The sequence below is a fragment of the Methylorubrum populi genome, from assembly GCF_002355515.1.
In the GTDB taxonomy this organism is placed as follows: domain Bacteria; phylum Pseudomonadota; class Alphaproteobacteria; order Rhizobiales; family Beijerinckiaceae; genus Methylobacterium; species Methylobacterium populi_A.
In genome coordinates this window covers 2982862-3039196 of record NZ_AP014809.1, presented here as the reverse complement: position 1 = coordinate 3039196, position 56335 = coordinate 2982862, and the positions used below count along the sequence as shown (strand labels likewise).

47 protein-coding genes and 3 pseudogenes (2 of these 50 running past the window's edge) are annotated in these 56335 nt (G+C 72.3%); 26 read left to right on the top strand and 24 right to left on the bottom strand.

Annotated features, from left to right (window positions below; genetic code table 11):
• Together MPPM_RS13885 and MPPM_RS13880 are read left to right on the top strand one after the other, a co-directional pair.
• Positions 1-3092 carry the 3' portion of an efflux RND transporter permease subunit gene (locus MPPM_RS13885; protein ID WP_096485539.1) on the top strand. Its footprint begins 73 nt before the window's first position, so 3092 of the gene's 3165 nt are visible here — the last part of the coding sequence; its start codon lies off the left edge, out of view; it ends in the stop codon at positions 3090-3092.
• A gap of 50 nt (positions 3093-3142) precedes the next feature.
• Positions 3143-3613 (top strand): DUF411 domain-containing protein, encoded by a 471-nt coding sequence (locus MPPM_RS13880; RefSeq protein ID WP_096485538.1) that lies wholly within the window; start codon positions 3143-3145, stop codon positions 3611-3613.
• On the opposite strand, the gene MPPM_RS13875 is transcribed toward MPPM_RS13880, so the two are convergent.
• The 3 genes from MPPM_RS13875 to MPPM_RS13865 form a co-directional block, all read right to left on the bottom strand.
• Positions 3610-3909, bottom strand: coding sequence for a hypothetical protein (locus tag MPPM_RS13875; protein ID WP_096485537.1), 300 nt, complete (start codon positions 3907-3909; stop codon positions 3610-3612). The genes MPPM_RS13880 and MPPM_RS13875 overlap by 4 nt on opposite strands.
• Positions 3910-4175: 266 nt before the next feature.
• On the bottom strand, positions 4176-5735 hold the full coding sequence (locus MPPM_RS13870; RefSeq protein WP_096485536.1) for an HNH endonuclease signature motif containing protein: 1560 nt from the start codon (positions 5733-5735) through the stop codon (positions 4176-4178).
• Positions 5736-6015: 280 nt separating this feature from the next.
• Positions 6016-6321, bottom strand: coding sequence for a hypothetical protein (locus MPPM_RS13865; protein ID WP_096485535.1), 306 nt, complete (start codon positions 6319-6321; stop codon positions 6016-6018).
• A 349-nt stretch (positions 6322-6670) separates the two neighbouring features.
• Here MPPM_RS13865 and MPPM_RS13860 point away from each other — a divergent pair, with 349 nt between their 5' ends.
• From MPPM_RS13860 to MPPM_RS13830, 7 genes are all read left to right on the top strand, one after another.
• The gene (locus MPPM_RS13860; RefSeq protein WP_238257918.1) at positions 6671-7504 is read left to right on the top strand and encodes an outer membrane protein; all 834 of its coding nucleotides are present in this window, start codon (positions 6671-6673) and stop codon (positions 7502-7504) included.
• Positions 7505-7754: 250 nt separating this feature from the next.
• Positions 7755-8192, top strand: coding sequence for a hypothetical protein (locus MPPM_RS13855; protein WP_173807995.1), 438 nt, complete (start codon positions 7755-7757; stop codon positions 8190-8192).
• A 183-nt stretch (positions 8193-8375) separates the two neighbouring features.
• Positions 8376-8708: a hypothetical protein gene (locus tag MPPM_RS13850; RefSeq protein WP_096487850.1), complete on the top strand. Its 333-nt coding sequence runs from the start codon at positions 8376-8378 to the stop codon at positions 8706-8708.
• Positions 8709-9096: 388 nt separating this feature from the next.
• A complete protein-coding gene (locus MPPM_RS13845; RefSeq protein WP_432419818.1) occupies positions 9097-9630 on the top strand; it encodes a lytic transglycosylase domain-containing protein in 534 nt (177 codons plus the stop codon).
• Positions 9631-9739: 109 nt separating this feature from the next.
• The gene (locus MPPM_RS13840) at positions 9740-12100 is read left to right on the top strand and encodes a heavy metal translocating P-type ATPase (protein ID WP_096485532.1); all 2361 of its coding nucleotides are present in this window, start codon (positions 9740-9742) and stop codon (positions 12098-12100) included.
• 137 nt (positions 12101-12237) lie between these two features.
• On the top strand, positions 12238-13053 hold the full coding sequence (locus tag MPPM_RS13835; RefSeq protein ID WP_096487849.1) for an aminoglycoside adenylyltransferase domain-containing protein: 816 nt from the start codon (positions 12238-12240) through the stop codon (positions 13051-13053).
• 275 nt (positions 13054-13328) lie between these two features.
• Positions 13329-14618: an ABC transporter ATP-binding protein gene (locus tag MPPM_RS13830; RefSeq protein WP_096485531.1), complete on the top strand. Its 1290-nt coding sequence runs from the start codon at positions 13329-13331 to the stop codon at positions 14616-14618.
• A 116-nt stretch (positions 14619-14734) separates the two neighbouring features.
• Here the strand turns inward: MPPM_RS13830 and MPPM_RS29205 are convergent, their stop codons facing one another.
• From MPPM_RS29205 to MPPM_RS13770, 12 genes are all read right to left on the bottom strand, one after another.
• A complete protein-coding gene (locus MPPM_RS29205; protein WP_096485530.1) occupies positions 14735-16189 on the bottom strand; it encodes an NADH-quinone oxidoreductase subunit N in 1455 nt (484 codons plus the stop codon).
• On the bottom strand, positions 16186-17664 hold the full coding sequence (locus MPPM_RS13820) for a complex I subunit 4 family protein (protein WP_096485529.1): 1479 nt from the start codon (positions 17662-17664) through the stop codon (positions 16186-16188). Before MPPM_RS13820 ends, MPPM_RS29205 begins: the two co-directional genes overlap by 4 nt.
• A gap of 14 nt (positions 17665-17678) precedes the next feature.
• Positions 17679-19526 (bottom strand): NADH-quinone oxidoreductase subunit 5 family protein, encoded by a 1848-nt coding sequence (locus MPPM_RS13815; protein ID WP_096485528.1) that lies wholly within the window; start codon positions 19524-19526, stop codon positions 17679-17681.
• A complete protein-coding gene (gene nuoK / locus MPPM_RS13810; RefSeq protein ID WP_009865163.1) occupies positions 19523-19834 on the bottom strand; it encodes an NADH-quinone oxidoreductase subunit NuoK in 312 nt (103 codons plus the stop codon). Before nuoK ends, MPPM_RS13815 begins: the two co-directional genes overlap by 4 nt.
• Positions 19831-20838 (bottom strand): NADH-quinone oxidoreductase subunit J family protein, encoded by a 1008-nt coding sequence (locus tag MPPM_RS13805; RefSeq protein ID WP_096485527.1) that lies wholly within the window; start codon positions 20836-20838, stop codon positions 19831-19833. Before MPPM_RS13805 ends, nuoK begins: the two co-directional genes overlap by 4 nt.
• Positions 20835-21734: a complex I subunit 1 family protein gene (locus MPPM_RS13800; RefSeq protein WP_244573308.1), complete on the bottom strand. Its 900-nt coding sequence runs from the start codon at positions 21732-21734 to the stop codon at positions 20835-20837. The genes MPPM_RS13805 and MPPM_RS13800 overlap by 4 nt, the downstream gene beginning before the upstream one ends.
• Positions 21731-22069 carry an NADH-quinone oxidoreductase subunit A gene (locus MPPM_RS13795; protein ID WP_063110959.1) on the bottom strand — a complete coding sequence of 113 codons (339 nt, stop codon included), beginning with the start codon at positions 22067-22069 and terminating at the stop codon, positions 21731-21733. The genes MPPM_RS13800 and MPPM_RS13795 overlap by 4 nt, the downstream gene beginning before the upstream one ends.
• A 118-nt stretch (positions 22070-22187) precedes the next feature.
• The gene (locus MPPM_RS13790; RefSeq protein WP_063110960.1) at positions 22188-23501 is read right to left on the bottom strand and encodes an HlyD family type I secretion periplasmic adaptor subunit; all 1314 of its coding nucleotides are present in this window, start codon (positions 23499-23501) and stop codon (positions 22188-22190) included.
• A complete protein-coding gene (locus MPPM_RS13785) occupies positions 23498-25342 on the bottom strand; it encodes a type I secretion system permease/ATPase (protein ID WP_063111022.1) in 1845 nt (614 codons plus the stop codon). Before MPPM_RS13785 ends, MPPM_RS13790 begins: the two co-directional genes overlap by 4 nt.
• A 120-nt stretch (positions 25343-25462) precedes the next feature.
• A complete protein-coding gene (locus MPPM_RS13780; RefSeq protein WP_063110961.1) occupies positions 25463-26920 on the bottom strand; it encodes a calcium-binding protein in 1458 nt (485 codons plus the stop codon).
• Between the two features lie 348 nt (positions 26921-27268).
• A complete protein-coding gene (locus tag MPPM_RS13775; RefSeq protein WP_063110962.1) occupies positions 27269-28561 on the bottom strand; it encodes a type II restriction enzyme NmeDI-related protein in 1293 nt (430 codons plus the stop codon).
• A 732-nt stretch (positions 28562-29293) separates the two neighbouring features.
• On the bottom strand, positions 29294-29560 hold the full coding sequence (locus MPPM_RS13770) for a heavy-metal-associated domain-containing protein (protein ID WP_063110963.1): 267 nt from the start codon (positions 29558-29560) through the stop codon (positions 29294-29296).
• 201 nt (positions 29561-29761) lie between these two features.
• Here MPPM_RS13770 and MPPM_RS13765 point away from each other — a divergent pair, with 201 nt between their 5' ends.
• Positions 29762-32278 carry a heavy metal translocating P-type ATPase gene (locus tag MPPM_RS13765; protein ID WP_063110964.1) on the top strand — a complete coding sequence of 839 codons (2517 nt, stop codon included), beginning with the start codon at positions 29762-29764 and terminating at the stop codon, positions 32276-32278.
• 134 nt (positions 32279-32412) lie between these two features.
• Positions 32413-32856 carry a Cu(I)-responsive transcriptional regulator gene (gene cueR / locus MPPM_RS13760; protein WP_063110965.1) on the top strand — a complete coding sequence of 148 codons (444 nt, stop codon included), beginning with the start codon at positions 32413-32415 and terminating at the stop codon, positions 32854-32856.
• 440 nt (positions 32857-33296) lie between these two features.
• Here cueR and MPPM_RS13755 read toward each other — a convergent pair whose 3' ends face one another.
• Positions 33297-33629 (bottom strand): four-helix bundle copper-binding protein, encoded by a 333-nt coding sequence (locus MPPM_RS13755; RefSeq protein ID WP_063110966.1) that lies wholly within the window; start codon positions 33627-33629, stop codon positions 33297-33299.
• A 164-nt stretch (positions 33630-33793) separates the two neighbouring features.
• On the opposite strand from MPPM_RS13755, the gene MPPM_RS13750 reads away from it, so the two are divergent.
• The 4 genes from MPPM_RS13750 to MPPM_RS13730 all read left to right on the top strand — a co-directional run bounded on the left by MPPM_RS13750 (position 33794) and on the right by MPPM_RS13730 (position 38190).
• Positions 33794-34096 carry a metal-sensitive transcriptional regulator gene (locus tag MPPM_RS13750; protein ID WP_012454418.1) on the top strand — a complete coding sequence of 101 codons (303 nt, stop codon included), beginning with the start codon at positions 33794-33796 and terminating at the stop codon, positions 34094-34096.
• A gap of 341 nt (positions 34097-34437) precedes the next feature.
• Positions 34438-35805, top strand: coding sequence for a hypothetical protein (locus MPPM_RS13745; RefSeq protein ID WP_063110967.1), 1368 nt, complete (start codon positions 34438-34440; stop codon positions 35803-35805).
• Between the two features lie 11 nt (positions 35806-35816).
• Positions 35817-36650 carry a hypothetical protein gene (locus tag MPPM_RS13740; RefSeq protein ID WP_063110968.1) on the top strand — a complete coding sequence of 278 codons (834 nt, stop codon included), beginning with the start codon at positions 35817-35819 and terminating at the stop codon, positions 36648-36650.
• 679 nt (positions 36651-37329) lie between these two features.
• Positions 37330-38190, top strand: coding sequence for a hypothetical protein (locus tag MPPM_RS13730; protein ID WP_063110969.1), 861 nt, complete (start codon positions 37330-37332; stop codon positions 38188-38190).
• Here MPPM_RS13730 and rplU read toward each other — a convergent pair.
• The 4 genes and pseudogenes from rplU to MPPM_RS13710 form a co-directional block, all read right to left on the bottom strand.
• Entirely contained in the window at positions 38127-39344 is a 1218-nt protein-coding gene (gene rplU / locus MPPM_RS13725; protein ID WP_063110970.1) for a 50S ribosomal protein L21, read from the bottom strand. The two genes, MPPM_RS13730 and rplU, sit on opposite strands and share 64 nt — an antisense overlap.
• On the bottom strand, positions 39331-40524 hold the full coding sequence (locus MPPM_RS13720) for a CHAT domain-containing protein (RefSeq protein ID WP_063110971.1): 1194 nt from the start codon (positions 40522-40524) through the stop codon (positions 39331-39333). The genes rplU and MPPM_RS13720 overlap by 14 nt, the downstream gene beginning before the upstream one ends.
• Before the next feature lie 22 nt (positions 40525-40546).
• Complete coding sequence (locus tag MPPM_RS13715; RefSeq protein ID WP_063110972.1) at positions 40547-41893, bottom strand: hypothetical protein; 1347 nt, start codon at positions 41891-41893, stop codon at positions 40547-40549.
• A gap of 258 nt (positions 41894-42151) precedes the next feature.
• A pseudogene (locus MPPM_RS13710) lies at positions 42152-42433 on the bottom strand (EAL domain-containing protein); the annotation flags it as partial.
• Positions 42434-42497: 64 nt separating this feature from the next.
• On the opposite strand from MPPM_RS13710, the gene MPPM_RS13705 reads away from it, so the two are divergent.
• Positions 42498-43730 (top strand): RNA-guided endonuclease InsQ/TnpB family protein, encoded by a 1233-nt coding sequence (locus MPPM_RS13705; protein WP_063110974.1) that lies wholly within the window; start codon positions 42498-42500, stop codon positions 43728-43730.
• Positions 43731-43748: 18 nt separating this feature from the next.
• Here MPPM_RS13705 and MPPM_RS13700 read toward each other — a convergent pair whose 3' ends face one another.
• Genes MPPM_RS13700 through MPPM_RS13690 form a run of 3 tightly spaced genes read right to left on the bottom strand, consistent with a single transcriptional unit; the run spans position 43749 to position 46065 of the window.
• Positions 43749-44774: a putative bifunctional diguanylate cyclase/phosphodiesterase gene (locus MPPM_RS13700; protein WP_244573572.1), complete on the bottom strand. Its 1026-nt coding sequence runs from the start codon at positions 44772-44774 to the stop codon at positions 43749-43751.
• On the bottom strand, positions 44771-45205 hold the full coding sequence (locus MPPM_RS13695; RefSeq protein WP_063110976.1) for a PAS domain-containing protein: 435 nt from the start codon (positions 45203-45205) through the stop codon (positions 44771-44773). Before MPPM_RS13695 ends, MPPM_RS13700 begins: the two co-directional genes overlap by 4 nt.
• On the bottom strand, positions 45196-46065 hold the full coding sequence (locus MPPM_RS13690; RefSeq protein WP_162296268.1) for a GAF domain-containing protein: 870 nt from the start codon (positions 46063-46065) through the stop codon (positions 45196-45198). Before MPPM_RS13690 ends, MPPM_RS13695 begins: the two co-directional genes overlap by 10 nt.
• 738 nt (positions 46066-46803) lie before the next feature.
• On the opposite strand from MPPM_RS13690, the gene MPPM_RS13685 reads away from it, so the two are divergent.
• The 10 genes and pseudogenes from MPPM_RS13685 to MPPM_RS13650 all read left to right on the top strand — a co-directional run.
• Complete coding sequence (locus MPPM_RS13685; RefSeq protein WP_063110978.1) at positions 46804-47304, top strand: hypothetical protein; 501 nt, start codon at positions 46804-46806, stop codon at positions 47302-47304.
• Between the two features lie 538 nt (positions 47305-47842).
• On the top strand, positions 47843-48016 hold the full coding sequence (locus tag MPPM_RS28025; RefSeq protein ID WP_157914192.1) for a hypothetical protein: 174 nt from the start codon (positions 47843-47845) through the stop codon (positions 48014-48016).
• Positions 48017-48116: 100 nt separating this feature from the next.
• The gene (locus MPPM_RS13680) at positions 48117-48851 is read left to right on the top strand and encodes a hypothetical protein (RefSeq protein ID WP_063110979.1); all 735 of its coding nucleotides are present in this window, start codon (positions 48117-48119) and stop codon (positions 48849-48851) included.
• 1237 nt (positions 48852-50088) lie between these two features.
• The gene (locus MPPM_RS13675; RefSeq protein ID WP_157914191.1) at positions 50089-51342 is read left to right on the top strand and encodes a hypothetical protein; all 1254 of its coding nucleotides are present in this window, start codon (positions 50089-50091) and stop codon (positions 51340-51342) included.
• Positions 51343-51361: 19 nt separating this feature from the next.
• Positions 51362-51592 (top strand): annotated as a pseudogene (locus MPPM_RS29355) (RNA-guided endonuclease TnpB family protein); the annotation flags it as partial.
• A gap of 46 nt (positions 51593-51638) precedes the next feature.
• Positions 51639-51974 carry a zinc ribbon domain-containing protein gene (locus MPPM_RS29350; protein WP_096485522.1) on the top strand — a complete coding sequence of 112 codons (336 nt, stop codon included), beginning with the start codon at positions 51639-51641 and terminating at the stop codon, positions 51972-51974.
• Positions 51895-52416 carry a hypothetical protein gene (locus MPPM_RS13665; RefSeq protein WP_063110981.1) on the top strand — a complete coding sequence of 174 codons (522 nt, stop codon included), beginning with the start codon at positions 51895-51897 and terminating at the stop codon, positions 52414-52416. The genes MPPM_RS29350 and MPPM_RS13665 overlap by 80 nt, the downstream gene beginning before the upstream one ends.
• Before the next feature lie 475 nt (positions 52417-52891).
• Positions 52892-54337 (top strand): dGTP triphosphohydrolase, encoded by a 1446-nt coding sequence (gene dgt / locus MPPM_RS13660; RefSeq protein WP_063110982.1) that lies wholly within the window; start codon positions 52892-52894, stop codon positions 54335-54337.
• Entirely contained in the window at positions 54330-55175 is an 846-nt protein-coding gene (locus tag MPPM_RS13655; protein ID WP_063110983.1) for a nucleotidyltransferase family protein, read from the top strand. Before dgt ends, MPPM_RS13655 begins: the two co-directional genes overlap by 8 nt.
• 397 nt (positions 55176-55572) lie before the next feature.
• Positions 55573-55917, top strand: a pseudogene (locus tag MPPM_RS13650) (NAD(P)/FAD-dependent oxidoreductase); the annotation flags it as partial.
• A 210-nt stretch (positions 55918-56127) separates the two neighbouring features.
• Here MPPM_RS13650 and MPPM_RS13645 read toward each other — a convergent pair.
• Positions 56128-56335, bottom strand: the final stretch of a protein-coding gene (locus MPPM_RS13645; RefSeq protein ID WP_157914190.1) for an ABC-three component system protein. 1571 nt of this gene lie beyond the right edge of the window; only the last 208 of its 1779 coding nucleotides appear in the window; its start codon lies beyond the right edge, outside the window; its stop codon occupies positions 56128-56130.

Sequence of the window (56335 nt, the reverse complement as noted above, 5' to 3'; positions counted from 1 at the left end):
CGGCCGGTCTCTATAGCGTGCGCACCCTGCCGCTCGACGCCATCCCGGACCTCTCGGACGTGCAGACCATCGTCTACACCGAGTACCCGGGGCAAGCGCCCCAGGTCGTCGAGGACCAGGTCACCTACCCGCTGACCACCGCCATGCTCACGGTGCCGCGGTCAAAGGTGGTGCGCGGCTTCTCGTTCTTCGGGGTCTCGTTCGTCTACGTGATCTTCGAGGACGGCACCGATCCGTACTGGGCGCGCTCGCGCGTGCTGGAATACCTGAGCGCGGCCGGCAAGCGCCTGCCGGCCGGGGTGACGCCGACGCTCGGGCCCGACGCGACGGGGGTGGGCTGGGTCTACCAGTACGCCATCGTGGCCAAGCAGCAGACGCTCGCCGAGCTGCGCTCGCTGCAGGACTGGGTCGTCCGCTTCGGCGCCTCGCGCGCCGAGGGGGTGGCCGAGGTAGCGGGCGTCGGCGGCTTCGTGAAGCAGTACAACGTCGTCGTCGACCCGAACCGGCTGCGCGCCCAGGGTATCAGCCTCAGCAGGCTCCGGGACGCCATCCGGTCGAGCAACGCCGACGTCGGCGGCCGCACGGTCGAACTCTCCGAGTTCGAGTTCATGGTGCGTGGGCGCGGCTACCTCAGAAGCGTCTCCGACATCGAGAACATCGTCCTGAAGACGGAGGCCGGCACCCCGCTGCGGGTGCGGGACATCGCCCGGGTCGAGCTCGGGCCGGACGAGCGGCGCGGCATCACCGAGCTGAACGGCGAGGGCGAGGTCGCCGGCGGCATCATCCTGCAGCGCTTCGGCGCCAACGCCCTCACCGTCATCGAGGGCGCCAAGGCGAAGCTCGCGGAGGTCGCGAAAAGCCTGCCGGCGGGCACCGAGATCTTGGCGGTCTACGACCGCTCGCAGCTGATCGAGGCGGCCATCGACACCTTGAAGCACACGCTCGTCGAGGAGAGCGTCATCGTGGCGCTCGTCTGCATCGTGTTCTTGGCTCACCTGCGCAGCGCGCTGGTGGCCATCCTGATGCTGCCGGTCGGCATCCTGATGGCGTTGGGCGCCATGCATCTCCTCGGGATCGGCGCCAACATCATGAGCCTGGGCGGCATCGCCATCGCGGTCGGGGCCATGATCGACGCCGCCATCGTCATGATCGAGAACGCCCACAAGCACCTGGAGCGGGCGCCGCCGGGCAAGCCCCGGGTCGAGATCCTGGTCGAAGCGGCGGCCGAGGTCGGCCCGTCGCTGTTCTTCTCCCTCCTCGTGATCACGGTGAGCTTCCTGCCGATCTTCACCCTGGAGAGCCAGGAGGGGCGGCTGTTCGGGCCGCTCGCCTTCACCAAGACCTTCGCGATGGCCGCCGCGGCGCTCCTGTCGGTCACCCTGGTGCCGGCCCTGATGGTGCTGTTCGTGCGCGGGCGCATCATCCCCGAGCACCGCAACCCGCTGAACCGGCTGCTGATCTGGGTCTACCGCCCGGTCATCAAGGTCGTGCTGAGGGCCAAGGTGCTGACCATCCTGCTGGCGGTGGCGGCGCTCGGCCTGACCCTCTGGCCGGCCCGCCAGCTCGGCTCCGAGTTCATGCCGGACCTGAACGAGGGCACCCTGATGTACATGCCCACGACCTTGCCGGGCATCTCGGTGACCCAGGCCGGGGAGCTGCTGGCGACCCAGGACCGCATCATCAAGTCCTTCCCGGAGGTGGCTTCGGTCTACGGCAAGGCGGGGCGTGCCTCGACGGCGACGGACCCGGCCCCCACCGAGATGTTCGAGACGATCATCACCCTCAAACCGAAGGCGGAGTGGCGTCCCGGCGTGACGCTGGCGAGCCTCAAGGCCGAGATGGACAGGGCCCTGCAGTTCCCCGGGGTGTCGAATGCCTGGACGCAGCCGATCCGAGCCCGCATCGACATGCTCTCGACCGGCATCCGCACGCCGGTCGGCATCAAGGTCTACGGCACCGACCTGGCCGAGATGGAGAAGGTCGCCCGACAGATCGAGGCGGTCGTGCGCAACGTGCCGGGCACGTCGAGCGCCTACGCCGAGCGGGTCATCGGCGGCTACTTCCTCGACATCACCCCGGACCGCGAGGCGCTCGGGCGCTACGGCCTGACGGTCGGGGACGTGCAGGACGTCATCGCGACGGCGCTGGGCGGCGAGAGCGTCACGAACACGGTCGAGGGCCGCGAGCGCTACACCGTCAACGTGCGGTACCCCCGCGCCTTCCGTTCGGATCCGCAAGCCATCGCCACCGAGGTGCAGGTGCCGTTGCCGGCCGGCGGCACGGTGCCGCTCGGCGAGGTGGCCAAGGTGCAGCTGACCCGGGGGCCGACCTCGATCCGCACCGAGAACGGGCAGCTCGCCGTCTACATCTTCGTCGACATAACCGGGCGCGATCTCGGCGGCTACGTCGCCGAGGCCCGGGACGCGGTCGACAAGGAGGTCCAGCTCGCGCCGGGCACGAGCGTCCAGTGGAGCGGCCAGTTCGAGTACCTGGAGCGGGCGGAGGCGCGGCTGAAGATCGTGGTGCCCGTGACGCTGCTCGTCATCTTCCTGCTCCTCTACCTGAACTTCCGGCGCCTGACCGAGACGCTGATCGTCATGCTGTCCCTGCCCTTCGCCCTCGTGGGCGGCGTCTGGCTGATGTGGTGGATGGGCTTCAACATGTCGGTGGCGGTGGCGGTCGGCTTCATCGCGCTCGCCGGCGTCGCCGCGGAGACCGGCGTGATCATGCTGGTCTACCTCGACCATGCCTGGGACGAGCGTCGGGCCGCGGCCCTCGCCGCCGGGCGGGAGACCACGCGCGCGGACCTGTACCAAGCCATCATGGTGGGGGCGGTCGAGCGGGTGCGCCCGAAGATGATGACGGTCGTCGCCATCATGGCGGGCCTGCTGCCCATCCTGTGGAGCACCGGCGCGGGGTCGGAGATCATGCAGCGCATCGCGGTGCCGATGATCGGCGGCATGGTCTCCTCGACCGTGCTGACCCTCGTCGTGATCCCGGCCATCTACGGGCTGGTGAAGGAACGGAGGCCGACGCTTCGGCAGGAGCGGCGGGCCGCCGTGCACGCGGGCCTCCCCCGGGCCGCCGAGTGAGCGTGGCTGGACGGGCCGTCCCGGCGGCCGTGAGCAGACAGGAGTTGGTTATGAGCGAACTTTTCCGGCCGTCCCGACGCATGGTGGTCCTCGGCCTGGCGGCCGCCGGCGTACAGGCGGCGCGGGCGGAGGATCTGCCGGAAGTCGTCGCCACGAAGGACCCGAGCTGCGGTTGCTGCGAGGCCTGGGTCAAGCACCTGCGCGCCGAGGGTTTTCGCGTCCAGGTCGTGAATGCCCCCGTGAACCCGGTCAAGGCGAGGCTCGGGGTGCCGCGGGAGCTGGCCTCGTGTCACACGGCCCAGGTCGGCGGCTACGTGATCGAGGGGCACGTGCCCGCATCGGCCATCAAGCGGCTGCTGGTGGAGAAGCCTGCCGGCACCGGCCTCGCGGTGCCCGGCATGCCGGTCGGTTCGCCCGGCATGGAGGTCGACGGGGTGGAGCCCGCCACCTACGAGGTGGTGCTGTTCGGCCCTGGCGTGCGCACCACCTTCGCGCGATTTCGCGGCGGGCAGGCCGTCTAGCCGGGCATGGCGGCACGCCCGCCCTGGCAAGCAGGGGGCTTCTTGACCGAGGTCGACCGGACCGCCGCGGCATTGACCTTCGAGCGCGACGACGAGGACGAACTCTTGGCTTGCGGCGTCGGCCCGCGCATCGCCGTCGCCATCGTCAACGCGAGCAAGACATCGGCCGGCTTGGGCCGCCTCGACAACGTCCGCCACGGGACGGGGGAGCCGAGGCGGCTCTTGCCGAGGGCCCCGGGGGCGGCGCCACCGTCGGTCTCGTCGAGCTGAGGATTGCGTGCGGTGACGATCGCCATCCTGAGGCCTCGCCGCAGGTCAACCGGGGGCGCCGCGGCGGCACTGGCGGGGTGCCGGCCTTCCCAACGCAGGGCCCACCCACCGCGCTGTGGCTGGATGCAGGGAGCCCACGACGTCGCGGTCGTCGCGAGCCCTGCCGACATCTGGTTCGAACCCGGGGCACCCGAATCGGGCGACGCGCCGAGACAGCGGCCTTGGGACTGGGCGGGCGAAGCGCCGGCCGCCCTCGCGTGGGGAGCTCGGGCAAAACGGCAGGGTGGTGCCGCTAATCCTCGATCCAAGCGAGCTGCCGCCGGTACACCTGACCCTCGCCGCCACAGGACCGGCAATCGAAGTCGTGCCGCTGCCCCGTCCCCTTGCAGCTCGGGCACGTCACCAAGTCATACTGTGACCAGTCGTACCGGTCCGCCCGCTGCCGTTCCATGCGCCCGTCGCCGCCACAGGGTGGGCAGTCGTAGCCGTTGACCTGTCCGCTGCCGCCGCAGAGGCGGCACGGCACTTCGGCGTAGTCCGACAGGTCGACGCGCTCGGCGTGCCGTGCCTCGACCCGCCCGTCGCCCTGGCACACGGGGCAATCGAGGCCGTCCCGTCGCCCGCTTCCGTGGCAGAGGGGGCAATCGACCTCGTCGTATGCGGTTGGATCGATCCTGTCGGCGACGTGCCGCTCCATCGACCTCTCGCCGCCGCAGGCCGGGCACTCCTCGCCCTGCCGGCGCCCGACGCCCGCGCAGACGGGACAGGGCACTTCCTGGTAGTCCCTGGCGTCGACCGCTTCCGCGTGGCGACGCTGCATGCGACGCTCGCCGCCGCAGGCCGTGCATGGGCTCCCGTTGCGCTGGCCCAGCCCGTCGCAGACCGGGCAATCGACGGCTTGGTAAGCCGATACGTCGATTCGACGGGCCTCCGCCGTGCCGATGTAGCCTTCGCCCCCGCAGGCCGGGCAATCGGAGCCGTCCCACGAGCCCGCACCCCCGCAGAGCGGGCAGGCGGTCATCGAGGCGTCCCGCAGGAACTCGTCCCGCGCCTCGACGACGGCCGCGGCGAACGTCGGTATCCGAGCCCCGGGCAGCGTACGGGCTCCCTTCGCCGAGCTGGCGACCTTGGCCGCGAACTTGCCGTAGGACCGGCCGACGGGACCGGCCGTCGGCTTCGCGGTCGCGGCCCTGCTCGCGGTCTCCTCCAGCGCGACGATGTCCTGTTCAGCAAGGGCAACCGCGGCGCCGTGGGCCGCGGCGAACTGCGCGTTGGCCAGCAGGCCGCCGATCTCCTCGATCTGCCGGACGAGTTGCAGGACGGCGAGGCTCGCGTTCCGTTCGATGGTCCACCCCCGCACGCGCCGGTTGACGAGCATCTGCTTCACGGCCCGCACGGTCGCGAGGTCGACGTCGCGGGGCATGTACAGGCCCTTGTCGAAGTCCGTGTGGTGGTTCGGGCAGAGCCAGATGAGACCGGCGGGATGGTGGCTCAGGGTTTGCGAGACGGGCTCGATATGCGCGGCCTCGCAGTTCGCGCCGTGGTTGCAGATCGCGCAGCCGCAGTTCGCCTCAAGCTTGATCTCCAGGCGGACCTTCTCGGGCATGTGCGGACGCGTCTTGCCTTCCTTGACCGGCCAAGGTTCCCGCAGGAACTTGTCGAAGGCGGCGAGCTCGGCTTCCTCGTACCAGCGCAGCCCGTCCGCGGTCTCGCACGCGAGCTTGCGCCGGATGCCGGCCTTGGCCCCGTAGCGCGTGAAGTGTTCGAGCAGTTCCGGCGACATCCGCAGGCGGATCGCCGCTTCGACCTCCGACAGCTTCCCTTTGCCTTCGGGCTTGGTGTTGCTCGCCATCCGGGGGCTCTAGCGTCCGTCGAAACAGTCTTTGGCGTGCCGGCCAGGGACGGTCGCCCGCCGAGGGAGACGACGCGGCGGTCGCCCCTCGGCCCACCGGCTCGGGCCGGGCGCGCCCTTCTAGACTTGCCGGCGCCACCCGGCAACGACGTGCCCGGACCGGCTCGCCCGATGTACGTCCGAGCCGAACGGCACCGGACGCCTGGGTCGACGTGCTGCCCTCGCTGAAGCCGTCTACGCACCACTCGTCCCGCGGCGAAAGCGAGGGCCGCCTCGGTTCCTACTGGCCGAAGCAGGCGTACGACGGACCATGGTGGCAGGTGGCGTGATCATGGCGCGTGAAGTGGTTGTAGAAGCCGCGGTCGTGGGCGAGATGCTCGCACTCGTGATAGGAGTAGACGCAGCCGAGAAAGACCGGGCGATTATGTACCCGGAGTGTCCTGCCGGTCGGTGCGAGGCCGGCGCTCGAACCGTGATCGGACGCCGCGCCGTAGGGCGGCGGTGTCATCCGGAAGCCGACGGCACCTGCCCCGGTCGGGACCAAGACCAGGGCGAGTGCGGAGACGTAGAGAACCCGTTTGAGCATCGCGTATCCCTCCCGGGTCGTTTCCTGCAGTTGAGATCCCCCGTCCGGGATCGAGTAACGCACGAGCGGCCTGAAACGGTTGCACACCCCTAGGGGGTAATCGGCGCAGCGGGTCGGCGAAGTCTCCGGATCGGGTGAAGTTCGGAGCCTATCCGGGCCGAATGACTTCGTCTTGAAAGCGCCGCGCGCACGCCTAGACCCACGAAGGCCTCAGCTCCTGCCGACGATGGCAGCGCCCCGTCGATCGTTACCCCCATGGGGTACGTTAAGGGGACATCAACCGTGCCGTGGGAGGGTTCGCTGACGGGGACTGCGGGTGAGGGACCGGACGATGGGTGGAATCGGTGAAATGGCGCGAACGCTCGGCCTGCTCGGCTGCGGCCTGATCTCCGCGACGTTCGCGGCACCGTCACACGCGGCTGACCTGCCGCCGGCCGCGCCGATGCCGGAACTGCGCGGAACGCTCGCGCCGGAGGCCGAGGTGTCGGGCTTTTACCTCCGCGGCGACATCGGTTTCAGCAACCAATCCGTGGAACGGCTCTCCAACAGCCTGGACGCGCTCGGGACGATCGAGAAGGTCAATCTGGGTTTCGCGGGCGCCCCGCTCGCGGGCGGCGGCGCCGGCTACCGCTTCGGCCGGTGGTTCCGGGCCGACGTCACGGGCGAGTATCGCAGCGCCGCCGCGTTCACCGGGCTTGAGCGCTACCGCGACGCGAGCCTGCCGCTCGGGTACGGCACCGACGAGTACACCGCGTCGAAGCGTGAAGTGGCCGTGCTTCTCAACGGCTACGTCGATCTCGGCAATTGGTACGGCCTCACGCCGTTCCTGGGCGCCGGCGTCGGCGCGGTGCGGATCACGCTCGACAATTTCAAGGACACGAACGTCGTCACGCAGGGCCTCGCCTACGCGAAGGCAGGCTCGAAGACGAACCTCGCTTGGGCGTTGCACGCGGGTGTCGGCTACGAGGTGAGCCCGAGCTTCACGGTCGAGCTCGCATACCGCTACCTCAATCTCGGAGACGGAAAGACCGGCACTGTCTACAACTATGCCGGCCAGTGCGGGTCTTGCGAGGCGCTGACCTTCAAGAACGTCGATTCGCACGACGTGAAGCTCGGCTTGCGCTGGGCACCATGGGCCGCGACCGCTCCGGCCGAGCAGGCGCCGCTGGTGCGCCGGTACTGAGGTCGCGCGGTCCCGCGCGGCACCCGCACCGGTGGCGGGCTCCCCCGAGCCGGAACGGCGGCCACCACGCGGGCAGGATGGGGGTGCGTGCACGGCAGGGGCGATTGGCTTGCAGCCTCAAATCGCCAGGAAACGGCTTCGGACGCTCCACCAACAGCAGAAGTGTTCGTGCGTTGCCGATATTGGCGGCCTGTGCAAGGATTGGCCTGGGTACGAGAGGGTCTCTGGGTCCTTGGCAGTTCTTCGCGCAATGTTGCTTGCCGTGCTGGCGATGGCCGTGGCCATCGCCCCGGCGGCGCCGTGCACGATGCAGCGCCACGCCGCGGCCGACCACGCCGCCGCCGACCAGGCCGCCGCCGACCCGCACGCCCAGCACCGGCCCGCAGCCGGCCCCGCCGACGCGCCCGCGGCAGCGAGCGGCCAGGCGGATGGCGCGGACGGCCCCGACTGCCACCGGCTCGCCTCGGCCGGCCAGCACCACCCGGGCCCGCACGGCCACCACAAGCGGCCGGCCGGCTGCGCGGCCACCTGCTGCCCCCTGGCCTGCCAGGCGGCCTTGCCGGACGCGCCCTGGTCGGGCACGGCGCTGGTCCTGCGCCCCTCCGAGCCCATCGGCCTGGCCCAGGAGGACGGCGTCGCCCAGCCGCGTCCCCTGCGCATCGAGCGGCCCCCCAGGCAGCGCGCCTGACCGCGGCGGGCCAGACGCCCGCCCGCCCCCGCCCGCCGCACCCGGCCGCGCCCTGACCAGGATCCTGCCTGCGCAGGCCGCGCCCGGCCCGGCCGGCTCAGCCGCGCCTGCCCGCGCCCCCTCGCTGTCCGCCGGTCCGCGCCCCTGAGCGCGGCCGCCAGCCCCCGTTCGGGATCCGAAGCGATGCTCACCTTCCTCAGGCCGGCCGTGGCGCTCACGGCCCTGGCGCTCACGGCCTTGCCGCTGGCGGCCTGCGTGCCCACCGCCGCGCCGGACTGGCTGGTTGCCCCGGCCAACCCCGCCGCCGCCGTGCGCGCGCCGCGCTACTCCGCGGTCACCGCGGGCGTGGCGCGCTACGACGTGGTCGATCCCAAGGACTGGCGCGAGCTCAACCGCGCCGTGACGCCGAGATCCGGCTCGGGCGGCATGGAGGGCATGGAGGGCATGGACCACTCCCGCATGCCCGGCATGACCATGCCCGGCATGGGCGGCAAGCGCGACACGGGAGGGCGGTGATGCGCGAGCCCTGTAACCAAACCCCGCCCGCCCACGGACTCACCCCCAAAGGGAACCCACGGATGACCGCGACCGGCATGCGCTCGATGGCCGAGACGAAGCTGCCGCCCTTCGGGGTCGCGCGCTTCCGGAAGCCGCGATGAGGCAATCGTCCCCGATGAGGGCGGCGTCCCTGTCCGGGGAAGCGGCCGCCGGCGTGCGAGGTGGGGTGCCGGGCGCCCTCGTCCTGCCTCGCTCCCGGCTGTTCCTGGTCCCGTGCGCGGCACTCCTCCTTTCATCCCCGGCCGTCGCCGTCGGGGACGCGCCCGCGGGCGCGTCCGCCCCTGCCGCGCCGTCATCCGCGGGCGATGCGGCTCGCACGGCGTCGGATCAGGCCGGCTATCGGCGGATGCTCGCGCGCGAGGCCGAAGCGCGCGGAGTGCCCCCGGCCATCGCCGATGCCGTCGCGTACGTGGAGAGCGGGTACGATGCCGGCGCGGTCGGCGGGGTCGGCGAGCTCGGACTGATGCAGGTCCGGCCGACAACCGCGGCCATGCTCGGTCACACGGGTCCCGCCGGGGCCCTCCTCGATCCCGCGACCAACGTCCGCTTCGGCGTCGCCTACCTCGCACGAGCTTGGAAGCTCACGCAGGGCGATCTCTGCCGCACGCTGATGAAGTACAGGGCGGGTCATGGCGAGGAGCGGATGAGCCCGCGCTCCGCCACCTACTGCCAGCGGGTGCGGGTCCGCCTCGCGGCGACCGACGCTTCCCTCGCCGGGACCGCCCCACCCCCCTTCCGGGGAAGCGTCCGCGGGGTTCCCGCGGCGCGCGTCACGGAAAGCGACCCCCGTTCGGCAATCGCGCGGCGCCTGTGGGCCGAGCATGCGGCCCGTGTCCGCGGCATCGGGGCGCGCATCGACCGCATCATGGGCGGCGGCTGAGAACCTGTCGGAGCAAGCCACGTGAACGTCCGCCCCAGCCCGGTCCCGCCCGCCGTCAAACCACGTGCCCTGCCCGCCGCGGGCGGCGGCAGCTTGGAGGTCTGAACCCATGGACCACGGTCACCACGCGCACCATGCCCACGGGCACCGTCACGGCCACGGCGTGGCGTGCGCGGCCGGGGAAACCGCGACGGACCCCGTCTGCGGCATGCGGGTCGACCCTGCGGCCACGCCCCACCATGCCGAGCACGAGCACGCGACCTACCACTTCTGCTCGGCGGGCTGCCGCGCGAAGTTCGTGGCCGAGCCGGCACGCTACCTGGCGGCTGACAAAGGGCCGCCGGACGCCCCTGGCGGGGCGATCTACACCTGTCCGATGCACCCGGAGATCCGCCGCGACCGACCGGGCAGCTGCCCGATCTGCGGGATGGCGCTGGAGCCGCTCACGCCGACGAGCGGCCCGGTCGAGAACGCCGAGCTCAAGGACATGAGCCGCCGCTTCTGGGTCGGCCTCGTCCTGACCCTGCCCGTCTTCGCCCTGGAGATGGGGGGACATCTGACCGGCCTCGTCGACCGCCTCGGCCTGCAAACCTCGAACTGGGTCCAGCTGCTGCTCGCCTCGCCGGTCGTCCTCTGGGCGGGGTGGCCGTTCTTCGAGCGGGGCTGGCAGTCGCTGGTGAACCGCCGCCTCAACATGTTCACCCTCATCGCCCTCGGGACCGGCGCGGCCTACCTCTACAGCGTCGCCGCGACCGTGGCGCCGGGGCTCTTCCCCGAAGGGCTGCGCGGCCATGGCGGGGCGGTGCCGGCCTATTTCGAGGCCGCGGCGGTCATCACCGTCCTGGTGCTGCTCGGGCAGGTGCTGGAACTCGGGGCCCGCGAGCGCACCTCGGGCGCGATCCGGGCGCTGCTCGACCTCGCCCCGCAGAAGGCCTTGCGTCTCGGGATGGGAGGGGCCGACGAGGAGGTGCTCGTCTCGGCGGTGGCGGTCGGGGACCGCCTGCGCGTCCGACCCGGCGAGAAGGTGCCGGTCGACGGCGAGGTCGTGGAGGGGCGCTCGGCCGTGGACGAGGCGATGATCAGCGGCGAGCCGATCCCCGTCTCGAAGGAGCCCGGCTCCCTCGTGGTGGGCGGGAGCCTGAACACGACCGGGGGCTTCGTCATGCGCGCGACGCGTGTCGGGTCCGAGACCACGCTGGCCCGCATCGTCGCGATGGTCGCCGAGGCCCAGCGCTCGCGCGCCCCCGTCCAGCGCCTGGTGGACGATGCGGCGGCCTGGTTCGTCCCCGTGGTGATCTCCGTCGCCGCCCTCGCCTTCGTCGCCTGGATGGCCTTCGGGCCGGAGCCACGCTTCACCTACGCCCTCCTCGCGGCGGTCGCGGTCCTCATCATCGCCTGCCCCTGCGCCCTCGGCCTGGCGACGCCGATGTCGATCATGGTCGGGGTCGGTCGCGGCGCCCAGGACGGGGTGCTGGTCAAGAACGCCGAGGCCCTGGAGCGGTTGGAGAAGGTCGACACGCTCGTCATCGACAAGACCGGGACCCTGACCGAGGGCAAGCCCAAGGTCACCGCCGTGCTGCCGGCCCCCGGTTTCACGGACGCCGAGGTGCTGCGCCTCGCCGCCGCGGTCGAACGCGCGAGCGAGCATCCCCTGGCCCTCGCCATCGTCCGGGCCGCGGAAGCGCGCGGCGTCCCGGGGGCCGTGGCGTCCGACTTCGAGGCCCCGACCGGCAAGGGGGCGCTCGGCACGGTCGAGGGACGGCGCGTGGCCATCGGCAACGGGCGTTTCCTGGAGGAGCAGGGGACGGACGTGACGCTGCTCCAGGCGCGGGCCGAGGAGGTGCGCAGCCGGGGCGCGACGGCGGTCCTCGTCGCCGCGGGCGGGAAGCCGGCCGGCGTCATCGCCATCCAGGACCCCGTCAAGACGAGCACGTTCGAGGCCTTGCGAAGGCTGCGGGGGGAAGGCTTGCGCATCGTCATGTTGACCGGCGACAGCCGGACCACGGCCGAGTTCGTCGCCAGGTCGCTCGGCATCGACGAGGTCGAGGCCGAGATCCTTCCCGACCGGAAGGCGGAGGTGGTCAGGACGCTCCAGGGCCAGGGCGCGGTCGTGGCGATGGCCGGCGACGGGATCAACGACGCGCCGGCCCTCGCCGCAGCGGACGTCGGCATCGCGATGGGCGGCGGCACCGACGTGGCCATCGAGAGCGCGGGCGTGACGCTGCTCCGCGGGGACCTGGTCGGCATCGTCAGGGCCCGGCGCCTGTCCCGGGCGACGATGCGCAACATCCGCCAGAACCTGTTCTTCGCCTTCATCTACAACGCGCTGGGCGTGCCGGTCGCCGCCGGGCTGCTCTACCCGTTCCTCGGCATCCTGCTCTCGCCCGTCATCGCGGCGGCCGCCATGGCGCTCTCGTCGGTGAGCGTGATCGGGAACGCCCTGCGCCTCCGCACGACGCGGATCGGCTGAGGCAGGGCCATGGCCTGCGCGCCGCCGCCCTCCGCCGACGGGCCCGGCCCGACCCGCAGGGCGGAAACCCGGCGCGGGCGAATTCAGGGACATGCTCCCCTCCCTCCTTCGAGCAACCGCATGAGCCCGTGGAGACCATGACCACGCACCCGCTCGCACTCGGCGTCACAGGCGCCTACCTCGCCATGGTCGATACCGTCGTCCCTGACTTCGTCGAGGCCTTGTACCTCGTCGGTTCCGTCGCCATGGGCGACTTTCGGCCCCCGCTCAGCGACGTGAATTTCGTGGCGGTGTCCCAGGCTCGCCCGGGCCGGGGCGAGGTGGCCGCCCTCGCCGAGGCCCATGCCGGCCTCGCCCGCGGCTGGCCGGCCCCGGCGCTCGACGGCGTCTACCTGACCTGGGACGACCTGCGGGCCGGCCCGCTTGCCGTCCCGAACGGCCCCTGCGTCCGGCAAGGGCGATTCTTCGCGTCGGGATGCCACGACCGGCATCCGCTCACCTGGAGCGTCCTGAGGGCCAGCGCGGTCACCATCCGCGGTCCGCTCTGCGCGGGCACCGGGCTCTGGCGTGGAACGACCCACCTGGAACGGTGGGCCCTGGCCAGCGTCGACGAACGCCGGCGCGCTGGACTCGGACCCGATACGGCGGACGCGACGCTCCTCGCGGCGAACGGGGTCGAACGGTTCGTCCTCGGCATGTGCCGGCTCCATTACGTCCTCGCGACCGGGGTCGTGCCCTCGAAGAGCGACGCCGGCCTGTACGGGTTGATCACCTTCCAGCCGGAGTGGCATCGCATCATCGACGAGGCCCTGCGCATCCGCAGGGAACCGGGGGCGGAATGCCTCTACGCGACGCCCGGCGAGCGCGGCCGCGACGCGTTGGCTTTCGTCCGCCTCGTCGCGGACGACGCACGAACGCTCGTCGTCGGTCCTGGCGGTTCCGGACCGGGCTGAGGGCGCTCGGTCTCCCACATCGCCCGGCCGGGAACGGCCGCGCTGCGGTGCGCGGCCGCCTGTGCCGACCCGAGCTTGGCCGTTACGCCCGGCCTGCGGACGGGCCGCGAGAGGGGCGCCGACGAGATCGGCCTTCGTTCTGCCGGGAGCGCCCGCGGGCGCTCCCGGCAGGGCCGGACCTCCGGAGCCCATTCGGAGGTCGTCGGGCTCACGGCAAGCCGCGCCGCGCCCTTCCGCCCGGACAAACGCCGGAGCCTTGTCGCCAGGAGTACCCGTTGCTGACCCCGCCGATCATCCACGACCTGATCCATTGGACGTTGGGCCTCGACCACCCCCACACCCACTGGTGGATCGACCTCGTCACGGTCCTGGTCCTCGTCGTGGCGCCTGCCTGGACCGCTTGGCTCGCCGTCCGGTCGGGCCTGCGCTGGGCCGCCGCCCGGCGGCATCGCACCCGCGGGACGGCGGCGCTTCCGCCGCCCGCCGCGTCCCTGGACGCGGCGGGACGGCCAGGCGCCCGCCCGGCCGTGGCGGCGCGGCTGGAATCCTACGTCGTGCGTGCGACCTCGCGGCTGCAGTTCCGTCTCGTGCTCCTCTCCGTCCTGACGCTGCCGGCGGCCTGGCTGCTCCTTGAGATCCCCAAGCACATCATCAACCACGCCCTCGCCGACGATACGGGCGACGGTCACCCGAAGATGGCCTTCCTCGGCGTCCAGCTGGGCCGCGTCGAGCTGCTGTTCGCGCTGTGCGCCAGCTACCTGGCCGTGCTCACGCTCAGCGGCCTCGCCAAGTACGCGGTCAATCGGGTCCGGGGGCGCGTGAACGAGCGCCTCGTGCGCCGCCTCCGCCTCGCCATCGTCCGCCGCGCGCGCGGCGAGCGCTCCCCCGAACGGCGGGCCACGCTGGCCGCCGTCGCGGTCCAGGAGGTCGAGCCCATCGGCTATTTCGGCGGCAGCCTGGTGGTCGTGCCACTCGTCCAAGGCGGCACGCTCGTGACCAGCATCGTGTTCCTCCTCCTGCAGAACGCCGCCCTGGCGCTGGCGGCCCTGATCATGCTGCCGGTCCAGCTGTCTATCCTGCCGCGGTTGCAGGGGCGGTTGAACGCGAAGGTCCGCCAAAGGGTGCATGCCACGCGGGAGCTGGGGGCGCTCCTCACCGCTCCCGCGGACGCGCGACAAGCCGGCCGCGCGGCGTGCGAGCCCTCCGACCTGAGCCGGCAGATGCTTCAGGCTCGGAAGCTTGAGGGGGTGCGCATCGAGATCAACGACCTGAAGGGCCGCCTCAAGGGCCTCTACAACTACACCTCGAACCTCACCCCGTTCTTCTTCTTCTCGATCGGCGGCTACCTCGTCGTGCAGGGTCAGCTCTCGCTCGGCGCGCTCGTCGCAGCCCTGGCCGCCTACAAGGAGATCGCCCCGGCCATGCGCGAGCTGTTCGACTTCGCCCAGGACTGGTCCGACGCGAGCGCGCGCTTCGAGGAGGTCACCAAGGCCCTCGGGCCGGCCGGGCCTGGGGATCGCGCGACGGAGAGGTCGGCGCGCGACCGGACCGTTCGGGCGGCCTGAGCGAAGCCGGCGAGCGCCGGAGCCTCGCGAGCAGGCGTCCGGCCCCGCGCGACGACGCCATCCCGCATGGCCGGGCACCACCCTCACCCTCCGGCACGCACCCGGCGCGGCCGCTCCTACCGCAGCAGCGTCGCGCCGAGCTGTGCCAGCCCGCGCCCCAGGCCCGGCGCGATGCCGAGGCCCAGCGTCCCTGCCGTGCACAAGCCGAGCGCCCATGCGTAGCCGGCGCCGGATGCCGGCCCCTCGGCACGGTCCGGGTCCCTGAAGTACGTCTCCGCGATGATGGCCGCGTAGTAGAACAGCGCCACCGCCATGTTGGCGGCGGCCACCACGGCCAGCCACGCGAAGCCGCCCTCGATGGCGGCCACGAGCAGGAAGACCTTGCCGGCGAAGCCCGCCAACGGCGGGACGCCCGCGAGCGACAGGAGGGCGAGCGCCAGCGCCGCCGCCGGCCCCGGCGCCCGCCGTCCGAGGCCGCGGACCGCGGCGAGGGCGTCGCTCCCGGTCATGCGCTCGACCTGCGCGACCACCGCGAACGCCGAGAGGTTCATCAGGAGATAGGCCGCGAGGTAATAGCCTATGGCCGGCAGGGCCTCGGGGGACTGCCCGGCCGCCGCAACCCCCATCAGCACGTAGCCGGCCTGGGCGATGCTCGAATAGGCCAGCAGGCGCTTCAGGCTCGCCTGGCGGAGGGCCACCAAGTTGCCGAAGGTCATCGTCGCGGCGGCCAGGAGCGCGAGCACGGTCGGCCAGGCGGCGAGGCCGTCCGGCATCGCCGCCAGCAGGAAGCGGAGGAGGCCGGCGAAGGCGGCCACCTTCGGCACGACCGAGACGAAGCCCGAGGCGGGGGCCGTCCCGCCCTGGAACACGTCCGGGGCCCAGACGTGGAAGGGCACCAGCGTCATCTCGAAGCCGTAGCCGACGAGGACCAGGCCGAAGGCCAGCGCCACCCAGGCCCGGTCGGCGCCGGCCAGCCCCGCCCCGATGGCCCGCAGGTTCAGGCTGCCGGTGAGGCCGAACAGGAAGGTGAGGCCGTAGGCCATCACCGCCAGCGCGGCGGCGCCGTAGAGGAAGTACTTGAGCGTCGCCTCCTGGGCCGGTCCGTCGCTCCGCACGAGCAGGACGAGCAGGTAGGAGGGGAAGCTCACCATCTGCAGGAACAGGATGATGAGGCCGAGATCCGTGGCCGCCGTGAGCCCCATGCCGCCCACGGTCGCCATGAGCAGCGCGACCGGGTGGTGCGGTTCCTGCTCGCTCCCGCGGAAGTGGGACCCGAGCGCGAGCAGGCTCACCAGGGCGCCGGCCTCGATGACCAACTGGTAGAAGCCCCGGAACGGATCGACGGCGTAGGTGCCGCAGAAGGCCTCGCGCGGCGGGGCCGTCAGCATCGGCGCGGTCAGGCCCATCGCGACGAGCAGGGCGAGGAGCGCGACGGCGGCTGGCAGGCGGCGCCACCGGCCCCGGACCCAGCCGGCAACCGGGACCAGCGCGAGGGCGCTCCCCGCCAGGACCATCTCGGGCGCGACGGCGCCGAGATCCATGCAGCCGCCCATCGCCTGCCCGCCGGTCATGGAAGGTGCGCCAGGGCTGCGGTCGTGCCGTCGAGCAGCGCGACGAGGACGGCCGGCAGGACGCCGATGCCGACCGCCAGGGCCGCGAGCGCCCCCGCCGCGCCCGCCTCGGCCGCCGTGAGGGGCGGCAGCGCCGGCATGTCGGGCGGCGCCCGACCCATCAGCAGGCCCGTCACCAGCCGGAGGTAGACCGCGGTCGTCACGACGAGCGCGAGGACCGCGAGCGCGGCGACCCAGGCGGAGAGCTGCAGGGCGGCGCCGATGGCCTGGAACTCCGCGATGAAGCCGGACAGGCCCGGGAGTCCGAGCGAGCCGAAGGCGAGCAGGCCGAACAGCCCGCTGAAGGCCGGCATCGCGCCGATCAGGCCGCCGAAGCGGGCGAGTTCCCGCGTGCCGGCGCGGTGCTGGAGCATGCCCACCAGCAGGAACATGCCGCCGGTCAGGAAGCCGTGGCTGACCATCTGCACGGCGGCGCCGTTGAGCGCCAGCCGGCGCACGCCCTCGTTGCCGGCCAGCGCCGCCACCGCGACGCCGAGCGTGACGAAGCCCATGTGGTTGACGGAGGTGTAGGCGACGAGCCGCTTCATGTCGGACTGCGCCAGCGCCGCCAGGGCCCCGTAGAGGAGCGATGCCAGGGCCAGGGCAACCAGGAGCCAGCCGAACCGTGCGACCGTGTCCGGCAGCGTCGGCAGCAGCACGGCGAGCATGCCGTAGCCGCCCATCTTGAGCTGGAGACCGGCCAGCACGACGCTGCCCTCGGTCGGCGCCTCGACATGCGCGTCGGGCAACCAGTTGTGCAGCGGCACCACCGGGAGCTTCACCCCGAACCCGAGGAGGAGGGCCAGGAAGACGAGGCCGCCCGCGAGCGGGGTCCGGTCCAGCGGCCGCGCCTGGACGATGGCCGGCAGCGAGAAGGTGTGGGGCTCCATGGCGAGGTAGAGGGCGAGGAAGCCGAGCAGCATGGCGAGGCTGCCGGCGCGGGTGTAGAGGAAGAACTTGAGCGCCGCGTACCGCCGCCGCTCCCCGCCCCAGATGCCGACGATGAAGTACATCGGCACCAGGCCGACCTCGAAGAACAGGTAGAACAGCAGCAGGTCCTGCGCCGCGAACAGCCCGATCAGCCCGGTCGCGAGCAGGAGGAAGAGGAAGGCGTGGGCGTGCGCCCGGTCGTGCTCGCCCAGCACGTAGACCATCACCACCGTGAGCAGGAGGGCCGTGAGCAGGATCAGCGCCAGGGAGAGGCCGCCGACGCCGACGTCGTAGCGTGCCCCGAGCGACGGGATCCATGGGAGCGACATCCGCCATTGCAGGCCGCCGTCGCCCGGATCGAAGCCGGCCCAGAGGATGAGCGCCGCGCCCAGCGTCAGCACGGAACCGCCGAGGGCGACGCGGCGGACGAGGTCCGGACGGTGACGTGGCAGCGCCAGCACGGCGAGGCCCGTGAGGAGCGGCAGGAGGATGGTCGCGGTGAGCATCGGGTCCAGTCCCCTCAGGGCCACAGCATCAGGGCGCCGGCGGCGAGCGCCGCCGCGGTCCAGGCGAACAGGCCGAGCGTGTAGAGGTAGAGGCGCCCGGCCTGCAGGGCGCGGAGCCGCTCGCCCCCTGCGGCGAGCCCGGCGGCGAGGCGGTCGCCGCCGCGCCCGAAGCCCCCTTCCTCCACCCGCCCCGCCCACCCGGCGGACCGCCAGGCCCACCCGGCGACGGCGCGGGCCCCGGCATCGAGCGCCCCCTCGACGGCCGGGACCGTCCGGGCGAGCCACAGCGTCCGGCGCGCCGGGGCCTCGGTGACGGCTTCCAGCCCGGCGGCGAGCCGTGCGGGGAGCGCGCCGAGCGCGGGCGCGCCACTCCACCCCCGCGCCGCGCCGAGACCGAGCCCGAGCAGTCCGGCGGCGACGCCGAGCCTGCGCCACCCCGCCTCGGTCTCGGGCGCGGCGAAGGGCAGAGCGGCGCCGAACCGTCCGGCCAACAGCCAGCCGAGCCCGGCGGCGGCGAGCGCGAGCAGACCCAGGCCGGCGCGCATCGCCCAGTCGGGTCCTGACGGGCCGACCGCGCCGCGTCGGCCCCCGAGGAAGGTCGCGGCCCCCGCACGGCCGATGTAGATTCCGCCGAGGAGGACGAGCAGGACGACCAGGGCCCCCGTCCCGGGGCCGTGCCGCGACGCCACCGCGAGGATTGCCTCCTCGCTCCGGAACCCGGACAGGGGCGGCACGCCGGCCAACGACAGGGCCGCGACCAGGAAGGCGGCGCCGGCGAACGGCAGCGCGCGAGCCAGCCCCCCGAGGCGGACGAGGATGCGCGTGCCCGCCCGTTCCTGCACGATGCCCGCGGCGAGGAACAGGGTCGATTTGAAGGCGGCGTGCGCCGCGAGGTGGAAGGCGGCCGCGCCCGGGCCGCCCAGTCCGAGGGCCACCATCATCTCGCCGAGCTGCGAGCAGGTGGACCAGGCGAGCACCCGCTTCAGGTCCGCCTCGGCGGTGGCGATGAGGCCGGCGGCGAGCGCCGTCGCGGCCCCGATCCAGAAGAGGGTGTCGAGCGCGCCGGGCGACGCCGCGAAGACCGGGTACAGGCGCAGCACGAGGAACACGCCGGCGGCCACCATCGTGGCGGAGTGCAGCAAGGCCGAGACCGGGGTCGGCCCGACCATCGCGTCGGGGAGCCAGGCGGAAAGCGGTAGCTGGGCGCTCTTGCCGACCGCGCCGGCCAGCATGAGGAGGGCCATCGCGGTGACCGTGCCGGGGCCGATCCGCCCGCCCTCGACGGCTCCGACGAGCGCGTCGACGTCCGTGGTCCCGACGGCGGCGAGCGCCAGGAGCCAGCCGAGCAGGAGGCCGACGTCGCCGATCCGGGTCATCAGGAACGCCTTGGCGGCGGCCGCGGCGGCGCCAGGCTCGGCATGGTCGAAACCGATCAGGAGGAACGAGGCCAGCCCGACCACTTCCCAGGCCGCGAACAGGAGCGCGAGGGAGCTCGACAGCACGAGCGTCAGCATCGCGCCGACGAACAGGCCGAGCTCGGCGAAGAAGCGGGGCCGGTCGTCGCGCCCGGCCATGTAGCCGAGGCCGTAGAGGCCGACGCAGACCGCGACGCCCGCGACCACCGCCGCGACGAACCGCGTGAGCGGCGTCGCCGCGAGCCCGACGGTGAGCCGATAGCCGCCGCTCTCGAACCAGGTCGCCGACAGGGCGGCATCGGACGGCAGCGACGCGAGGCCGGCGAGCGCCAGGGCGACGGCGCCGACGACGAGCTCGCCGCCGCCCCAGGGCAGGCGGCGGCCGAGGCCGAGGGCGGCCGCGGCCGCCACGAGCGGCAGGAGCGGGACGGCGAGTAGGGCGGTCATCGCTTGAGGTCGGCGTAGGCGTCAACCTCGGCCGTCCGGCGCTGCCGGTACAGCAGCAGGACGAGGGCGAGCCCGATGGCCATCTCGACGGCGCCCACCGTGACGACCAGGATGGCGAGGATCTGCGCGGAGTAGTCGCCCGGCGCGGTGAACCGCCAGAACGCGACGACGTTCAGGCCGATGGCGTTGAGGAGCACCTCGACGCCCATCAGGATCATGACCGCCGAGCGCTGGGCGACCACGGTGTAGAGGCCGATGGCGAACAGGAGCGCGCCGACGACGAGGTAGGCGGTCAGCGGTACCGTCATCCGATATGTCCCCCATGCCGGCGGTGGGCGCCGTGGTCGGGCGCGGGCTCCGCCACCCCGTTCAGGGTCGCGCGTGGCGCGAGGCGGTCGTTCCGGATCGGCTCGGGCTCGGCGTCGACCGCGACCTTGGCGGCGCGCGAGGCGTCGTCCGGGTAGGTGGAGGGCCGGGCGAGCAGCACGGCGCCGAAGATGCCGATCAGGATCAGGAAGCCGGCGCCCTCGAAGGCGACCATGTACTTCTCCATGAGGAGATGTCCGACCCGGCGTGCCGAATCCGCGTCCGGCACCGCGTCGGGCATCACCGGCCAGGCCGGCCGCAGGACCAGCATCCCGACGAGCACGGCCCCGACGCCGAGGGCGAGCCAGGCCGCGACGGGGCGCACGGGCGTCACCATCGACATGTCCATGCCACCCATGTCCATGCCGCCGTGGCCGCCCCCAGGCGCGTGGTCGTGCCCATGGGCAGCCTGCCCGTGTGGGTGGGCCGCGCGCTCGCCGTGCCCGCCCTGGGCCTCGTGCGGCATGGCTTTCGCCGCCCCGTCGTGCGCCTCGGCATGGTCGCCGCGCGCCTCGCCGCCGGGCCGGGGCGGGTGGGTGCCGGAGTGGCCCTTGCCGTGTCCCGTGGCCGCGGTTCGGTCGCCGGCCTCGCCATGCCGGTGGCCGTCCGGCCCGGCCTCCGGGGGCCGGCGCGGGACGAGCCCCAAGCTGGACCAGCGCTCCAGCGGGGCCAGGTCCATGCCGGCCATCATCGCCCCGCCCGGGTCGTGCATGACCAGGACCATGAACAGGATCATGACGAGGAAGCCGCCGATATACATCATGACCTGGAGCAGCCCGATCAGGTCGGCGGACAGGAGGATGAACAGGCCGGCGACCCCGATGAAGGAGGCCATCAGGAAGATGCCCGAGCGGAACATGCTCATGGTCGTGGTCATGCCGAGCGCGCCCGCGACCGCGACGAAGGCGCAGGTCGCGAAGGCGGTGAGCTCGAAGGCGGCGGTCATGCCCGCGGTCCCACGCCGAGAAGGATCAGGCCGCCGACGAGGAGCACGTTGACGAGACCCGCCGGGATCAGGACCTTCCAGGACAGCGCCAGCATCCCGGCCGTCGAGAACGGCCGGACGCAGCGCCCGAGCCCCAGCATCAGCGCCATCAGGGCGTAGGTCTTCGCCAGCATCCAGGCCCAGCCCGGCAGCCAGGGGCCCGAGGGGCCGCCGAGATAGAGCACCGCTCCGACCGCCGCGACGACGAAGAGCACCCCGGCGAGCGCGACCCGCCACAGGAGGGCGGACCAGCCCCCGGCCGCGCCGAGCACGCCACCGCCGATGGAATCCGCGAACGGCTCCAGGAACGGGGCGCGGTAGGACTGCATCAGCCCGGTGACGAGGTAGAGGAGGAAGCCCATGGGTTGCAGGACCACGAACCACAGGTCTCGCTGCGCCGCGACGACGGCGACGGTCGACAGGGAGCCTGCCATCATGACCACGCCGACATAGGCCAGGCCGAGCGGCACGACGTAGGCGACGAGTTGGGCCACGATGCGGTAGCAGGCCTCCACGGCCTCGGGCGTGTTCGCGCCCCAGCCGGCGAGCGCCAGGCCGAGTACGACGAAGTCGACGACGACGATGACGTAGAAGAGGCCGACGCCGAGATCCCGGCCGATCAGCCCGGGCCCGAACGGGATGACCACCACGGCGAGCGCGACCCCGCCGAGCGCCACCGCCGGGCCGGCCGGCAGCAGCCAGCGGTCGGCATTGGGCAGGTCCAGGCCGCGCCCGAGGCCGACGGCGCGCGCCGGCCCGGCCTCCAGGCCCCGGCGCGCGACGAGGCGCTCGACCGCAAGGGTCAGGGCGGCGCCTCCGAGGAGCGCGGCCAGCACCGCCGCGGCGCTCGCGATCATTCCCATCGGAGCCCGCCCATGCCCCAGGCGTAGGCGATGCCCGCCGAGAGGAGCGCGATGAAGACCAGCATGTCCAGGAAGGCGGTCACGCCGACGTCGGCGAAGACGACCGCCCAGGGATACATGAAGATCATCTCCATATCGAAGGCGAGGAAGATCAGCGCGTAGACGGCGTAGCCGAAGCGGAACTGCGCCCAGGCCTGGGGGGCACGGGTCGTCCGCCTCGGGACCCGCACGAATGCGGCCGCGGCCAGCAGCGCGAGGCCGGCGCCCATCAGCAGCACCAGCGCCACGAACGCGTAGTCGCTCACGGTCGACCCCGGCAGCGGTGCCATCCTCGCTCCTCCCCTCCCATGGCGGCCCTCGCTCGGCGGGCCCCGGCCGCAGGACCGCACCGCCCATCCGCCCGGAACCGTTGTCGCGACCGACGGGGCGCGCCCCGGCCGGCCTGCCTCAATCTTCCCTGAACGCCCGCCGAACCTGGTCGTTGAGGGGCTTCGTCAGGTAGGAGAGCACCGTCCGCTCGCCTGTCCGGATGAAGACCTCGGCCGGCATGCCCGGCACGAGCTTGATCCCCTTGAGCCGCGCGACCTGGTCCGCGTCCGGCCTGACATGGACCTTGAAGAAGCTCGTGCCCGTCTTCTCGTCCGTGATCTGGTCGGCGGCGACGAGGCTGACCGTGCCCTCGATCTCCGGGGTGGTCCGCTGGTTGAACGCGGTCAGGCGCAGCACGGCGTGTTGTCCGAGCCGGACCTGGTCGATGTCCTTCGGGGCGACCTTCGCCTCGATCACGAGCGTGTCCGCCCTCGGGACGATCAGCATGATGGACTCGCCCGGGCTGACGACCCCGCCGATGGTGTGGACGGCCAGTTGGTGGACCATGCCGTCCTGCGGGGCCCGGATGTCGATGCGCTTGAGCTGGTCCTCGGCCGCGACCCGCTTCTCGACGAGCTCGGCGATCTTGGCCTGAACCTCGCTCAACTCCTTTGCCACCTCGCTGCGCAGGTCCTGGTCGACCTGGATCACCTGGAGCTCGGTCTCGGAGATCTTGCCCTTCGCCTGCGCGACGGAGGCGACGAGCTGCCCGTGCTCGCCCTCCAGGCGGGCGGCGTCGCGCTCCAGGGCGGTCACGCGCTGGATGGGGACCAGGTTCTTGCGCCAGAGGTCGCGCACGCCTTCGAGCTCGCGGTTGATCAACTCGGTCTCGCGCCGCTTGCCGGCGATCTGGCCCGTCAGGCCCTGGATCTCCTCCCGGAGCTGGCCGGTCCTCTCCTTCAGCTGCGCCTTCTGGCCCGCGCGGGCGTCCCGGCGCAGCTCGAACAGCCGGGTCTCGCCTGCGATGACCTTCCCCGCTTCCGGGTCGCTCTGGGCGCGGCCCCTGAGGACGGCCGCGAACGAGATCCGGGGGGCGCCGTCGCGTTCCGCCTCCAGGCGGCCCTGGCGCGCGGTCAGCTCGGCCAGGCTCTTGTCGACGACGGCGAGGTTGGCGCGGGTCACGGTCTCGTCCAGCCGCATGACGACCTGGCCGGCGCGCACGAGGTCGCCGTCCCGGACCCGCACCTCGCCCACCACGCCCCCGGTGGGGTGCTGCACCTTCTTGACGAAGGAATCGACGACGAGCGTCCCCGGTGCCACGACGGCGCCGGCGAGCTCGGTGGTGGCCGCCCACCCCCCGAGGCCGACGGTGAGCAGGGCCGCGGCCGCCAGGCTCAGGACGAGGTGGCGCCGAACGGAGCGGCGGATGTCCCAGGGGAGCTGCGCGCTCACGCCCGCGCTCCTTCCGATAGGGTCCCTGCCGTGGCGGCGACCACGCGCAGCGGCACCGCTCTCTCGGGTGGCGGGCGCTCCTTGCCGTCGCCCCTCGGCAGCCGGGCGCTCGCGGCCGCGGTCGGGCGCTTCAGGGCGGACAGGACCTCATCCTTGGGCCCGAAGGCGCGGACCCGGCCCTCCGCCATGAACAGCACCCGGTTGACCGCCGCGAGGGCGCTCGGACGGTGGGCGACGATGACCACGGTCCCGCCGCGGGCACGCACGTCCCGGATCGCGCGGTTCAGGGCGTCCTCACCCTCCGCGTCGAGGTTGGAGTTCGGCTCGTCGAGGACGACGAGGAACGGCTCGCCGTAGAGGGCGCGCGCCAGCGCGATGCGCTGGCGCTGGCCTCCCGACAGGGCGGCCCCACCTTCGCCGATGGGCGTATCGTAGCCCTTCGGCAAGGCGCACACGAGGTCGTGGACGCCGGCGGCGCGTGCGGCGGCGACGATGGCCGCGGAGGCCGCGTCCGGGTCGAAGCGCGCGATGTTCTGCGCCACCGTGCCGGCGAAGAGCTCGACGTCCTGCGGCAGGTAGCCGATGTGCCGGCCGAGCACATCCGGCGGCCACCGGTCGAGGGTGGCGCCGTCGAGCCGGACGCAGCCGCGGACCGGCCCCCAGATCCCGACCAGGGCACGGATGAGCGAGGACTTGCCGGAGCCGCTGGCACCGATGACGCCGAGCCCCTCGCCGGCCCGCAGCGCGAAGGTGGCGTCGTCGACGAGGGCATGTTCGAGCCCGGGGGCGGTGACCGTCAGGGCCTCGACCCGGACGCTCTCGCAGGGGGCCGGCAGGGCGACGCTCAACCGCTCGTTCGGGAACGCGGCGAGGAAGGTCTTGAGGCGTCCCCAGCCCTGCCGGGCCGCCACGAGCGACTTCCAGTGTGCCACCGCCAGCTCGACCGGCGCCAGGGCCCGGGCGACCAGGATCGAGCTCGCGATCATGATGCCGCCCGTCGCCTCGCCCTCGATCACGAGGTAGGCGCCGACGCCGAGCACCAGGGATTGCAGGGTGAGCCGCAGCACCTTGGCCATGGCGCCGAACCCGCCGGCGACGTCCGACACGCGCCGCTGGGCCACGAGGTGGCGCTCGCTCGCCTCGGCCCAGAGGTCGCCCGTGCGCGGGGTCATGCCCATGGCGCGCAGCACCTCGGCGTTGCGCCGGCCGGCCTCCGCCAGGGCGTAGCGCTGGCCGGCCGCTGCGGCCGCCGCCCGCGACGGGCGGCGGGTCAGGAGATCCGTGACGAGCGTGATGGAGACGAGAAGCAGCGCGCCCCCCAGCACCGCCGCGCCGATCCAGGGGTGGAAGGCGAAGCAGAGCAGCAGGTAGAGCGGGATCCAGGGCAGGTCGAACAGGGCGGCCGGCCCCGGGCTCGACAGGAAGGTGCGGACCTGGTCGAGATCGCGCAGCGGCTGCAGTCCGTCGCCGTGACGCGCGGCGACGAGCGGGGCCTGCACCACGGCGTCGTAGGTCCGGCGCCCGAACGCCCGGTCCACGGACGCGCCGATCCGGACGAGGAGGCGGTTGCGCAGCACGTCGAACAGGCCCTGGAAGCCGTAGAGGACGAGAACGATGGCGGCGAGCCCGAGCAGCGTGGGCACGCTGCGGCTCGGCAGCACCCGGTCGTACACCTCCAGCATGAACAGGGAGCCGGTGAGATAGAGGAGATTCACCAGGGCGCTCAGCAAACCGACGCCGAGGAGCGCGCCCCCGATGCCGGGACGCACCTCGGCCGTCGTGGAAGACGGTTCGTCATCCTTGGCCGCCGCGGCGTTGTTCGCGAGCGCGGTTGGCTGCATGTCGTTCTGCCTCATGCGACGGGGCTCGCGCGCGAGGGCGCGGCGGCCTTCAGGTGCCGGCCGGGCGGCACGAGGCGCCCGGCCGCTCGGCCCCGCGCATGAGCGCGGGGCCGCACCCGGTCAGGCGAGCATGTAGTCGTGCTCCGGGCTGGCGGAGGCCGTCGCGGTCTCCTGGAAGATCAGCCTGGAGCCGTCGCCGGTGATCGCCGGGTCGTTGATGAAGGCGCCCCGCGTCGCGTCGTCGGCGTTCCACATGAAGTCGTCCTGGGCCATCTGGCTCCTCGTCAGGCCCTGGAGGAGGATCGAGCCGTCTCCCTGATCCGTCTGCCAGCTCACCAGGACGCCGCCCGAGACGTCGGCGACCGTCACCTCGTCCGGCGTGATGTCGCGGAAGGCGATGTGGTCGAATGCGCCGGGGCCCGCATCGAAGCCGCCCGAAACGATGTCGTTGCCGGTGTCCGGCCCCACGATGAAGGCGTCCGCCCCGTCGCCGCCGTTCAGCACGTCGTCGCCCCGGCCGCCGTCCAGCATGTCGTGGCCGGCCCCGGCGTAGAGCACGTCGTTGCCATCCTCGCCCATCAGGTTGTCGGCCTGGTCCCCGCCGTAGAGCTGATCGGCGCCGCGGCCGCCCATGAGGTGGTCCTGCCCCGCGCCGCCGTCGAGGACGTCGCGCCCGGCATCCCCGGATAGGTCATCGTCCCCCGCCGCGCCGGAAAGACGGTCGGCGCCATCCTGGCCATAGTAGAAGTCGCGGTCGCCCGTACCCGCGAAGGCATCTCGGCCCGCCGTGCCGACCTTCACGTTGAACTCGTCGAAGCGGAATGCGTCCTCGGCGGTCGTCTCGCTGCCCATGCCGGGGGCGGACAGGTTGCCGCCCTCGTCCTTGATGAACTTGTCGGCGGTGACGGTCTCCGCGTCGGCGCCGGTCGGGCGGATGACCTGGCGGTCGTCCGTGAACATGAAGTCGTCCTGGGCGAGTCGCGACTTGTCGAAGCCTTCCAGCAGGACCGAGCCCCGGCCTTCGGCGACGTCCCAGCTGATCCGCACGCCCGCGTCGGTGTCCTCGAAACGCAGGTCCTCGGCGTTAAGGCCGCGCACCGCCAAGTGGTCGAGGATGCCCGGGCCGCCCTGGAAGTCCCGGATCACGTCGTCGCCGCTGTCGGGGCTGATGACGAAGGCGTCGCCGCCGGGCCCGCCCACCAGGATGTCGTCGCCGGCCCCGCCCTCAAGGTCGCCGTGGCCGACCCCTTCGTCGAGGTAGTCGCGCCCGTCCTCTCCCCGAAGGCCGTCGGCCGCGTCGCCGCCGACGAGCACGTCGGCCCCCCTGCCGCCGTCGAGGTGGTCCATGCCGCCGTTGCCGACCAGGACGTCGCGACCGTTGCCCCCGAGCAGGTCGTCGTTCTCGCCGCGGCCCGCCAGGTAGTCGGCGCCGCCGCGCCCGAAGGCGGTGTCCAGCCGTTCCGTCCCCGGCTGGATGTCCGAGCCCGATCCACCGATGAACAAGCGGTGCTCGCCGAAGCTCAGTTGGGTGTCCGGCGCACCGTCGAGGGAGCTCCGATGCTGCGGTTTGTGCGTCATCTGGCGGGTCCTTGTGCCGATGGAGGGAAGCCGACGTGCCGGGCCGGAGGCGGGCACCTCGGTCTGTACCCCCATGGGGTACACATCACCCAAACCGCGCTTGCGGGCTCGTGGTTTCCGGTCTGCAAGCAATTCGGGACGCATTGCCGCAGTGTCCGCGCCGTCGGCCGGGGTAAGTGTCGTTACCGGTAGCGGCGGCGCCCGGTCGTGCCTGCGCGCTCCGGGGGGGTCGTACCCTGCCCGGGTAGGGGCCGGTCGGCAGTCCGGCACCAGGGCAGGGCCCGACCGCCGTCCGGCCGCGCCGGTTGCCGCGAAGCCGGCCGTCGCCCGTCGGCAGGGCCGGCCTCGCTAACGGATCTGGCCGACGGGACGCGCGATGGCGAGCACGCCTTTCAGGCCGCTCCCGAAACGGGCGATGCTCTCGCGGTGACCGCGCAGCTCGCTGTAGGGCAGGTAGCGGAGATCCAGCTCGGCCACCCGCGAGAAGGCTGGCCGGGCGAACTGTGCCCGGACGTCGTCCTCCCGATTGTCGGGAGCGACGAGGAAGAAGTTCCGGGCAGTCCCGCCCTCGGCCCCGAGGGCCAGATCCAGCATGCGGACGATGCCGGAGTAGATGCTCGTCGTATGCTCGACCTCGAAGGCTGCGGCCAGGTCCTGGCTGGCCTTGTCGATCCAGATCACGTCGATGAGGCGGACGGTCTCGGCCGAGGCGGTCGCGGCCAGCCGCCCGGGCAGGCGTTGCAGGCATCCGTCGGAGAGCCGGCCCGCACCGTAGGGCCGGTTGACGTCGTTCGAGGCGATCCAGACGTCGAAGCCGAGCGCGAGGCCGAGGTCGCGCAGCCAACCCTGAACCTCGGTGTGGGTGTGGTCGGCTTCGCGGGCGGCCTGCTCCGCCTTCGACGCGGCGCCGGTCGCCTCCACCCGCACGCGTTCGAGGTTCTCGCGCCAGCGCTCCAGCGCGGCGGAGGTGTCGCGCTCCGGCAGCGGATACCGACCCGATCCCACGTCGAAGAGAAAGCCGGCGACGGCGCCGAAGTCGTTCGACAGCAGCGAGCGATGGGTCTTGTTGAGGTCGAGGATGCCGCGCCGCATGGCGAGATACTCGTCCCACTTGCCGAGCTTCACGTGGGCGCCCGTCAGGGCGTTGTAGCCCTTCACGATGGCCGTGTTGAACGGCGGAACCCAGGTTGGGTGCAGGAAATAGAGCAGGTTGGCCGCGGCCGGCCCCAAGCCCTTGATGCGGGCCTGGTCAAGCGCCTGTATCGCGGACACCACGTGCGCCTCGGCGTTGCAGCAGAGGCAGGTTTCGAGGAAGCGCCCGAACGCGACCTGGTTGGCGCGATCCTCGTAGATGTCAGGGATGCGCAGCTTCGGCTTCCAGAGGAAGGCGTGGTCGGCACCTTTGAAGACCTGGCGCTGCTCGGCGATGGAATGGACCACCGTCTCCAGCGAGGAGCCCCGGTAGGCGTTGCCGAAGGTGTCGGCCTTGACCTCGTCGACGACCGCCTGGATGCCGCGTCGGATCGACCGGAAGTTCTTGATGCGCTCGTCCCAGAGGAACCAAGTGCGGTAGGAAGCACCGGCATCCTCGCGCCAGTGCCGGATGAGCTTGCCGACCCAGGCGTCGTCCACGTTCGTCATCGCCCCAAGGCTCGGCCGCGCTGCAGGGGACTTATGCCCCGGCCGGGTATCCGGCACCACAAGATCCGGCTTGGTCCGGCGCGGTCTCGTGCGATCCTGGGAGGGTGTCGCAACCGCGCAACGTCCGCGCGCCGGCGGATCCGCGCACCGGCCATCACGGCAGGCGGCTGAAGGGCCTGCCAAGCCGCGATCCGGCCTTCGGCCAGGACGTACGGCGTGTAAACGAGGTGCGCCCGCAATCGGGAAGACCCCTCCCGATCCCTCGACCGTGCCGCTAACGCCCCCTGCCCCAGGTCGCGCAGGAGGGTTCATCATCGGCCGCTCGTACCGGATCGACGAGCGGTCCTCAGGCCGCGGACACCTTTCGCCGAAGCCCAGCGTGGCCGTCAGGAAGCGGGATGGCGCGCCGTGAGCGATGAGGCGTCGAACCGGAAGCCACCACGCCGTTGCGGTCCCGTGATCCGGGAAGCGGTCTCCCAGGTGGGTGGTCCCATGGCCCGTGCCGGGGGGCCGGTCGGGTGACGCCGTCAGTCCGACGGCCCCGAACCCGGCCACGCGGTCCCGGATCGGGTGATGCGCATCCAGGTTCGGAATGTGCGGGGGCCCCGGGCGTGAGGGGCGCGCCGAGCGAGGTCGCGGTCGGCGAGGCCGGGGTCACCGGCCCCATCGCGGCGCCCCCGGAGCCGGGGCGCCCGGCCCCGGCTCCGGCCGCGTCTCGCTCGGCCAGGAGACTCACCCGGCCTGTACGGGCGTGTAGCCGGCCGACACGACCGCCCTGGCGACGGCGACCGCGTCCGTCGTCCCGCTGACCGTGAGCGTCTTCGTGGCCAAGTCCACGCTCGCCACCGCGCCGGGCAGATCGCGCGCGATGGCGGCGGTGACCGCCCGCACGCAATGGCCGCAGGTCATGCCGTCGACCCGCAGCACGACCGCGTCGGGCCGCGCCGAACCGGAAGCGGAAGCCGGGCGAGCGTTGAAATTGTTCGTGCAGCAGCACATTTGGGAACCTCCTCGGTTGGGATCCCCACGCAAATGGTCGTTCCCATGGTGGGAAGGTCAAGGGCCATCCCTGGCATTCGAACGGATTCTCTGCGGGACCACGAGATCGCCCGCACCGGAAGGCCCGCCTCGAAGGCCCCTTGACCTTCCCATTGTAGGAAGCCCCATCTCCGGAGCCATCGACGTTCGAGGGAGACGAGGATGGCCGCACAAGCGACTGCCGAAGGAGCCAGGGGGAGTGGGACGAGGTTCGAATTTCCGGTCCGGGGAATGAGCTGCGCCTCGTGCGTAGGGCGCGTCGAGACGGCGGTCCGCGCGGTGGCGGGGGTGCAAGCGGCCAACGTGAACCTCGCCACCGGACGCGTCAGCGGCGTCCTGGCCGCGGGCGCGAGCGACATCGCGGTCGCCGACGCGGTTCGCGGGGCGGGCTACGAACCCGTCGAGGTCGTGACGGAGCTGCACGTTTCCGGCATGACCTGCGCGTCCTGCGTCGGCCGTGTCGAGCGGGCGCTCGGCCAGGTCCCGGGCGTTCGTGACGCCACCGTGAACCTCGCCACCCAGCGCGCGTCGGTGCGCCACCTCGGCGGGGCCGGCATGGCCCAACGCATCGTCGCGGCGGTCGCCGCGGCGGGCTACGAGGCCGAGCCGGTGCGCGACGCCGCGGCGGCCGGCGACCGCGAACGGGCGGAGCGGGAGGCGGAGATTGCGGCCTTGCGCCGCTCGGTGCTTCTGGCCGCGCTCGCCACCGCACCGCTGCTCGTCTTCGAGATGGGCGCGCACCTCTCCGGCAGCCTGCACGAGGCCCTGACGAGAACCCTCGGTCAGGGCATGCTCACGCTCCTGTCCCTCGTCTTCGCCAGCCTGATCCAGTTCGGGCCCGGCTTGCGCTTCTACGCGAAGGGCATCCCGGCCCTCCTGCGCGGCGCGCCCGATATGAACAGCCTGGTGATGCTCGGGACCAGCGCGGCCTACGGCTTCTCGGTCGTCGCGGCGCTGGCGCCCTGGCTCCTGCCCGCCGGCACGGCCTACACCTACTTCGAGGCCGGCGCCGTGATCGTGACGCTCATCCTGCTGGGACGATGGTTCGAGGCCAGGGCAAGGGGCCGCACGAGCGACGCGATCCGGCACCTGCTGACGCTCCAGGCGCGGACGGCCCGGGTCGTGCGCGACGGGGTCGAGACGGAGGTCGACGTCGAGGGGGTCCGTCCCGGCGACGTCGTCGCCGTGCGGCCCGGCGAGCGCCTGCCCGTCGACGGTACCGTGCTCGACGGCGCCTCCTACGTCGACGAGGCGATGGTCACGGGCGAGCCCGTCCCCGCGCGCAAGGCAACCGGTGACGAGGTCATCGGCGGCACCGTGAACGGCACCGGCAGCTTCCGCTTCCGGGCCACCAAGGTCGGGTCCGACACGTTGCTGGCGCAGATCGTGCGCACCGTCGAGGCGGCGCAAGGGTCGAAGCTGCCCATCCAGGCCCTCGTCGACCGGGTGACGACTTGGTTCGTGCCCGCCGTGCTCGGCGCCGCGGCCGTCACGCTCGGGATCTGGCTCGCCTTCGGCCCGTCTCCCGCCCTGGCCTTCGCGCTCGCCAACGCGGTCGCGGTGCTGATCATCGCCTGCCCCTGCGCGATGGGCCTCGCGACGCCGACCTCGATCATGGTCGGAACCGGCAAGGCGGCCGAGTTCGGCATCCTGTTCCGACGCGGGGAGGCGCTCCAGGCGCTGCGGGACGCCCGGGTGATCGCGCTCGACAAGACCGGGACGCTGACCAAGGGCACGCCCGAGCTGACCGACATCGCAGTCCTGCCCGGCTTCGACGAGGACACCGTGCTGCGGCTCGTGGCCTCGATGGAGGCGCGCTCGGAACATCCCGTCGCGGCGGCCATCGTCGCGGCCGCGCAGCGGCGCGGGGTCCGACTGGCGGAGGCCGTCGGGTTCGAGGCGATCCCCGGGTTCGGGGCACGCGCCATGGTCGAGGGACGCCGCGTCGAGGCCGGCGCCGACCGCCTCATGCGGCGGCGCGGCCTCGACCTCTCCGCCCTTTCCGGCGCGGCCGAGCGGCTGGCCGACGACGGTCGGACCCCCCTGTACGTTGCCGTGGATGGTGTCCTGGCGGCCCTGGTCGCGGTCGCCGACCCGATCAAGGAGAGCACGCCCGAGGCCATCGCGGCCCTGCGGCGCCTCGATGCGCGGGTGGTGATGGTCACCGGCGACAACCGTCGCACCGCCGAGGCCGTCGCGCGCCGTCTCGGCATCGACGCGGTCGAGGCGGAGGTGCTGCCGACCGACAAGGCCGACGTCGTGCGCCGGCTTCAGGCGGATGGGACCGTTCCCGTGGCCTTCGTCGGCGACGGCATCAACGACGCCCCCGCGCTCGCGCAGGCCGACGTGGGGTTGGCCATCGGCACCGGAACGGACATCGCGGTGGAAAGCGCGGACGTCGTGCTGATGTCCGGCGACCTGCGGAACGTCGCGAACGCCGTCGCGCTGTCGCGGGCGACCATCCGCAACATCCGCCAGAACCTGTTCTGGGCCTTCGCCTACAACGCCGTGCTGATCCCGGTCGCCGCCGGTGCACTCTATCCGGCCTTCGGCATCCTGATGTCGCCGCTGTTCGCGGGCCTCGCCATGGCCTTCTCCAGCGTCAGCGTCGTCCTGAACGCTCTCCGCTTGCGGGCGTTCGCGCCGATGCTCCAGGCCACGAAGGCTGCCGCTTCCTAGGCGGCGGCGCCCCGGGGCCACGGTCGGGGACGGCCCCGGCCGGCGCGGGCTCGACCGCGGCGGCGCCGCGTCCTAGACCCGGAGGCGGTTGCGAAGGCCCGGCCCCGGTCACCCGTCCAGCGGAGGGCAAAGCCATGAACATCGGTGAGGCGGCCAAGGCCTCGGGGGTCTCGGCCAAGATGATCCGCTACTACGAAAGCATCGGCCTGATCCGGCCGGCGGCGCGCTCCGAGGCGGGGTACAGGCTCTACGGTGACGAGGACGTGCACGCGCTCCGCTTCGTGCGGCGCGCCCGCAGCCTGGGCTTTCCCCTGGACGAGGTCGCCGCCCTGCTTGGCCTTTGGCACGACAAGCGGCGGGCCAGTTCCGAGGTGAAGGCCGTGGCAACGCGGCATGTGCGCGACCTCGAAGCGCGCATCGCCGAGATGCAGGCCATGGTCCGGACCCTCAGCCATCTCGCCGAGCATTGCTCGGGCGACGGCCGTCCGGATTGCCCGATCCTCGATGACCTCGCCGGCACCGCGCCCCGGTCCCCCGCGGGTCGTCCCGATAGCCGGCGACGCGCGGAACACGCCTGACGGCATTGACGCGCAGGCGAGGCCGGCAGCCGCCGGACGACGGGGTCGAGCGACCGGGGACGCGGCCTTCGCTTCCCACCACGCCTGGGATCGGCCTGTCGTTGGCCGCTCGCCAGGCCAGCGCAGCCAGACGCGGTGCCGCCGCTTGGGCCCGTCGGGACGGCGTGAGGTCTGACGGGATTCGACCTCTCAGGCCAGGTGCGCCAAGCGGATCGGTCGGCGCGCGCCGGCCGCCGCGGGGCCGGCTGGCACGGCGGATGACGCTGCGCGGCGGGCAGCGCTCGCCCCGTCGCGCTCGGCGGCGGGCATGCCTGACATCGGGGTGACCCATGCCGGCTTGCGGCACGGCCACGATGGGGCGGACGCGGCGCCGGCACGAAGGGCAGCGAGCGCGCGGCTTGGGCCCGCTCGCGAGCGCCGCGCCGGCGAGGTCGCCGCGTTCAGGCGGCCATCTTCCGGCAGCTCTCGGCGCAGCGGCGACACTGTTCGACGCAGGCTTGCATGTCGCCGACCTGCTCGCAGCTGCGGGCGCAGTCCTCGCAGACGTCGGCGCACTCGGCGCAGGTGTGCTTGTGGTGCGCGGTGCCGAGCAGCATGAAGTGCGCCGAGGTCCGGCAGATCTCGGCGCAGGCCAGCATCAGCCGGAAATGCTCGGGCTCGACGTGCTTGCCCCCGGCCGGGAGGCAATGGTTCGAGGCCATGCCGAGGCAGGTCTGGTAGCAGCGCAGGCACTCGTCGATGCAGGCCTGCATGTCCGGGCTCATATGATGCATTTGGCGGCTCGCATTGTTGGGGGGGTGGCTAAGCCTTACTATGAGGAGCGGTCCCCACGCTCAGGCGGAGCTCCGGGGCTCGCGATGTTTCAACATACCCTTTCGGGGTATGGTTCCGGGTTGCGGGCCGTCGCTCGGCCTCCCCACCAGAGGTGCACGGCAACATGTCAGGTTCCGAAGTGGACCACGGGGGCGTCCCGGTCGACCACAAGCAGCAGCTTCCCCGGCTCCGCCGCATCGAGGGTCAGGTGCGGGGCGTGCAGCAGATGATCGAGACCGGGCGCTACTGCGTCGACGTCGCGCATCAGATCGATGCGGTGATTGCGGCGCTCCGGCGTGTGCAGTCCGACATGGTTCGCGACCACATGCACGCGCTGGTGCAATCGTCCCTCGCCGGCAACCTTTCGGAGGCCGAGCGGCAGCGGCTCGCGGATGAGGTCGGCAGCCTCATCGCCCGGATCGTCTGACCTCCGCCAGGCGCCTCGCGCGAGGGCGCCTCGTTCGTGGTCGTCGTCCCCGCCTCCCGGCAAGGGGAAGGCGTCGCACCCGCCGCGGTGGCGGGGTGGCCTGTGCCCCTCGGTCCCGCCGCGGCCCCCGCACCCGCCTCGCTGCTCGGTCTTGGCTGGTCACCTCCGACCTCGCCGCCTCGTTCCTCGTGGGGCCAGCCTTCAGCCCCCTGGCCGCATCGATTGTCGCCTCTCGGCAACACACGGCGAGATCCCGTCCTCCTCCAGGGATTATTGGCACGTTGGCTTTGACGCGCCGGCGCCGGTCCCATTACCCATAGGGGGTATCTTGGGAGGTTCGGATGACCGACACGTCGCGACGGGGCTTTCTCGCACGCGCCGCCGGGGCGTTGGCCGCGACAGCAACCCTGTCGAGCGGCGTCGGTCGGGCATTCGCGCTCGAACAGCGCAACGAGGTCGGCTTCCTCAAGGGGCCCTACAACCTCGCGTTCTTCTACCGGCACAACCAAGCGTACCGCATCGGTGCCGGGATGCACTTCTTCCACTCGAAGCAGCACGACCTGCTGCAACTCACCCGGTTCGAGGACCACGCCGCGGTCGACGCCCGCTTCGACAAGGAAGCGCAGGGATGGCTGCGCGACCCGCCGGCCACCGAGCCGGAGATGCCGTACTACTCGTCCTACGTCGACCGGGCGATGCACACGCTGTTCCGGACCATCGACTGGACGCACATGCATCACGAGCAGACCTACGACGTGATGGCGTTCCGCGAGATCCCATGGGCCGAGAAGAAGGTTTGGACCGACCGCGCGGTCGAATACTACCTCTCCATGCAGACCCCGGGCGTGCCCCGCAGCGTCGCCCCGCTTGAGCTGACGATGCGGCGGGCGGGCATCATGATGAAGCCCTACCTCAACTATTTCCGGAACTTCTACCCGCTCGACCAAAGTCTGTTCTATGTCGCCCACTGGTGGCACCCGGCTGTCTACGAGGCCCAGATGATCGCGGGCAACCGCGACCAGGAGGTCGCCATCCGGGCCGTGCAGGACACCATGTACCGGGACGTCCTCCCGGACCGGCCGGGCCGGATGGTCCTCTCGCGGGAGATCATGCCGCGCTACGCGCGGATGAGTCCCGAGAGCGCGAACATCTTCGACAACCTGCACATGCTGCACGGCATCGCCTACTCGATCCTGGCCTACAAGGGCTGGACGGTCGAGGAGAAGCGGGCCGAGATGTACCGGGTCATCGACGCCATGGGCTACCAGCCCGGCGACGAGGCCTACGCCCGCAAGTTCCGCGAGCCCCAGCCCAGTTACGATCCGCGCACCTACCCGGCCTGGGTGCGCGCGCCTCAGGGCGCCATGGGCATGATCATGATGGACATGCTCATGGAGATGCTGCCGATGATGTACCCGGGCGGCCTCTCGAAGGCGCAACGGGCCGCAGTCATGCGGCAGATGATGATGAACGGCCGGCTCGGGATCGAGCCCGGCGAGGTGCCCGGCTCGCTCCGCGACGCCCTGATGCAGGTCGCCCCCGGCATGCGAATGATGCCGGGCGCCACGGAGCCGGGCCAGGCCCCGGCCATGATGGTCGAGCACATGCTCTCCGCCTGGAAGGCCAAGGCCGCCCATATCCCGGACGTGCCCTCCATCGACATGACCGTCGAGCCGAGCCTCGGCCCGGCCCGCGTCGCCGCCCGCTGAGGAGCCGCCCGATGTCGATGTTCACGCGCGGCGCCCTCGCGGCCCTCTTCGCCCTCTGCGCCGGCCCGGCGCTCGCCGCCGACCACTCCAACCTGGAGGAGGGCCTGCCCATCACCATCGAGGATGCCTATCCGATCAAGGAGAACGGCCTCGAAGTGCAGTCCTACTTCCAGTACAACCGCATCCGGAACGACCCGCGCGGCCTCAGCAGCCTGATGGCCGTGCCGCGGCTGGAATGGGGCGCCTTCAAGAACTTCCAGCTCTCGGTCGAGGCGCCGTACCGCGTCGGGACGGCGAGCGATACGGACCAGGGCGCGTTCCGGGCGCAAGGCTTCTACAACGTCAACCAGGAGGACCTGGTCCTGCCCGCGATGGCGGTCGCCTTCGGCGTCAACACGCCCTACGGGCGGATGGCCGGCGGCATCGAGACCGAGCTCAAGTTCCTGGCCACCAAATCCCTCGGCACGCCCGATCCGGAGGGGCTCTCGCCGTACTCGTACGTGCCGCGCCAGATCCACTTCAACGCGTCCTGGTTCCACAACTACGACCCGATAACCGGACGGGACGCGGAGCGGCGCGACCGTTACCGGGTCGGCGTCGCCTACAGCCAGCCGGTGTCGAACGACGTCGTGTTGGTGGCGGACGTCTACCGCGAGACGGACCGGGAGCGCGGCCGCGCGGTGAACCTCGCCGAGATCGGCGCCCGCTACATCGTGACGCCGCAGACGCTCCTGGTCGGGGCCGTCGGCGTCGGCTTCGGCGGCGACCGCCGGCAGGACTTCCGGGTCACGGCCGGCCTTCAGCACTCGCTGAGTTTCCCCTACTCCTTCGACCCGCCCCGCTGAGAGGCGGGTACCGTTCCCCCGGGCGCGCGGCCTCCCGCGTTCCCGGGCGTGTATCCGCGAGACCGGAGAGTTCGCATGCGCGCGGAACGCCATGCCTGGACATCCAGGAACGCGGGACGAAGGCGCCGCGTCCGGCCAGGGGTTCGGGCGGCCGCGCGGAGAACGTTCCTGCGCATCCTGGTGGCCATCGCGGTCGCGGGGGCGTGCGGCGTCGTCGGCAGGCAGATCCTGACCTCCACGGCCTCGACGGGCCGTTACATGGGCGATCAAGGCCCACGCGGTACCCCGGGGCCGTAGCGGCGGCCGGTCCGGGCCGGCGCATCGAGCGCCACGGGGTTGAGGGGCGATCCGCACCGGAGCGCGACGCGGGGCCCCGGCTGCAGGTCCCGGTGCGTCGATGGACGCTTGCGCAGGGTCGATCCCGTCGGCTGCCGCCGCGGACGCCTCGGATGCGGGCGTCCGCCATGGGTCTCCTTGTCCGCGCGGGCGGGACGGGCGGCTCGCGGGGCGGGCGAGCGCGTGGCTCCGGCGCCCGAGCGGGCGGGACGCAGGTACCGGACCCGTGCGGGGGCGCTATGTCGCGCGTCCCGGATTCGGCCCGGGGCGTGCGCGGCGCTGTCCGGGTCGGCGCCGCGTGATAGGGTCCGGCCGGTCGACCAAGACGAGACAGGACCCAGCCATGACCGATCCGGTCTTCCGACCCGACATCCAGGATGCGCTGCTGCGGCTGCTGTTCGACAAGCACCGGATCAACCTGCTCAAGGTGCCACGGGAGGACCTGCAGCCCGGCCAAGCGCTCCTGCTGGCGGGGAGCGGTGCGGTGCCGGACGCGTTCGGGCCCGTCGCGCTCCACAACCTCGTGCCTGGCCTGGTTCTTCCGGAGGTGGCGCGCGACGCGCGCCTCGCGGACGTCGACGCCACGTTCTCGGACAGCCAGGAGGGCCGGGTCGAGGGGGGTATCTTCGCGTCCTTCCTGGAGCGGTTCTGGCCCGGCGCGACCCTGCCGAGCATCTCGGCCAAGGCGGAGGCGAGCGGCGGGCGCAAGTTGTTCCTGCGGTTCTCCAAGGCCACGCGCGACGGCATCGACTTCGCCGCGCTCGGCCGGGCGCTGGGGCCGAACGCCCCGGACCTTTCCTTCGTCGAAGGCGCCGAGGCCGTGCGGATCTTCGCCGTCGTGGACGTGTACCGCTGCCCGGAGATCGAGATGTCCTGGACGGACGACAAGGGCCGCGTGATCGACGCCGAGGCGGTGGTGGCGGAGGCGGCCAAGCTCGGCCTGGGCCACAAGGTGCGCAAGGAGGCGGGCGGGCTGGTCAAGGTGGCCGGGGACACGGCCCTGGCCTTCGGCGTCCGCCTGATGGAGCTCGTGCGCCGCGACGACGGACCCGGGTTGCGGCTGCGCCTCGCCCATACCAGGATCGACGTCCTCGGCGGCGGGCCGCGGGACGGCGGCACCGCCGAGGCGGATGCGCGGGATTACAGGCTGCTGGCCGACCCCTGGGCCGGAGGGTTGGGCATCGGGATCAGGCCGCCGGCGTAGGCCGCCGGCCAGCTCGCGGACCCGGGCAGGGCGGGCGGGTCGCGCGTGATGGCGAGCCGCGACAGAGAAAGGAAGCGGCGCTCGATCCGCCGACCGTCCACCACGACGTCGAGGATCGCGCTGTCCCCGACGCTGTGGTCGTTCCCGAAACAGACGACCGCCTCGCGCACCGTTCCCGCCGGCTTCTCGCCGCGGGCGATCACGCGCCGCGACCCGGGGTCGATCCCTGGACCGGAGACGTTGACCTCGACATGCGCCGCGACCGGGATGCCCTGCCCGAGCCGCACCGTCGCGTTGCCGGACGGCAGGTCGAGCCGGTCCCTCAGGGAAACCGTCGCTCGGTAATGCGCGAGGCCGTCCGGGCCGGTGCCGCGTGCGGCGTCGGCCCGAAGGGCCACCTCGGCGAAGTGGCGACGTCCGGTGCGCGCGAAATACCGGGTCAAGGCATCGGCCACGGCATCCGGCGTGGCCCCGCCCGCCGGGACGCCCGTGACGGTCGCCAGGGCGAGCGCCGAGGCGGCGCGCAGACGTGCGTCCGGTGCGGTCAGGAGCGGTTCGAGGGACCTCTCCACTTCCCGGCGCTCCCGTTCCGCCACGTCGGACCAGGACCTTGTCGCCACCTCCCGCAGCGTCTCGACGGCCTGCCCGGGCCCACCCCACCGGAGGCTCGCGAGGAGGTCGGGAACGGCGGCACCCGCCAACCTGCCACGCTCCGCCGGTCCGGACCGGTCGACGCTCCGCCAAGCCATCTCGCCGAAGGGCCCGTCGCCTGGCTCCACCGAGACGATCAGCACGGGCTGCAGGACCTGGCGGTGGCCCCGCATCCGCCGGGAGTTCTGGCGCCGCCGCTTCTTGAACGAGACTGTCTTCGGTCCCCGCTTCTCGGGCAGCAGTTCCGCGATGACCCGCGCGTTCGGCACGTTCGGGCTGCCGACGACGGTGCCCTCGCCCGAGCCGAGCATGAGGATGTCGTCGAACGCGTGGAAGCGGCGTCCGTCCGCGTCGCGGACCGTGGCCGCCAGGTAGTCCGAGCGGGCGACGTTCAGCCGGTCGCCGGTGCGGACGACGTACTGCTTCCCGCCGGTCCGCAGGACGGCCCACACCGCGGGCTCGGCTGCCGCCGTCTCGGTGCCGCCCCTCTTATGCCGCTCCATGCAGAGCTTCCCCGCGCGCCGTGGCGACCTCGCCCTCGATGGCCCCGGGCAGGGCGAAATCGTCCAGGGCATGGAAGGAATAGCAGAGGCTGGCGACGGACCCGTCCCGGTGGAGGCTGTCGCGTCGCGCTTGATGCAGGCTCTCCGCGACCGTCAGGCGCTCGCCGCGCATCCCGGGCGCGCGGGAGAATGCGTGCCGGTAGAACCGGCGCGCGAATTCGGTGGCGAAGCGTTCGTTGACGAGGCAGTGGGTCGCGATCACGCCGCCCGCCTGCATGAGGTGCAGGTTGTCCGGGAAGTTGCTGTCGGCGATGACCCCGGGGGCCGCCGATGCGCAGATGTTCAGGAACACGAGGGGCTCCCCGACCAAGGGACGGGCCTCCTTCTGGTGCGGGCTGAAGAAGTCGGGCCGGACCTCCAGCCCGTTGTCGAGCACGAAGTAGTGCTGGCCCGCGAAGCTTTCCATGTGGCTGGTGACGTGCCAGACCGACCTGAGCTGGCCCAGCGCGCGGAACAGGGACGCGAGGTCGGCCACGGCCATCGGCTCCCTGTCCAGGCCGAGCAGGGGCGTGTCCTCCCGCGTCGTGCAGGCGGCGCCGAGGTCCTCGAAGACGGCGAAGATGCTGGCCTCGTCGCGTCGGGACACGGAGGTGACGCGCGTGGACCCGAGCAGGCCGACGGATGGCGCGGCGTCGTCCGCCTCCCTCTCTTCCTTGTCAGGCCTCGGCGCGTGGATCAGCGGGGCCCGGCTGCCGAGGAAGCGCTCGACGTCGAACCCCGAGCCCGCGCGCCCGTAGTGCAGGGCGTCGAGCGGGATCCCGGCCAGGTCGCTGTCGAACGTGATCGACCTGAGGTTCGGGTGATCGAGGTAGAAGTCCAGGTCGGCACGGACCTTGGCCCCCTTCTCGGGATCCGTGTGGCGGAAGAGGTTGCCGAAGAGGCTCACGGCGGCGTTCTGGAAGGATTGCAGCCTCGCTGCCGACGCCGGGTCCTGGGCCTCGGGTGCCCAGGTGCGCCCGGCGAACTCGGCCAGGCCCTCGGCGAACGCGCGGACGGCGTCGGCCAGCGCACCGCGCAGCGGGCCTCCGTGGAAGCGCAGGCTGTCGAGCTGCCCCGCCCCGAAGACGCTGACCTCGGTCCTCGCGGGCGAGTGGTCGCTCGTGGACGTGGCGATGCGCATTCGGAACGCGCCGGCTGCGATCTCATCCCGCTTTCGGCGACCGCCATGCCGACGAGCCATCCTGACCGTTGTCCTCGTAAACCTCGACCGTTCTCTGGATCTTCGAAACGATGCGGTCGCGAGTCAAGAACGTGAATCGAAGCGCGTGCCTCCCGCCTTCCCGAGCGGTCGCCTTGAAGGTCAGCGGGTGCCCTACCCTGCCCTGCTTGACCCCGGGCGAGACCACGACGCCGTTGCCATCGGCGAACACGGTCACCGTCTCGGCAGCGCGCTCACGGCTCGCGATGCCCAGGAGCTGGTGGACCTCGCCGTCGAGGATGGCCGAGACGGCGACGCTCGCCCCCTTGCCGAGCCGCACGGCGGTCGTCGCCGTCCCCGTGGCCGGCGGCCCGAAGACGACCTGACCGCGCAGGGCGTCGGGTCGCGTACCCGGCAGGAGACGCCGGAGCGTCGGCCGATGCAGCGGGACGAAGCAGAGCGCCTCGCGGCGCTCGCGCGCGCCCCGCCCGGCCGCCGCGGGAACGGCCCCCCGCGTCAGCGCCAACGGCGGCAGCGGAACGGCCATCAGGCGGTGAACGCCCAGGCCGAGGCGCGGCAGGCACAGCGCATCGGCTTGCCGCGGCGGAAGCAGGGCGGGCAGATCCATCTGCCTCATGCGGAAGAGCTGGCTTTCCAACAGGGACAGGTATCGTTCGGCCACCTCGCCCCATCCGAGCTGCCGCCCGGCGGCGAAATGCTGCGCGGCGCGCCGGAGATGCCGTTTCGCCCGCTCCAGGCGCGCCTCGGAGCCGTTCCCCGCCTCCGCAAGCTGCCGGCCGCGCTCGAAGTGAAGCAGGCCGTCGACGAGCCGCGCGTCCCGCGCGCCTCGGAAGGCCACGCCGTCGGGGGCCGGTCGATCCGGGTGGCGGCCCAAGGTCCCGTCGCGCAGGTCGCCGTGCAGCGCCGACCAACCGAGCGGCGGACCGGGCCTGATATCGAACGCGATGCAGGCGTTGGCCTCCGGCGACGGGCGGAACGTCGCCAGCGACGTGTCCCGCAGAAGCTTGGACCAGTGGGCGAGGCCGCGGGCCCGGAAGCCGGTGGGCAGCGCGGGCAGCAGCCAGGGTGGCCCGAGGCAGATCAGCTCGTCGCGCGACCGATCCGGCAGCAGGACCAAATCGTCGTCGCCGACGATGGCGTACCCGGTCGACGCATCCGCTATGAGGTGGCGGCGGTCGGACAGGGTCAGCGCGACGCCGACGTCGTCGCCGCCCCGGTCGAAGGCCAGCCAGCACCGCACCACCGGCGGGCGGCCGCCCGCGACCGGCGAGGCCGCGAACAGGTCCGCCTGCGAGGTCTCGTCGAACGCCGTGGTCGACCAAGCCTCCATGGGCGCCTCCGACCGCCTCCGGCGCGGCTCCGCCGTCTCGGTAACCGCGATGCGCCGCGCGGGTATCCGGCCCTGCGACGGCGGCGGCGAACGTGACGGACGTTCGCCGAATCGAGCGTACCGCGGGGAATCTTAAGCGGCCGTGTCGCCTACCGCCAAGGTCGCGGCGCGGCGTCCGCCGGATCGCCCGCGGCGCGGGCTAGGGCGGCCCGCTTCCCGCCCTGTGCCGCTCGCCGCGGCCCGAAGGGGCTGCCCGGGTCATGCGGCCCTCGTTCCGGCCCCCCGGCGCAGGAACGCGGCGGCCTCGGCCGCGGGCGCGGGCTTGCCGAACAGGTAGCCCTGCGCCTCGCCGCAGCCGGACAGCCGCAGCGCCCCGAGCTGCCGCTCCGTCTCGACGCCCTCGGCCGTGACCGCGGCGCCGAGGGAGGCCCCCAGGCCGGCGATGGCCCCAACGATGGCCGCCGTGCCCGGCTCGTCCACCGCCTCGACGAAGGAGCGGTCGATCTTGATCCGGTCGAGCGGGAATTTCCGGTTCTTCGTCGTTTGGGATTGATCAACCTTCGGTCGGGGTTGACCTGTTCACACCTCGTTCTACCCTGGTCGCGTGATCCTGACCTACCAGCAGAAGCTCAGGCCTACCGCCGCCCAGCACCGCCTCCTCGCCGAGGCGCTGGAGCGCCAGCGCCTGCTCTACAACGCCGCCCTGCAGGAGCGCCGCGACGCCTGGCGGCTCGGGCGCAAGGCCATCACCCGCTTCGACCAGCAGAAGAGCCTCACCGTCATCCGCACCGACGACCCGAAGGGCCACGGCGCCGATCCGGTCACCATGGGCCGCTGGACGCTCAAGCGCGTCGAGGACGGCTTCACCGGATTCTTCGGACGGGTGAAGCGGGGGCTGAAGCCCGGCTTCCCGCGGTTCAAGCCCGCCTCGCGCTGGAGCACCTTCGGCCTGCTGGAGGCCACCGGCCTGCGACACGAGGGTGACCGCATCCGGCTCAAGGGCTTCGGCCGGCCGATCCGCCTCAACCACGACCGGGCGCTTCCGTCCGACGCCAAGATCCTGGGCGTGACGTTCACGCGCAAGGGCCGGCACTGGTACGTGGGCTTCACCATCGAGACGACCGAGGTCGTGGCGGCCACGCCGCCGCTCGGCGAGGCGGTGGGCGGCGACCTGGGCGTGGAGGCGCTGCTGACGCTGTCCACCGGCGAGCGTCTCCCGAACGTCCGTCCCGCCTCTCGCCGCCAGCGCGAGATCCGCGTCTCCCGCCGGGCCCTTGCCCGATGCCGCAAGGGCTCGAACCGGCGAAGAAAGGTCAAGGCGCGACTGGCGCGGCAGCTTCGCGCCGTAGCCAACACTCGCGACCAGCATCTCCACCGCGTCTCGGCGCGGCTGACGCGCGAGCACCCGCTCGTCGTGCTGGAGGACCTGCGCATCCGGAACATGACCCGCTCGGCGGTCGGCACGGTCGATGAGCCGGGAGCGAACGTCTCTCAGAAGAGGGGAATGAACAGGTCCATCCTGGATGCGGGATGGGGCAAGCTCGTGCAGTTCGTCCGCTACAAGGCCGAGAGAGCCGGTGGCGAGTTGATCTGCGTCGACGCTAGGGCGACGTCGCAGGAGTGCCGGCAGTGCGGGGCGGTGGCGGCGAAGCCGCTGTCCCTGCGCCGGCACGTCTGCCCGTGCGGGCTGGACGAGCATCGGGACGTGAATTCGGCCGGGGTGATCCGCGACCGAGGTCTCGCGGTCAAGGCCGCGAGCGAGGGGGGTCAGCCCCTCGGGGACGCCAACGTGGGCCGTCGGGCCGTGCGTCGTCCCGGGACGCTCCTCGCCGCCTGAGGGCGGCGCTGGAGAAGGTCAGATGGGGCCAGCAACCCCAAATGACGAATGACCGAACTTCCGCAGGTAGCTCAGCGAGGAATACCCCGTGCCGAAGTCGTCGAGCGCCACGCGCACGCCGAGGCCTCGCAACGCGTGCAGGCAGGGCAGGACCGGTGGGCTGTCCCGCAGGAGCGCGGTCTCGGTGATCTCCAACTCCAGGCGACCCGCGGCCAACGTCGCGACGACGCCCTCGACCAGGCCGGGCCGCATCAGCTGGACGGCCGAGACGTTGACGGCCAGGCGTACGTCCCCCGGCCACCGGACCGCGTCTTCGCAGGCCTTGCGGAGCACCCAGTCGCCGACCGGCACGATAAGCCCGGTTTCCTCGGCCACCGGTATGAAGGCGTCCGGGGGGACGCGGCCTCGGGTCGGGTGCGTCCAGCGGATCAGCGCCTCGAACCCGGCGACCGCGAACGAGCGCGTGTCCACCACGGGTTGGTAGTGCAGCTCGAACTGGTCCCGCGCGAGCGCGCCGCGCAGGTCGAGCTCCTGCCGCTGCCGGCCGCTGGCGGCCTCGCCCATCGCGGGGGTATAGAACCGGTACCCGTCACGGCCCGAATCCTTGGCCGCGTAGAGCGCGAGATCGGCGTTCTTGAACAGCGTGTCGCCGTCCCGGCCATGCTCCGGCGCGAGCGCGATCCCGATGCTGGTCCCGACCGTGATCTCGTGCCCCTCGATGCGGAACGGCGCGTGCAGGGCCCCGACCAGGCGTGCGGCCACGGCGGCGGCCTGCGCCGGGTGGGCGACGGGCGCGGTCAGGACGGCGAACTCGTCCCCGCCGAGCCGCGCCAGGATGTCCTGCTTCCGCAGGCGGCCGCGCATCCGGGCGGCGACGCCCCGCAGCAGCGCGTCGCCGGCCGGTTGGCCGAGCGTGTCGTTCACCGCCTTGAAGCGGTCGAGGTCCAGGCAGAGCACCGCGCACGTCGCGCCCTGGTGACCGACCTCCGCCAGCCGTCGGTTGAGGCACTCGCGGAAGCGGGCCCGGTTCGCGAGGCCGGTCAGGGGGTCGTGGTGGGCATCTGGGCCTCGGCCCGCTTGCGCGCGGTGATGTCCGTGTAGGTGCGCACCATCCCGCCGCCGTCGAGCGGCACCGTGCGGATCTCAAGGACGGTTCCCTCCGGGCGCTCCCGCTCGTGGATCCGGCTGTCGGCCTCCCTTCCTTGCGCGGGTCCCGGAGGACGCGGCGCGTCAGCCAGCTCCGCCGTCTCGCCGCGGGCGACCTGGTGGCGCCGCACCGCCTCGGAACTCGGCTCGCCGCGCAGCAGCTCCGCCGGCAGGTCAAGAAGCTCCAGCGCGCGCCGGTTGTGCACGCGGACGCGCCGTGCCGCGTCCACCATGAGAAGGCCCTGGTCCATGTGCTCCAAGGTCGCGCGGAGCAGCGCCGAGGTCGCGCGCAAGTCTTCCTCGACCCGGACGAGGTCGGTCACGTCCATGCAGACACCGAAGAGGCCGACGACCTCGCCCGTGGCGTCGCGCTCGGCGACCGCGTGGGCCAGCGCGACACGGACTCGCCTTCCGTGCGGATGAAGCGCGGCCGATGCTCGTAGTCCTCACCCCCCATGGCGGTCCGCTCAAGGCGGACGCGCACGTCCTCGCGGTCCTCGGGATGGAACGTGTCGAGCACCGCCTGCTTGGTCGGCGCCCCGGCCTCGGGGGGACGGCCGAAGATGGGGTACATCCCGTCCGACCACGTGATGCGCTCGTCGGGGAACGCGATGCGCCAATGGCCGACCTTGGCCCAGCGCTCCGCCATGCCGAGGTCGCGGTTGGCCCGGCGCAGCTCGTTCTCGCGCGCCTGCAAGGCGACTTCCGTCTCCTGCAAGCGCAGGTGCGAGACGGCGAGTGCGGCGAAGTCGCGGAGCCGGCGCCTCCCCCCGTCGTCCAGCGCCCGCGGTTGCGTGTCGATCAGGCAGAGGGTGCCGAGCCGCACGCCGTGCCTGAGGCTGAGGGGCGCGCCGGCGTAGAACCGGATGCCGGGCGCCCCGGTGACGAGCGGGTTGCGCGCGAAGCGCCGGTCCAGCCCGGCATCCTCGACCACGAGGATCTCGTCCGACCGGATGGCGTGGTTGCAAAAGGCGGCATCCCGGGGCGTGCTGACCGCGAAGGTGCCGACGCCCGCCACGAACCACTGCCGTTCTGCGTCGACGAGGGAGACGGCCACGGTCGGCGTGCCGAGCAGCTCGGCGGCGAGGCGGCAGAGGGCGTCGAGATCGGGGTCGGGCGGCGAGCCGAGGATGCCGAGGCTGCGCAGGGCCGTCAGGCGTTCGGCCTCGTGATCGGCAGGCGGGATCATGCGCGCGTCCACTGCCCGGCCGTTCCGAGCGGCCGTCATCGGGAGGGGCGGCTCGCTGCGCCGCCGTTCGGACGAACGTATCGAGGTGAACCGTTAAGGCATGCCTACGGGGCGTTCCGAGGTCGGCATCCCGGCGCGACCGTCCGCTGCACTGGCCCTGGGCCGGTCGCCGGCACGCCGCGCGCGGGCCGGGGCGCACCCCTGGCCCGGCCTCGCTTGTAGGCATCGCGAGGCGCGACTTGCGGGAGCCGCGGCCGGGCCCGCGCGGCTCCGGCCCGCCGGCGAGCCTTGCGGTTGCGCCGACGGTGCGGGTCCGCAGGATCTCTCGGCGTCGGACGAGGATCGGCGCGGCATGGCCATGGGTGGCCCGTGCCATGGCCATGCCGGAATAACCGGCGCCGTTTCTCCCGTTCGACCAGGTGTCGCCAACGGCGGAGGGCATCGCGGAAGCCCCGCCCCCGGCGCCTGGCCCTGGACTTCGGCGGCCCTGCCCCGGAGACCGGGAAAGTGTCGGCCCCGGGATCCGTCCGGGCAGTGCGGCGAGCCGCGGCCGGGGCAGTCCGATGGGGGACAGGCACCGGGCGAAAGGCTTTCTTAACCTTACCGGCGTTCCCCGGGCGGCCATGGCCAGAAATGCTTGCCGTCGGCCGCCAGGTGCCGTAGGTATGGCCACGGCCATGGAAGCCCTGGCCGGTAGCTTCGTCCGGGGCTGCTGCGCTGCGGGCAAGGGGAGCTCACATGTTCAACGACCTTCGCTCCGCGGTCAGGCGCATCGAGGAGGAGATCGAGAAGCTCGTCGAGGAGCAGAACAGGTCCCTGCGCGCCACCGCGTCGCGGCTGGCGCTCCTCTACCTCCAGAAGGAGCGCATGGAGGAGCTTCTGGCAAAGGCGGAGACCGAGACCGTCCCGATGCCCCTGCCCGCGGCGCCGGCATCCCCGCCCCCGCCAGGGAGGCCCGAGCGCGCGGGAGCGTCCTCCGTGGTCCTCGGTCGCGCGGCCACGGTCATCGTGGAGGCGCTGGAGCGGGCCGGCGAGGCCGGCCTGTCCGGAACCGAGCTGAACGATGCCGTCCGAGACGCCCAGATGAGCAAGGACGCGTCCGAGAAGGCGAAAACGCGTTTGAAGCGCCTCGGCCTGGTCCGCCACGACGAGCTCGCTCGCCGATGGTACCCGCTGCCCCGGGCGGAAGTAGGCGCAAGACGACGGCGGTCGGAGACATCAGGGCCGGCGGGTGCCTGAACCTTAACCAACCCGGCAAAGTCAGTCCAGGCAACCTACACCGCGGGTGTAAAAACTTGCCGGAACATGGTACCATTCGCCATGGATGATGGAGGCGCGCATGGCGGCCGATCACCGCAAGCAGGCCTGGACCCGTTGCCCGAACGCTCCGTCGGCTGACCGCCCGGTCAGGCAGGGGCGCGCTCGCGGCCCGCCCTTGGTTCGGGCCGACCCGGGACACCAGGTCTCGGACGGGCAAAAAGAAACGCGCGGCCCATGGGCCGCGCGCTTTACCCTGAACTCGCCTCTCAGTGTCGCAGCTGCCGCGAGTGTCAGGCATCCCGCACCCTAGGGTTCGGGATCGGCCAGCCAAGGCCAACGGGTTCCTCCGGGAGGCTGCCAGGCCCCTCGGATCGACAGTCGTACCCTAGCCGCACCTGCGCGCCTGCGCAAGCGTCTCGTTGCGCCCGTCCTGGATCCCGTTGGCGACCATCGCCGAGGACCCGCCGCCCTCACGGCAGGCGGGCCCGGTCCCTTCGCCTGCGAGAGGACAAGACCCATGGACGACCTGGATTTCGGTGGCCTCACCGGCGCCGACGACGACCCCGTCTCCGCCGCCTTCCTCGACCCCGACTTCGACCGGTGGGACGGCGACGTCGCGCGTGCCCTGGGCCGCCGGGCCGCCGACTTCGACGGGCGGGGCCCCTCCGACGCCGACGACGCCGACCGCTGAGCGTCCGCACCGCGGTGCGCTCCCCTCCCTCGGCCCCGGCCGGGGGAGCCCCCTGTCCAGCGACGGGCCGCCCCTGCGGCCGTCATGCCGGAGTTCCCCGATGAAGATCCGTGACCAGGAAACGACCACCTCCTCCCCTTCCCTCGACGATGCCGCCCGGGCAGCATCGTGCCGCCAGGTGCCGCCGGACGCGCACGGCCGGTGCGTGCCCGTGAGCGCCCCCTCCCCGCGTGCGCTGGCGTGCGTAGGCATCAGCCAGGCAGCCCTCGCCGTTCGCGTCGCGGACCTCGGCCTCGATGTCGTCCACATGACGCTGGCCCGCGACGAGAGCACGGGCCTGGTCGTCGCCGCGGCCCTCGACGCGGCGCGGCGCCGGCCGGTCGATGTCCTCGGGCTGTTCGGTGACGGCTCGGGCACGGCAGGCGGGCTCGGTGCCGTCTGGCCGTGCCTTGGCGTGCCGGAAGTCATCGTGGTGGACCACGCCGTCGGGTACCATGACACGGGCTTCCACGAGGCCGCGTGGCGGATGGGGATCCAGGTCCTGCACCGGCCCGCACGTGCACTGCCGGGACAAGCGCACCTCAACGCCCTGTTGGGCCGGTCCGGTTCCTGTCGCGACGGTCAGGGGCGAAGCGCCGTCACCATGGCGGCGCTCGTCGGCGCGGTGCATGCCTGGATCGCCGCCTGCTACACGTCCCCGCGCGGTCGTGACGTGGACGCGGTGCGGACCGCGCCGCCCGCCGTCCCGCCGGGAGCGTCACGGGCTCACGCCTGGACGTTGCGGGGCAAGGCCGGCCGGAACCTGGTTGGCCGGATGGCGGCCGGCCGTCGCTAGGCCCGGCGGGGCCCTGGGCCCGCCGGCGCCCGTCGGGCCCGAGCGTCCGACCCGGAGAGCCAAGCGCCCCCGATTCAGGGGCCGGTGTCCCTGCTCCGCGGCCCCCGGATACGGGGCCGCGGCATGCCCTCGCCTCGGGGCGCCGGCCGTCGGGGGCAGGCCGCTCGCATGACGCAACCGGCGAGCTGCCTGAAGGCGTCAATGTCGAGAAAACCAGGGCCGTGAGAAGGCGTGCACGAGCGTCGCCCTCCTCGTGGCAGCGATGCACCGCCCGCCACCGGCGCGACCGCGGCCCCGCCGGGCCCGTCCCAGCCCCCGGCCGGTCGATGATGCGAAACGCCCGGCGCCTCGTCTGCTCGTCGAGATGCACGTGCCCGCCTCGGGCGGCCCGGGCACGGGTCACGGTCCGTGACCTGGGCGCCCTCGCCGAGCCATGACACCTCCGCCAGGCGGGGTACGGGTCCGGTCAACATCGGTCGCGGCTCGGGCCCCTCCGACCAAGTCGGCGCGAGCCGGCCCGCGCAATCCGCCACCCAGCCTCCGGCCCAGGTTCCCTCCCCGCTTACGCCGCGGGCCCGGAAGGACCCGCCGGCTTCCGCTCGCCCGACAAGGAGGAGGCGCGGGCCGGTGGCCGACCGGTGCGTGCTTCGGAGGGCCAGCTGGCCGACGAACCCGCCGGGCGCCGCGCCATGCTCGACCGTGGGCTCCCCCCCAAGCAGAGCCCCGATACAGGTCGCGGGTTCCGGGCGGCCGTGAGACACGCGGAGGGTTCAGACCCCGGTCGACTCCCGGTCCACGTCACCGCCCTCCCCGAGCTTCGCCGGACTGGGGCTGGGCCTGAGAGCTGCGCAATCCTGTGGCTGCCCGGGCCAGGTCTGGCTTGGCACGCGCCTCTCCCCTCGCGGACTCCTGGCCGAAGATCGGGGTGGCAGGTCGCAGCTTGTCCCTTTCACGACCGCCCGGACGATCAACGCGTGCTCCCGGGCGGAGCAGCACTCTGTCGATTCGGGCCGGCGCCACTCGCGAGCGGCGGTCCCGGCGGGCCCCGCTGGGGTGCCCGATCCCCGGCGGCGCGGCTCCGTCCCAACCCTCCGGTGCTCGCATGTCTCCTTCCGGCCACGTCCCGTATGCCTCGAACGCGCCCGACGCTTCTGCCGCCGGCATGCCCTCCGTCCCGGAAGGGGAAATCCGGCGGGCGATGCGGGCCATCGTCGCGGTTTGTCCGCCCGAATCGGGCATGATCCTGAACGTGTTGCTGGACAACCTTCTCACCGCCAGCCGAGCGGGAGGCATCCTGCGGTCCAAGCTGCACGGTCTGGATGTCGGGTTGCGCAAGCACCTCAGGCAAACGTGGCTCGACGGGATCGTCGTGCCGCTCGCGAGGACGCGCAACCCACTCCATCGCGCCGCCTTCTCCGCACTGCCGCAACTGCGGGACCCACGGGACGTCTCCGGCCTCCTCGCGGCGGTGAGACAGATCGCGGGCGAGGTCCCGGAGCACACCACGGCGCGGGAGCACCTCGACGGCGCCGTCCGCTTCCTGGAAGCGCTCCCGATCCTGATGCGCGCGGTCGAGGCCCTCGAAGCCCGGACCTTCGCCCAGGGTGCGGGCCGCTCGCGAGCGGTCGGGTACAATTCGGGCGCACGCGACGACACGCGTGCCCGTCAGGTGCGGTCGGCCGCCCATGAGTTCCGCAAAGCGGCGAGGAAGGCGCTCGCGCCCCTCGTGCTGCGCCTGGCGGACGCCGTCTTCGAGGCGGAGCTCGGAGCGGTCCGGAGCGCCGCGTTCGCCCGAGCCGCGCCGGTCCTGCGGTCACCCCCGGTCGGCGGTCCGAGGAAGCGGGGCTTGGCGGGGCCACCCTGGCGCCGTCGCCTGCTCGACGGGCTGCAGGGCGATATCTGGGGCGGCTTCGGAGCGGCGCTGGAAACCGTGCTGCGGCGCCATCCCGGGCTGGAGGTCACGGAGGTCGCCGTCGACCGCAGCGGCGACCTGTGCGGGCGGGCTCGGGCGGTCCTGACGCGGCACGGGGTCCGGTTTGCGGTCGCCACCTGCTTCGACCTTCAGGTCGGCTCGATGCGGCACAGGGCGGAGGATCTCGTCGGACCGGGCCACCGGGTCGACCAGCCCGCCTGGGCCGAGGTGGACGCGTGTCTCGACGCCCATGTTCCGCCGGAACTCGACACCGCCTCCTTCCGCCTGATGCGCCGCATCCTGCAACGGGACGGTGGCGACGGCTTCGTGCTCGATGCCTATGCGGAGGACCAGCTCGTGATCGCCTGCCGCGCCGGTGGCCGGCTTCCGGAAGAATTCTCGGACTGGCTCGTCGAGACCGCAGACGCGTTGGGGGTGACCCTGAGGTTCGCCGCGGACGACGGTGGCCCACCGGTTGCCGAACTGGCGCGCGTCGGCTTCGCGTGGGCGGAGGGAAAGGAGCGGTTCTTCATGACGCGGTCGGCCGTGCCCGACCCGGGAACCGGCCCCCTGCCCTGAGCGGCGTGGTGCCACCACCACGCTCGCGCTCTCGACCGGCCAGCGAACGACGCTGTCCGAGAGCCTGGGGCGGATCGAGGCGCGGAAGCGGAAGGCGCAGAAGGTCGTTTCGCGTCGCAAGCGCGGCTCGAACCGACGCCGCCGGGCCCAAGTTCGCGTCGCGCGCCTGCAGGCGCGGCAGGCCCGCATCCGGCGCGACTTCCACCATCGCGAGGCCCTGGGCGTCGCCCGCCGCTTCGGCGTCGGCTGAGGAGCCGGGCCGCAACGTCCGGCAGAAGGCAGGGCTGAACGGCGCCATGCTGAACGCGCGCTGGCATCAGTTCGCGACGATCCTGAGCTACAAGATTGAGGAGAGAGGCGGTCAGGTCGCGACCGTTCCGGCTCGGTTCACGAGCCGGACATGCGCCGCGTGCAGCGTCGTGGATGCGAGGAGCCGCGGGAGCCAAGCGCGCTGTCGACTGGAAGGGACCTCGCGGTTCCCGAAAATCCCCGTCGTCCACGGCGGGGGAGATGTTAAGGTGTTGTCGAGCTTAGATGCCAGGGGGAGCCGACATGGTGATCGTCAGGATGCCGGGTGGCGATGTCGAGTCTATCGCTCCGGACGAGCTGCTCTGGATGCGGCAGGCCTTTGACCACGAGTTCAAGGATGCGGTGATGCTCCGCATCACGGGTGACCGGATCTATTCCGTGGAAACGGTGGCGTCCCTTGCCGCGAAGTTCGCCGCAGCCGGGGCCGCCATGGCTCGGCTGACCCCTCCCGAGGGCGCCATCGAGATGATGGTCAGCGCCGAACGCGTCCGCGAGGTCGAGCCGCCGAGCCCCGCCATCCACCACGAGGGTGCCGGATCGGTCCTCAAGTTCGGTCCCAAGCTGATGCTCGCCGTGCGTGAGAGCGAGGCCGAGGCGAAGTCCATCCTGGCTGAGGCGGTCAAGGGTCGGCCGCCGGCACCTGCGGCATTGGCGGCGGCGGCTCTGGGAGGCGCCATCGTCGGTGCTGCGGTCGCCGTAGCTGTGACGGCGCCGGGCGCGGAAGGCCCGGATCCCGAGGCACAGGAACGCCCGGGACCAGCGTGAGGGCCACGGCGGCTCGCCCGGCCCGCTCGTGCCCCCTCGCCCGGCCCGCCATGTGCCGCCGGGGCGGGGGCCGCTGTATCCGCGCGCCGGGAGTGACCGCCGGCGGGCCACAGCTGGCGATGCAAGCGACGCGCGACCGCGCGCCGCTTCCGGTACGGGACGGCCCAGGGCTTTGAGCAGGGCACGCCGGTCGGGCAGATCTCCGGCATGAGCCGCCCCTCCGGGTTCGGTGGGGACGGGGCGAGGCAGGGACCTCCGGATGGGCCGGCCAACACCGATTTCGTTCTCTCTATGTTCCAATCTTGGAGCGCCTGCCCTAGTGTCTTGCTGGCGCGAGCGGCACCGTCCCGAACGGAATCCGTGGACAACCGCGGGATCCTGGCGTGACGCGTCGGAGGGCCGGAACGTAGACCGGGGCGCACGGTGTTGTGGGTGGGCGATGGACCGGGCGTCCTCGCCGCAACGGGATCGAAGGATGGCCGATCAACTCGACTGGAGACGCCTCCTCAACGCGCAGCGGCGCAAGGGAAAGGCCGCGGGCAGAGCCTACACGGCGCGGCTGGGCGAGGACCGGACCGAGCACGAACGTGACCACGACCGTATCCTGTTCTCGACCCCGGTGCGGCGCCTCCAGGACAAGACGCAGGTCTTCCCGTTGGAACGCAACGACAGCGTCCGCACCCGGCTAACCCACAGCCACGAGGTGGCGAACATGGCGCGGAGCATGGGAACCACCCTCGCCTTCGTGCACGGCGGGGCGCTGGGTTTCCCCGGGGAGGTCGAGCCCCTGCGCAACGTGCCCGCCCTCCTGGAGGCCATCGGGCTCGCCCACGACCTCGGCAATCCGCCGTTCGGACATCAGGGCGAGACCGCGATCCAAACCTGGGTGAAGCGGCACTCCGCGCCGCGCCAGGATGACCCGGCCTCGTTCGACATCTTCGACGCGCCGGACCTGAGCGAGCCGATGCGCCGTGATTTCCTGAAATTCGAGGGCAACGCGCAGGCGTTCAGGCTGCTGACGCGATTGCAGATCCTGAACGACGACTTCGGCCTGAACATGACCTATGCCTTCCTGGCGGCCCTGATGAAGTATCCCGTGCCGTCGGACGCGGTCGACAAGACCTCCCAGGCAAGGAAGAAGTTCAACTTCTTCCAGTCGGAGGCCGAGATCGCCGCCGAGGTCTGGGCCGAGACCGGCTTGCGAGAGGGCGTCCGCCATCCCCTGACCTTCGTGATGGAGGCTTGCGACGACATCGCCTACTCGGTGGTGGACGTCGAGGACGCGGCCAAGAAGAAGCTGATCAACTTCAACGTGCTCATGGCTTGGCTGCGTCACGACGCGTGCGACGACGAGTTGACGCTCGACGTCTGCGAGCGGGCCGAGCGCAGCCACGCCGAGTTCCGGGACGCGGGATTGTCGCCCGGGGAACTCGACGACATCTCGATGCAGATGTTCCGCGTGGACGCCATCGGGAAGATGGTGCGGGCCGCGGTTGGGGCGTTCGTGGCGAACCGGGATGCCATCATGGCCGGCGCGTTCGACAGGGAGCTGATGGCGGCCTCCGAGGCGGTCGTGCTGTGGACCTCGTTGAAGCGCTTCGCCAAGTTTCACGTCTACCGCCACCGCAGCGTCCTCGAAGTCGAGCTCGACGGGCACCGGACCGTTCACGAGCTCATGGACATGTTCTGGAAGGCCATCATCGAGCGCAAGGATCCGGACGACCTGCGCTCCGACCGCGAGGCGTTGCCGGCCTACGTGTATTCCCGGATCTCGGAGAACTACCGGCGCGTGGCCGAGTCGCCCGGGAACGCGATGCCGATGCGCTACCGCGAACTGCAGCTCGTCACCGACATGATCTCGGGTATGACCGACACGTTCGCGGTGTCCCTGCGCGACGACTTGAGGCGGCACCATGGCTGACCTTGGCTCCCCCGTCCGCGACGGCGCTGAGCTGTGCCGGCGGATGCAGGCGTTCCTGGCGGACGAGGCTCGCGGGGGCCCCGAGATCGCGGATCTGATCGGCCATCTCGGGCAGGTGGGCGAGGTTGCGATCTTCGGCGGCATGGCCCGGGATATCGCCCGGGGCGGGGCTGCGGCCTTCGCATCGGACGTGGACCTGGTCGTGCACGCGCCGCCGGAGCGCTTGGCGGAGCTGATGCGGGACGGCGCGGCCGTTCGGAACCGCTTCGGCGGCTACCGCATCGCCGGGCGCCGCCACTCGTACGACGTCTGGGCCCTACCCTCCACCTGGGCGGTCCAGTCCGGGCACGTGCAGGCCGCCCACCTGACCGACCTGGTGCACACCACCTTCTTCGACTGCGACGCCGTGCTTTACCTGTGCGGCTCCCGCCGGGTTCACCACGGACCGCGTTTCACCGCCTGGCTGCGCGACGCCATCGTCGACACCAACCTGGAGGAGAACCCGAACCCGCACGGGGTCGTGGCCCGCGCGTTACGGATCCTCCTCGAACATCGGCAGGCCGTCGGGCCCGGCTTGGAGAGGTATCTCCGCAGGATGGCCAAGGGGCACGCGGGCTGCCTCGATGGGGACCTCGCATCACGCCTGTCACGCATCCTCGCAGGCCTGCGCCCGCTGCCCGACGGCCTGGGAGCCACGGCCGCCGCGCGGCACCCGGGTGCGGGTGGTGAGGCGCCCGGGCGGGGCGAGCGGGATTGGGCGAACCGGCATGGCCGCCCCGACCGTTCCCATGTTCCGTGGCCGGCGCCGGGGCGGTTGAGGTGTCCCGGATCATCCTGATCCGGCCCGCGTGCTCCCGCGTTAGAGGCTGATGCGCCTCGCGAGTTGCCGGGCCCTATCCATGGAACCGGCCTTGCGCTGAGGTGGACGCCGCCACCCCTGGTCGCCGGACCGAGGTCCAGCGTCAATCGCCCCATGGCAGCGCGCGGCGGGCCGCAAGGCATGGTGGCCGCGTGCGAGCATGGCCGTGTGGCCAGGGCGCGAGCCGGCCACGGCCCACCGAGGCGCGGGCGCGTTTCCCGGACCGGAACGAGACCTTCTCTGAACCAGGGGAGCCCCGGATGCGTGTGTATTCGAATGCACCCGCTGCGAACGACGACCTTCCGACGGCTGCCCTGGAAGCTGCAGCGTAGAGCACCTTCAAGGCATCCCCGTCTCCCCCAACTCCAAGTTCGCCATGACCACGCACAAGACGAAGGTCCTCATCATCGGGGCCGGGCCGGCCGGCTACACCGCGGGCATCTACGCCGCGCGCGCCAACATGAAGCCCATCCTCGTCACTGGCATCCAGCCCGGCGGCCAACTGACCATCACCACGGACGTCGAGAACTACCCGGGCTTCGCGACGGCGGTCCAAGGACCCGACCTGATGGAGCAGATGCGGGCCCAGGCCGAGCACGTCGGCACGCAGATCATCCTCGACACCATCGTGTCGGTCGATCTGTCGAAGCGGCCCTTCGTGGCGCAGGGCGACGGCGGCGACACACGCGGCGGCACTCCGGCGGTCAATCGGTCGGGTGCTTGGCCGTGCGTTTCATGATGAAGGTTCCCTAGGGGAAGAGACGTGATCGCCTGGTCGGAGGTGGCTGGCAAGCGGCGAGCCGACCCGGTCCACAGATCCTACGCCGGGTCGCGGACGTTCCCGGGGGGCCCGGGCCAGCGCACCGTCACGGCCTCGCGAACGGTCGCAGGCCGACGTCGCGGAGGGTTGCGTCCGAGGCGCCGACCCTGCTCACTTGAGCTCGAAGCGGATGCCGAACAGGCCTCCTCCCTCGTCGTCGGACAGGCGCGGGTCCAGGATGTCATCCGCGATCTCGACGTCCAGTCCGAGCAACGGGAGGGTCTCGGAGTTCAGGGTGACGATGTACTGCCCCCCGAGGTCGCCGATGACGGACTTGCCGAGGAGCAGGGCCGAGCGGACCTGCCGCGGATCGACGCCG

What these genes read in the sequence shown, in the direction of transcription:
- MPPM_RS13880 (WP_096485538.1), top strand. Translation starts at nt 3,143, where the DNA reads ATGAGCGAACTTTTCCGGCCGTCCCGACGCATGGTGGTCCTCGGCCTG.
- MPPM_RS13875 (WP_096485537.1), bottom strand. Translation starts at nt 3,909, where the DNA reads ATGGCGATCGTCACCGCACGCAATCCTCAGCTCGACGAGACCGACGGT.
- MPPM_RS13870 (WP_096485536.1), bottom strand. Translation starts at nt 5,735, where the DNA reads ATGGCGAGCAACACCAAGCCCGAAGGCAAAGGGAAGCTGTCGGAGGTC.
- MPPM_RS13865 (WP_096485535.1), bottom strand. Translation starts at nt 6,321, where the DNA reads ATGCTCAAACGGGTTCTCTACGTCTCCGCACTCGCCCTGGTCTTGGTC.
- MPPM_RS13860 (WP_238257918.1), top strand. Translation starts at nt 6,671, where the DNA reads ATGGCGCGAACGCTCGGCCTGCTCGGCTGCGGCCTGATCTCCGCGACG.
- MPPM_RS13855 (WP_173807995.1), top strand. Translation starts at nt 7,755, where the DNA reads ATGTTGCTTGCCGTGCTGGCGATGGCCGTGGCCATCGCCCCGGCGGCG.
- MPPM_RS13850 (WP_096487850.1), top strand. Translation starts at nt 8,376, where the DNA reads ATGCTCACCTTCCTCAGGCCGGCCGTGGCGCTCACGGCCCTGGCGCTC.
- MPPM_RS13845 (WP_432419818.1), top strand. Translation starts at nt 9,097, where the DNA reads ATGCTCGCGCGCGAGGCCGAAGCGCGCGGAGTGCCCCCGGCCATCGCC.
- MPPM_RS13840 (WP_096485532.1), top strand. Translation starts at nt 9,740, where the DNA reads ATGGACCACGGTCACCACGCGCACCATGCCCACGGGCACCGTCACGGC.
- MPPM_RS13835 (WP_096487849.1), top strand. Translation starts at nt 12,238, where the DNA reads ATGACCACGCACCCGCTCGCACTCGGCGTCACAGGCGCCTACCTCGCC.
- MPPM_RS29205 (WP_096485530.1), bottom strand. Translation starts at nt 16,189, where the DNA reads ATGACCGGCGGGCAGGCGATGGGCGGCTGCATGGATCTCGGCGCCGTC.
- MPPM_RS13820 (WP_096485529.1), bottom strand. Translation starts at nt 17,664, where the DNA reads ATGCTCACCGCGACCATCCTCCTGCCGCTCCTCACGGGCCTCGCCGTG.
- MPPM_RS13815 (WP_096485528.1), bottom strand. Translation starts at nt 19,526, where the DNA reads ATGACCGCCCTACTCGCCGTCCCGCTCCTGCCGCTCGTGGCGGCCGCG.
- nuoK (WP_009865163.1), bottom strand. Translation starts at nt 19,834, where the DNA reads ATGACGGTACCGCTGACCGCCTACCTCGTCGTCGGCGCGCTCCTGTTC.
- MPPM_RS13805 (WP_096485527.1), bottom strand. Translation starts at nt 20,838, where the DNA reads ATGACCGCCGCCTTCGAGCTCACCGCCTTCGCGACCTGCGCCTTCGTC.
- MPPM_RS13800 (WP_244573308.1), bottom strand. Translation starts at nt 21,734, where the DNA reads ATGATCGCGAGCGCCGCGGCGGTGCTGGCCGCGCTCCTCGGAGGCGCC.
- MPPM_RS13795 (WP_063110959.1), bottom strand. Translation starts at nt 22,069, where the DNA reads ATGGCACCGCTGCCGGGGTCGACCGTGAGCGACTACGCGTTCGTGGCG.
- MPPM_RS13785 (WP_063111022.1), bottom strand. Translation starts at nt 25,342, where the DNA reads ATGCAGCCAACCGCGCTCGCGAACAACGCCGCGGCGGCCAAGGATGAC.
- MPPM_RS13780 (WP_063110961.1), bottom strand. Translation starts at nt 26,920, where the DNA reads ATGACGCACAAACCGCAGCATCGGAGCTCCCTCGACGGTGCGCCGGAC.
- MPPM_RS13775 (WP_063110962.1), bottom strand. Translation starts at nt 28,561, where the DNA reads ATGACGAACGTGGACGACGCCTGGGTCGGCAAGCTCATCCGGCACTGG.
- MPPM_RS13770 (WP_063110963.1), bottom strand. Translation starts at nt 29,560, where the DNA reads ATGTGCTGCTGCACGAACAATTTCAACGCTCGCCCGGCTTCCGCTTCC.
- MPPM_RS13765 (WP_063110964.1), top strand. Translation starts at nt 29,762, where the DNA reads ATGGCCGCACAAGCGACTGCCGAAGGAGCCAGGGGGAGTGGGACGAGG.
- cueR (WP_063110965.1), top strand. Translation starts at nt 32,413, where the DNA reads ATGAACATCGGTGAGGCGGCCAAGGCCTCGGGGGTCTCGGCCAAGATG.
- MPPM_RS13755 (WP_063110966.1), bottom strand. Translation starts at nt 33,629, where the DNA reads ATGCATCATATGAGCCCGGACATGCAGGCCTGCATCGACGAGTGCCTG.
- MPPM_RS13750 (WP_012454418.1), top strand. Translation starts at nt 33,794, where the DNA reads ATGTCAGGTTCCGAAGTGGACCACGGGGGCGTCCCGGTCGACCACAAG.
- MPPM_RS13745 (WP_063110967.1), top strand. Translation starts at nt 34,438, where the DNA reads ATGACCGACACGTCGCGACGGGGCTTTCTCGCACGCGCCGCCGGGGCG.
- MPPM_RS13740 (WP_063110968.1), top strand. Translation starts at nt 35,817, where the DNA reads ATGTCGATGTTCACGCGCGGCGCCCTCGCGGCCCTCTTCGCCCTCTGC.
- MPPM_RS13730 (WP_063110969.1), top strand. Translation starts at nt 37,330, where the DNA reads ATGACCGATCCGGTCTTCCGACCCGACATCCAGGATGCGCTGCTGCGG.
- rplU (WP_063110970.1), bottom strand. Translation starts at nt 39,344, where the DNA reads ATGGAGCGGCATAAGAGGGGCGGCACCGAGACGGCGGCAGCCGAGCCC.
- MPPM_RS13720 (WP_063110971.1), bottom strand. Translation starts at nt 40,524, where the DNA reads ATGCGCATCGCCACGTCCACGAGCGACCACTCGCCCGCGAGGACCGAG.
- MPPM_RS13715 (WP_063110972.1), bottom strand. Translation starts at nt 41,893, where the DNA reads ATGGAGGCTTGGTCGACCACGGCGTTCGACGAGACCTCGCAGGCGGAC.
- MPPM_RS13695 (WP_063110976.1), bottom strand. Translation starts at nt 45,205, where the DNA reads ATGGACGTGACCGACCTCGTCCGGGTCGAGGAAGACTTGCGCGCGACC.
- MPPM_RS13690 (WP_162296268.1), bottom strand. Translation starts at nt 46,065, where the DNA reads ATGATCCCGCCTGCCGATCACGAGGCCGAACGCCTGACGGCCCTGCGC.
- MPPM_RS13685 (WP_063110978.1), top strand. Translation starts at nt 46,804, where the DNA reads ATGTTCAACGACCTTCGCTCCGCGGTCAGGCGCATCGAGGAGGAGATC.
- MPPM_RS28025 (WP_157914192.1), top strand. Translation starts at nt 47,843, where the DNA reads ATGGACGACCTGGATTTCGGTGGCCTCACCGGCGCCGACGACGACCCC.
- MPPM_RS13680 (WP_063110979.1), top strand. Translation starts at nt 48,117, where the DNA reads ATGAAGATCCGTGACCAGGAAACGACCACCTCCTCCCCTTCCCTCGAC.
- MPPM_RS13675 (WP_157914191.1), top strand. Translation starts at nt 50,089, where the DNA reads ATGATCCTGAACGTGTTGCTGGACAACCTTCTCACCGCCAGCCGAGCG.
- MPPM_RS29350 (WP_096485522.1), top strand. Translation starts at nt 51,639, where the DNA reads ATGCTGAACGCGCGCTGGCATCAGTTCGCGACGATCCTGAGCTACAAG.
- MPPM_RS13665 (WP_063110981.1), top strand. Translation starts at nt 51,895, where the DNA reads ATGGTGATCGTCAGGATGCCGGGTGGCGATGTCGAGTCTATCGCTCCG.
- dgt (WP_063110982.1), top strand. Translation starts at nt 52,892, where the DNA reads ATGGCCGATCAACTCGACTGGAGACGCCTCCTCAACGCGCAGCGGCGC.
- MPPM_RS13655 (WP_063110983.1), top strand. Translation starts at nt 54,330, where the DNA reads ATGGCTGACCTTGGCTCCCCCGTCCGCGACGGCGCTGAGCTGTGCCGG.